The sequence below is a fragment of the Pseudomonas sp. NCCP-436 genome (assembly GCF_019656335.1).
Lineage (GTDB): Bacteria > Pseudomonadota > Gammaproteobacteria > Pseudomonadales > Pseudomonadaceae > Aquipseudomonas.
On sequence record NZ_BPLZ01000002.1, the window covers coordinates 1 to 55,470 of the forward strand.

General features: G+C 60.3%; 56 protein-coding genes and 1 pseudogene (1 of these 57 only partly in view). 26 read left to right on the forward strand and 31 right to left on the reverse strand.

Annotation, left to right across the window (positions count from 1 at the left end):
* The coding region (locus NCCP436_RS17585) for a hypothetical protein (RefSeq protein WP_259651436.1) at positions 1-139 on the reverse strand (139 nt) is incomplete at its 3' end.
* 449 nt (positions 140-588) lie between these two features.
* Here NCCP436_RS17585 and NCCP436_RS02030 point away from each other — a divergent pair.
* A complete protein-coding gene (locus NCCP436_RS02030; protein ID WP_220802135.1) occupies positions 589-1,659 on the forward strand; it encodes an AraC family transcriptional regulator in 1,071 nt (356 codons plus the stop codon).
* A gap of 54 nt (positions 1,660-1,713) precedes the next feature.
* On the opposite strand, the gene NCCP436_RS02035 is transcribed toward NCCP436_RS02030, so the two are convergent.
* The 3 genes from NCCP436_RS02035 to NCCP436_RS02045 form a co-directional block, all read right to left on the reverse strand.
* Positions 1,714-1,929: a glutaredoxin family protein gene (locus NCCP436_RS02035; protein WP_259651428.1), complete on the reverse strand. Its 216-nt coding sequence runs from the start codon at positions 1,927-1,929 to the stop codon at positions 1,714-1,716.
* A gap of 145 nt (positions 1,930-2,074) precedes the next feature.
* On the reverse strand, positions 2,075-3,082 hold the full coding sequence (gene yejK / locus NCCP436_RS02040; protein WP_220802136.1) for a nucleoid-associated protein YejK: 1,008 nt from the start codon (positions 3,080-3,082) through the stop codon (positions 2,075-2,077).
* Between the two features lie 112 nt (positions 3,083-3,194).
* Positions 3,195-4,523 (reverse strand): TAXI family TRAP transporter solute-binding subunit, encoded by a 1,329-nt coding sequence (locus NCCP436_RS02045; RefSeq protein WP_220802137.1) that lies wholly within the window; start codon positions 4,521-4,523, stop codon positions 3,195-3,197.
* A gap of 370 nt (positions 4,524-4,893) precedes the next feature.
* Between NCCP436_RS02045 and NCCP436_RS02050 the strand changes: the two genes are divergently transcribed.
* A complete protein-coding gene (locus NCCP436_RS02050; protein WP_220802138.1) occupies positions 4,894-5,502 on the forward strand; it encodes a lipopolysaccharide kinase InaA family protein in 609 nt (202 codons plus the stop codon).
* Here NCCP436_RS02050 and yjeH read toward each other — a convergent pair.
* Entirely contained in the window at positions 5,492-6,763 is a 1,272-nt protein-coding gene (gene yjeH / locus NCCP436_RS02055) for an L-methionine/branched-chain amino acid transporter (protein WP_220802139.1), read from the reverse strand. The genes NCCP436_RS02050 and yjeH overlap by 11 nt on opposite strands.
* 148 nt (positions 6,764-6,911) lie before the next feature.
* On the opposite strand from yjeH, the gene NCCP436_RS02060 reads away from it, so the two are divergent.
* Positions 6,912-7,331, forward strand: coding sequence for an Lrp/AsnC family transcriptional regulator (locus NCCP436_RS02060; protein ID WP_220802140.1), 420 nt, complete (start codon positions 6,912-6,914; stop codon positions 7,329-7,331).
* Entirely contained in the window at positions 7,328-8,551 is a 1,224-nt protein-coding gene (gene sbcD / locus NCCP436_RS02065) for an exonuclease subunit SbcD (RefSeq protein WP_220802141.1), read from the forward strand. The genes NCCP436_RS02060 and sbcD overlap by 4 nt, the downstream gene beginning before the upstream one ends.
* Before the next feature lie 49 nt (positions 8,552-8,600).
* On the opposite strand, the gene NCCP436_RS02070 is transcribed toward sbcD, so the two are convergent.
* Complete coding sequence (locus NCCP436_RS02070) at positions 8,601-9,563, reverse strand: integron integrase (RefSeq protein WP_220802142.1); 963 nt, start codon at positions 9,561-9,563, stop codon at positions 8,601-8,603.
* 708 nt (positions 9,564-10,271) lie between these two features.
* Between NCCP436_RS02070 and NCCP436_RS02075 the strand changes: the two genes are divergently transcribed.
* From NCCP436_RS02075 to NCCP436_RS02120, 10 genes are all read left to right on the forward strand, one after another.
* Positions 10,272-10,709 carry a hypothetical protein gene (locus NCCP436_RS02075; RefSeq protein ID WP_220802143.1) on the forward strand — a complete coding sequence of 146 codons (438 nt, stop codon included), beginning with the start codon at positions 10,272-10,274 and terminating at the stop codon, positions 10,707-10,709.
* A gap of 112 nt (positions 10,710-10,821) precedes the next feature.
* Positions 10,822-11,055, forward strand: coding sequence for a hypothetical protein (locus NCCP436_RS02080; RefSeq protein ID WP_220802144.1), 234 nt, complete (start codon positions 10,822-10,824; stop codon positions 11,053-11,055).
* A 118-nt stretch (positions 11,056-11,173) separates the two neighbouring features.
* Positions 11,174-12,049 carry a nucleotidyltransferase gene (locus NCCP436_RS02085; protein WP_220802145.1) on the forward strand — a complete coding sequence of 292 codons (876 nt, stop codon included), beginning with the start codon at positions 11,174-11,176 and terminating at the stop codon, positions 12,047-12,049.
* The gene (locus NCCP436_RS02090) at positions 12,049-12,711 is read left to right on the forward strand and encodes a hypothetical protein (protein ID WP_220802146.1); all 663 of its coding nucleotides are present in this window, start codon (positions 12,049-12,051) and stop codon (positions 12,709-12,711) included. Before NCCP436_RS02085 ends, NCCP436_RS02090 begins: the two co-directional genes overlap by 1 nt.
* Positions 12,712-12,801: 90 nt before the next feature.
* The gene (locus NCCP436_RS02095; protein WP_220802147.1) at positions 12,802-13,344 is read left to right on the forward strand and encodes a restriction endonuclease; all 543 of its coding nucleotides are present in this window, start codon (positions 12,802-12,804) and stop codon (positions 13,342-13,344) included.
* 95 nt (positions 13,345-13,439) lie between these two features.
* Positions 13,440-14,087, forward strand: coding sequence for a HEPN domain-containing protein (locus tag NCCP436_RS02100; RefSeq protein WP_220802148.1), 648 nt, complete (start codon positions 13,440-13,442; stop codon positions 14,085-14,087).
* 472 nt (positions 14,088-14,559) lie between these two features.
* Positions 14,560-15,045 (forward strand): hypothetical protein, encoded by a 486-nt coding sequence (locus NCCP436_RS02105; RefSeq protein ID WP_220802149.1) that lies wholly within the window; start codon positions 14,560-14,562, stop codon positions 15,043-15,045.
* Between the two features lie 120 nt (positions 15,046-15,165).
* The gene (locus tag NCCP436_RS02110; protein WP_220802144.1) at positions 15,166-15,399 is read left to right on the forward strand and encodes a hypothetical protein; all 234 of its coding nucleotides are present in this window, start codon (positions 15,166-15,168) and stop codon (positions 15,397-15,399) included.
* 100 nt (positions 15,400-15,499) lie between these two features.
* Positions 15,500-15,751 carry a 4-oxalocrotonate tautomerase family protein gene (locus tag NCCP436_RS02115; protein ID WP_259651429.1) on the forward strand — a complete coding sequence of 84 codons (252 nt, stop codon included), beginning with the start codon at positions 15,500-15,502 and terminating at the stop codon, positions 15,749-15,751.
* Between the two features lie 109 nt (positions 15,752-15,860).
* Positions 15,861-16,250: an MAPEG family protein gene (locus tag NCCP436_RS02120; RefSeq protein WP_028914760.1), complete on the forward strand. Its 390-nt coding sequence runs from the start codon at positions 15,861-15,863 to the stop codon at positions 16,248-16,250.
* Positions 16,251-16,518: 268 nt separating this feature from the next.
* Here the strand turns inward: NCCP436_RS02120 and NCCP436_RS02125 are convergent.
* Positions 16,519-17,320: pseudogene (locus tag NCCP436_RS02125) on the reverse strand (IS110 family transposase); the annotation flags it as partial.
* Positions 17,321-17,404: 84 nt separating this feature from the next.
* Here NCCP436_RS02125 and NCCP436_RS02130 point away from each other — a divergent pair.
* Together NCCP436_RS02130 and NCCP436_RS02135 are read left to right on the forward strand one after the other, a co-directional pair.
* Complete coding sequence (locus NCCP436_RS02130; protein WP_220802150.1) at positions 17,405-20,839, forward strand: AAA family ATPase; 3,435 nt, start codon at positions 17,405-17,407, stop codon at positions 20,837-20,839.
* Between the two features lie 2 nt (positions 20,840-20,841).
* Positions 20,842-21,384, forward strand: coding sequence for a hydrolase (locus NCCP436_RS02135; RefSeq protein WP_220802151.1), 543 nt, complete (start codon positions 20,842-20,844; stop codon positions 21,382-21,384).
* A gap of 9 nt (positions 21,385-21,393) precedes the next feature.
* Here NCCP436_RS02135 and NCCP436_RS02140 read toward each other — a convergent pair whose 3' ends face one another.
* Positions 21,394-22,176 (reverse strand): ABC transporter substrate-binding protein, encoded by a 783-nt coding sequence (locus NCCP436_RS02140; protein WP_220802152.1) that lies wholly within the window; start codon positions 22,174-22,176, stop codon positions 21,394-21,396.
* Between the two features lie 228 nt (positions 22,177-22,404).
* On the opposite strand from NCCP436_RS02140, the gene NCCP436_RS02145 reads away from it, so the two are divergent.
* Positions 22,405-23,649 carry an SLC13 family permease gene (locus NCCP436_RS02145; protein ID WP_220802153.1) on the forward strand — a complete coding sequence of 415 codons (1,245 nt, stop codon included), beginning with the start codon at positions 22,405-22,407 and terminating at the stop codon, positions 23,647-23,649.
* Between the two features lies 1 nt (position 23,650).
* Here NCCP436_RS02145 and rlmF read toward each other — a convergent pair whose 3' ends face one another.
* The 11 genes from rlmF to NCCP436_RS02200 form a co-directional block, all read right to left on the reverse strand.
* The gene (rlmF, locus tag NCCP436_RS02150; RefSeq protein WP_220802154.1) at positions 23,651-24,646 is read right to left on the reverse strand and encodes a 23S rRNA (adenine(1618)-N(6))-methyltransferase RlmF; all 996 of its coding nucleotides are present in this window, start codon (positions 24,644-24,646) and stop codon (positions 23,651-23,653) included.
* 100 nt (positions 24,647-24,746) lie between these two features.
* On the reverse strand, positions 24,747-26,576 hold the full coding sequence (locus tag NCCP436_RS02155) for an SLC13 family permease (RefSeq protein ID WP_220802155.1): 1,830 nt from the start codon (positions 26,574-26,576) through the stop codon (positions 24,747-24,749).
* A gap of 31 nt (positions 26,577-26,607) precedes the next feature.
* Complete coding sequence (locus tag NCCP436_RS02160) at positions 26,608-26,904, reverse strand: helix-turn-helix domain-containing protein (protein ID WP_220802156.1); 297 nt, start codon at positions 26,902-26,904, stop codon at positions 26,608-26,610.
* Positions 26,905-26,921: 17 nt separating this feature from the next.
* Entirely contained in the window at positions 26,922-27,434 is a 513-nt protein-coding gene (locus tag NCCP436_RS02165) for a hypothetical protein (RefSeq protein ID WP_220802157.1), read from the reverse strand.
* A 69-nt stretch (positions 27,435-27,503) separates the two neighbouring features.
* Positions 27,504-28,298 (reverse strand): ABC transporter ATP-binding protein, encoded by a 795-nt coding sequence (locus tag NCCP436_RS02170; protein ID WP_220802158.1) that lies wholly within the window; start codon positions 28,296-28,298, stop codon positions 27,504-27,506.
* Positions 28,298-29,188 carry an ABC transporter permease gene (locus tag NCCP436_RS02175; protein WP_220802159.1) on the reverse strand — a complete coding sequence of 297 codons (891 nt, stop codon included), beginning with the start codon at positions 29,186-29,188 and terminating at the stop codon, positions 28,298-28,300. Before NCCP436_RS02175 ends, NCCP436_RS02170 begins: the two co-directional genes overlap by 1 nt.
* Before the next feature lie 76 nt (positions 29,189-29,264).
* Positions 29,265-30,236, reverse strand: coding sequence for an ABC transporter substrate-binding protein (locus NCCP436_RS02180; RefSeq protein WP_220802160.1), 972 nt, complete (start codon positions 30,234-30,236; stop codon positions 29,265-29,267).
* A 128-nt stretch (positions 30,237-30,364) separates the two neighbouring features.
* The gene (locus tag NCCP436_RS02185) at positions 30,365-33,196 is read right to left on the reverse strand and encodes a valine--tRNA ligase (RefSeq protein WP_220802161.1); all 2,832 of its coding nucleotides are present in this window, start codon (positions 33,194-33,196) and stop codon (positions 30,365-30,367) included.
* Positions 33,197-33,341: 145 nt separating this feature from the next.
* Complete coding sequence (locus NCCP436_RS02190; protein WP_220802162.1) at positions 33,342-33,770, reverse strand: DNA polymerase III subunit chi; 429 nt, start codon at positions 33,768-33,770, stop codon at positions 33,342-33,344.
* Between the two features lie 59 nt (positions 33,771-33,829).
* Positions 33,830-34,249, reverse strand: a complete 420-nt coding sequence (locus tag NCCP436_RS02195) for a DNA polymerase III subunit chi (protein WP_220802163.1) — start codon at positions 34,247-34,249, stop codon at positions 33,830-33,832.
* 62 nt (positions 34,250-34,311) lie between these two features.
* The gene (locus tag NCCP436_RS02200) at positions 34,312-35,799 is read right to left on the reverse strand and encodes a leucyl aminopeptidase (RefSeq protein WP_220802164.1); all 1,488 of its coding nucleotides are present in this window, start codon (positions 35,797-35,799) and stop codon (positions 34,312-34,314) included.
* Positions 35,800-35,940: 141 nt separating this feature from the next.
* On the opposite strand from NCCP436_RS02200, the gene lptF reads away from it, so the two are divergent.
* The gene (gene lptF, locus NCCP436_RS02205; protein ID WP_220802165.1) at positions 35,941-37,059 is read left to right on the forward strand and encodes an LPS export ABC transporter permease LptF; all 1,119 of its coding nucleotides are present in this window, start codon (positions 35,941-35,943) and stop codon (positions 37,057-37,059) included.
* Positions 37,052-38,116, forward strand: coding sequence for an LPS export ABC transporter permease LptG (gene lptG / locus NCCP436_RS02210; protein ID WP_220802166.1), 1,065 nt, complete (start codon positions 37,052-37,054; stop codon positions 38,114-38,116). Before lptF ends, lptG begins: the two co-directional genes overlap by 8 nt.
* A 178-nt stretch (positions 38,117-38,294) precedes the next feature.
* Here lptG and NCCP436_RS02215 read toward each other — a convergent pair whose 3' ends face one another.
* Positions 38,295-39,818, reverse strand: coding sequence for a fumarate hydratase (locus tag NCCP436_RS02215; RefSeq protein WP_220802167.1), 1,524 nt, complete (start codon positions 39,816-39,818; stop codon positions 38,295-38,297).
* Between the two features lie 349 nt (positions 39,819-40,167).
* Between NCCP436_RS02215 and NCCP436_RS02220 the strand changes: the two genes are divergently transcribed.
* Genes NCCP436_RS02220 through NCCP436_RS02235 form a run of 4 tightly spaced genes read left to right on the forward strand, consistent with a single transcriptional unit; the run spans position 40,168 to position 43,189 of the window.
* Positions 40,168-41,292 carry a diguanylate cyclase gene (locus NCCP436_RS02220; protein WP_220802491.1) on the forward strand — a complete coding sequence of 375 codons (1,125 nt, stop codon included), beginning with the start codon at positions 40,168-40,170 and terminating at the stop codon, positions 41,290-41,292.
* Positions 41,285-42,223: an iron-sulfur-binding ferredoxin reductase gene (locus NCCP436_RS02225; protein ID WP_220802168.1), complete on the forward strand. Its 939-nt coding sequence runs from the start codon at positions 41,285-41,287 to the stop codon at positions 42,221-42,223. Before NCCP436_RS02220 ends, NCCP436_RS02225 begins: the two co-directional genes overlap by 8 nt.
* A gap of 24 nt (positions 42,224-42,247) precedes the next feature.
* Complete coding sequence (locus NCCP436_RS02230) at positions 42,248-42,391, forward strand: DUF1330 domain-containing protein (protein ID WP_220802169.1); 144 nt, start codon at positions 42,248-42,250, stop codon at positions 42,389-42,391.
* A gap of 24 nt (positions 42,392-42,415) precedes the next feature.
* Positions 42,416-43,189, forward strand: a complete 774-nt coding sequence (locus NCCP436_RS02235) for an enoyl-CoA hydratase-related protein (protein ID WP_220802170.1) — start codon at positions 42,416-42,418, stop codon at positions 43,187-43,189.
* 58 nt (positions 43,190-43,247) lie between these two features.
* Here the strand turns inward: NCCP436_RS02235 and NCCP436_RS02240 are convergent, their stop codons facing one another.
* From NCCP436_RS02240 to metG, 8 genes are all read right to left on the reverse strand, one after another.
* Positions 43,248-43,427 carry a PA3496 family putative envelope integrity protein gene (locus NCCP436_RS02240; protein WP_220802171.1) on the reverse strand — a complete coding sequence of 60 codons (180 nt, stop codon included), beginning with the start codon at positions 43,425-43,427 and terminating at the stop codon, positions 43,248-43,250.
* Between the two features lie 111 nt (positions 43,428-43,538).
* Entirely contained in the window at positions 43,539-44,177 is a 639-nt protein-coding gene (nth, locus tag NCCP436_RS02245) for an endonuclease III (RefSeq protein ID WP_220802172.1), read from the reverse strand.
* Positions 44,177-44,722 carry an Rnf-Nqr domain containing protein gene (locus NCCP436_RS02250; RefSeq protein ID WP_220802173.1) on the reverse strand — a complete coding sequence of 182 codons (546 nt, stop codon included), beginning with the start codon at positions 44,720-44,722 and terminating at the stop codon, positions 44,177-44,179. Before NCCP436_RS02250 ends, nth begins: the two co-directional genes overlap by 1 nt.
* Complete coding sequence (locus NCCP436_RS02255; protein WP_220802174.1) at positions 44,719-45,297, reverse strand: RnfABCDGE type electron transport complex subunit G; 579 nt, start codon at positions 45,295-45,297, stop codon at positions 44,719-44,721. The genes NCCP436_RS02250 and NCCP436_RS02255 overlap by 4 nt, the downstream gene beginning before the upstream one ends.
* Positions 45,294-46,292, reverse strand: coding sequence for an RnfABCDGE type electron transport complex subunit D (locus tag NCCP436_RS02260; protein ID WP_220802175.1), 999 nt, complete (start codon positions 46,290-46,292; stop codon positions 45,294-45,296). Before NCCP436_RS02260 ends, NCCP436_RS02255 begins: the two co-directional genes overlap by 4 nt.
* The gene (rsxB, locus tag NCCP436_RS02265) at positions 46,273-47,412 is read right to left on the reverse strand and encodes an electron transport complex subunit RsxB (protein ID WP_220802176.1); all 1,140 of its coding nucleotides are present in this window, start codon (positions 47,410-47,412) and stop codon (positions 46,273-46,275) included. The genes NCCP436_RS02260 and rsxB overlap by 20 nt, the downstream gene beginning before the upstream one ends.
* Positions 47,409-47,954 carry an Rnf-Nqr domain containing protein gene (locus NCCP436_RS02270; protein ID WP_220802177.1) on the reverse strand — a complete coding sequence of 182 codons (546 nt, stop codon included), beginning with the start codon at positions 47,952-47,954 and terminating at the stop codon, positions 47,409-47,411. Before NCCP436_RS02270 ends, rsxB begins: the two co-directional genes overlap by 4 nt.
* A 95-nt stretch (positions 47,955-48,049) precedes the next feature.
* Positions 48,050-50,086, reverse strand: coding sequence for a methionine--tRNA ligase (metG, locus tag NCCP436_RS02275; protein WP_220802178.1), 2,037 nt, complete (start codon positions 50,084-50,086; stop codon positions 48,050-48,052).
* Between the two features lie 138 nt (positions 50,087-50,224).
* Between metG and apbC the strand changes: the two genes are divergently transcribed.
* On the forward strand, positions 50,225-51,313 hold the full coding sequence (gene apbC / locus NCCP436_RS02280) for an iron-sulfur cluster carrier protein ApbC (RefSeq protein WP_220802179.1): 1,089 nt from the start codon (positions 50,225-50,227) through the stop codon (positions 51,311-51,313).
* Between the two features lie 113 nt (positions 51,314-51,426).
* On the opposite strand, the gene NCCP436_RS02285 is transcribed toward apbC, so the two are convergent.
* Positions 51,427-51,636, reverse strand: coding sequence for a cold-shock protein (locus tag NCCP436_RS02285; protein ID WP_013714598.1), 210 nt, complete (start codon positions 51,634-51,636; stop codon positions 51,427-51,429).
* Positions 51,637-51,951: 315 nt separating this feature from the next.
* Between NCCP436_RS02285 and dcd the strand changes: the two genes are divergently transcribed.
* Complete coding sequence (gene dcd, locus NCCP436_RS02290) at positions 51,952-52,518, forward strand: dCTP deaminase (protein ID WP_220802180.1); 567 nt, start codon at positions 51,952-51,954, stop codon at positions 52,516-52,518.
* Positions 52,519-52,572: 54 nt separating this feature from the next.
* On the opposite strand, the gene NCCP436_RS02295 is transcribed toward dcd, so the two are convergent.
* Complete coding sequence (locus tag NCCP436_RS02295; RefSeq protein ID WP_220802181.1) at positions 52,573-53,487, reverse strand: LysR family transcriptional regulator; 915 nt, start codon at positions 53,485-53,487, stop codon at positions 52,573-52,575.
* Between the two features lie 176 nt (positions 53,488-53,663).
* Here NCCP436_RS02295 and ycaC point away from each other — a divergent pair, with 176 nt between their 5' ends.
* Positions 53,664-54,278 carry an isochorismate family cysteine hydrolase YcaC gene (gene ycaC / locus NCCP436_RS02300; RefSeq protein WP_220802182.1) on the forward strand — a complete coding sequence of 205 codons (615 nt, stop codon included), beginning with the start codon at positions 53,664-53,666 and terminating at the stop codon, positions 54,276-54,278.
* A gap of 56 nt (positions 54,279-54,334) precedes the next feature.
* Here the strand turns inward: ycaC and pyk are convergent, their stop codons facing one another.
* A protein-coding gene (pyk, locus tag NCCP436_RS02305) for a pyruvate kinase (protein ID WP_220802183.1) crosses the window boundary here: on the reverse strand, positions 54,335-55,470 show its 3' portion. Its footprint extends 316 nt past the window's final position; only the last 1,136 of its 1,452 coding nucleotides appear in the window; the start codon falls outside the window, past its right edge — the gene reads right to left on this strand; it ends in the stop codon at positions 54,335-54,337.

The window sequence follows — 55,470 nt, forward strand, 5'->3', positions numbered from 1 at the left end:
TTACCGAGCCATCGACCGGGCTGGTGTTGGTGAAGTACTGGCCGCTGAGCGGGGCGACGAACTCACCGCCGATGTAGTTGCCATAGCGCGGCTTGAGGGTAACGAGGGAGCCTGGGGTACCCGGTTTGGCGTAAATCATGAGGTAACTCTCCGTAACGACGGTTGTTGTTTTTGTGTATGAGTCCGGCTAATCGAGTAGCACTCATGCTTATCTTGAGGTTTTTTCATGTTGCAAACTTGACGCCACGGGTGCTTGGCTGTCGCCTGCAGTCAAGTCCTTCGCCAAGATCACTGCTTGCTCCCGGCGCCTGAGCAAACGCCCATTACGCAGCTCAAGCATGCACAGATGCTGTTTCGCTTGAGCATTAGCCCGTTGCGCGCAACACCCTGGCGCGTTGCTGTTTCCTTCTGACCCATTACTGGGCATATCAGGCTTCGTCAGTGCACGGCATCAGGTTCTGCATGGAAGGCGCGTGGCGCGCCGGAGATTTTGGTACAGAGCCTGGATTTGCTAAGGCAGAAGGGCTGGCTGGAGGCTGCTCGGTGTGTTTCTTGCTTGTTTTCTCGCACGTTAGCGGAGAGCGTGTGATGAGTTTCTATAGTGCCCAGCCGGCAGGTCTATCGCCCATGTCAGGTGTCCAGAGCAATACAGGGGTGCTGGCAGCCGCTGCCAGCGGTCTGTGCGACTTCATCGGCAAGCATGGTGGCGACGCCGATCGTATTCTGGGTGTTTCCGGTATCGATCCGGAAGTTCTGGCGCATCCCACCCTGAGCTTGGCGCTGCCCAACTACTGTCGGGTGCTGGAGGAGGCGGCGCGGCAATCCGGCTGTGATAATTTCGGACTTTATTACGGCCAGCAGTTCAAGCCACAAGCTCTTGGGCTGCTGGGTTATATAGGGCTGTGCTCCTCAACCCTGGAGCAGGCTCTGATCAACTTTGCCCGTGCCTTCCCCTTGCATCAACGCAACAGCCTCATTCGTCTGGTCGACGAGGGCGAGTGCTACCGTTTCGATTACCAGGTGCGGCACGGCGCGATTCTCTGTCGCCGGCAGGATGCTGAACTGACCATGGGAATGGTCTACAACCTGGTGCGCCATGTGCTGGGCAGCCAGTGGGCTCCGCGTGCCGTGCATTTTGAGCATCCGCGTCCGGAACAGTGGCAGGATCACAGCAAGTTGTTCGGGGCTCCTGCGTATTTCGAGCAGCCTTTCAACTCTCTGGTGATTCCCAAGCGGGATCTGAACCGTGCCATGCCCGAGCATGATCCGGTGCTGCTGGTGGTGATGCAGGATTCACTGCGTCAGCTCAGTAGCCTCGGAGGGCTGAGCGAGCAGGATATCGTCAGTGAAACCCGTGCACAGATCCGCCAGCAACTGCACAGCGGTGAGCCGGTGCTGGAACTGGTGGCCGAGCAGATGGGCATGACCAGTTGGTCCCTGCAGCGACGTCTGCGCGAGCAGGGTTTGAGCTTCTCGCAGGTAGTGGACAGACTGCGCTGCGAGCTGGCCACTTATTACCTGAGTCAGCAACAATTGCCGATCAGTGCGTTGGCGCCACTGCTTGGCTACTCCGAAAGCAGCGCATTTTCCCGGGCGTTTCGCCGCTGGTTCGGGGTCAGCCCACGGCAGTGGCGGCGCGAAAGCGAGAGCGCCGACTAGGCTCTGCAGGAAAAATGCCGGCGTTCGACGACTTTTCGAAGCGAACCTAAGGGATCAGTAGGCGGCACGAATCGCCCGCAGATCGTAGCCGTGGATTATCTGACCGCGCATGTCGATCAACGGAACTCCGCCGTTTCCGCCGATCGCTTCGTACTGGGCACGACCGGCGCTGTCTTTCTCGATGTCCACCTCGCGATAGACGATACCGTCCTCGGCGAACAGTGCCCGGGTCTTGGCGCAGTAGCCACACCAGGAGGAGGCATAGAGCACGATCTCGTCGTTCTGACGGGGGCGGCGGACTCAGCCAGCGCTCGACCCGATCCCAGTTCTGGTACGCGCCAGAACGGTGAGCAGAAGCAGGATTCGCTTGGTCATCGTTCACATCCTTGTGTCGTACCGCGAGCCGTGGAGGGGATCAGCTCTGGCGGCGTTTGAGCTGATCCTTGAGCTGGGTCGGCAACTGACGAATGATCAGCATGTCACGGCTTTCGTCGTACTCAACCTTCGAGCCCAGCAGATGTGCCTCAAAGCTGATGGACAGCCCTTCGGCACGGCCGGTAAAGCGCTGGAACTGGCTCAGGGTGCGTTTGTCTGCCGGAAATTCCGGCGCCATGCCGTAGTCCTTGTTGCGGATGTGTTCAAAGAAGGCTCGTGGGCGTTCTTCGTCAATTAGCCCGGATAGCTCTTCAAGCGTGATCGGCTCGCCCAGCTTGGCCTGACTGGTCGCGTAGCCCACCAGTGTCTTGGTCTTCTCGCGGGCCTGCTCTTCGGGCAGATCCTCGCTTTCCACATAGTCACTGAAGGCCTTGAGCAGGGTGCGGGTTTCGCCGGGGCCATCGACTCCTTCCTGGCAGCCGATAAAGTCGCGGAAGTAGTCCGACACCTTCTTGCCGTTTTTACCCTTGATAAAGGAAATGTACTGTTTGGACTGCCTGTTGTTCTGCCATTCGCTGATATTGATGCGCGCAGCCAGGTGCAACTGGCTCAGATCCAGATGCTTGGCCGGCGCTACATCCAGCGCATCGGTCACTGTCACACCTTCGCTGTGGTGCAGCAGGGCGATGGCCAGGTAGTCGGTCATGCCCTGCTGGTAATGGGCCAGCAATACGTGGCCACCCGTGGACAGGTTGGATTCTTCCATCAGCTTTTGCAGGTGCTCGACGGCCTGGCGGCTGAAACTGGTGAAATCCTGTTCGCCGTCGAGATAAGTCTTCAGCCAGCCGCTGAAGGGATAGGCACCTGACTCCTCGTGGAACAGCCCCCAGGCCTTGCCCTGCTTGGCGTTATAGCTCTCGTTGAGATCGGCCAGCAGGTTCTCCATGGCCTGCGAAGGCGCCAGTTCGCTGTCGCGGGCATGCAGCACGGCGGGACTGCCGTCTGGCTTTTTGTCGATCAGATGGACGATGCAGTGGCGGATCGGCATGGCGGGCTCGCTAGCAAATGAAACCAGCACACAGTTTACCTGAAGCCGGGCGCTGCATTCGTGTGCAACTGCGGGTGAAAGGCTGGAGGTTGCCCTTCACCCGGTACGGCGCTTACGCCTGTTGGCCGCGCTGTTGCAGTGCCCGCAGTCGTTCGATCACATAGCGCAGGTGCATGTGCAGCTCGTACAACTCGTGGGTGTAGGACAGTGGCACTTCGACTGTGGCCAGTTCATCCTCCAGCTGTTCCAGACGCTGGATCTCGCTGTCCAGCTCTGTGGGCAGGGAGCCGGCGTGGAGCTTGCGATCGACTTCGCGCAGGTACTTGTACCAGCGGTAGATGCGTGCGCGGATTCGCCACTGGTAGATCGGGCCGACAGCCTTGAACAGAGGGATCAGCACCACGATCAGCGGGATCAGCAGGATGATGTAGCGGTCAGCCAGCGAGGCAATGCGAAACGGTAGGTAACGTTGCAGGATCGGCAGTCCCTTGCTGTAGTAGTGATCGGCATCCGGATGCAGTTCGAAGGTGGGCGGCTCGGCACGGGGGTAGCTGCCTGCCGGGTCGAGCAGCGAGCCATTCTTCAACACCTCACGGCTGGCGGCGAGAAACAGTGGTACCAGACCGGGGTTGAAGGCGTCGTTAACCACCAGGGTAGCTACCGGGGAGAGGGTGATGATGTCTCGATCAGGGACGTTGCTGGCCAGATCCAGCAGGCCTTCTTCTACCGTCACGCGGTTGAGGAAGGGCAGGCGAGCTTCATAAGCTGCCGCCCGGCGAAAGTGCGCCAGGGTGATTTGTGGATGGCTGGCCAGTTGTTGCACCTGGCTGTTTTCAGCCGGGCCGACAAAGAAGGCCGCATCCAGTTCTCCGGCCATCAGGGCGCGGGCTGCCTTGCCGCCACCGATACTCTGCCAGTTTTCCGGATAATGCTCGGGCAGGATGGCGTTGACGGCGAGCACGGCATCGCTGGCTGTGCGCGTACCGCTGCCGTCACCGCCTAGGCCCAGGCGCAGCGGCAGCAGATCGCTGAGGCGGTCGATCGTTACATCACGGCGATGGAACAGCCACAATGGCTCCTGATAGATGGCCCCGAGGCTTTCCAGACGCTGCCTGTCCTGCTCCGGCAGCTGTTCTTCCAGGCCGCTTTGCACCAGGGCAATTTCAACTTCCGGGCGCTCGGCCAGCAGGCGCTCAAGGTTGTCGCGTGAGCCGGAAGTGGGCACCAGATGCAGCTCGAAGCCTTCCTTGGCCAGTTCTTCTTTCAGGCGCTCGGCAAACTCCTGATAGGCCCCTCCCTGGCTACCTGTGGCCATGCTCGCGCTCATCGGCGGCGGCGGCGCGACGAACTGGAACAGGGCCCAGATCAGCCCGGCCACCACCGGGACTATCCAGAGGTTGGCCATGATCATGATTTTCAGGTCGTGGAGTACGCGGCGCATGGGCATTCCTTGTCAGGGTGTGCCCCAAGGATAGCCAAGTGCTAAGCCTCAACAAACATCTCTGAGCACGCAATAAATGTTCTGTAATGTCACAAATATGTCAAAATGAAGTTACTTTGATACTACTTGGAAATGTGATGCGGTATTTCAGGGAGTTCAGTGGACGTTATCCATATCGGGTTCGTTTTTCCGATCTAACCATGCATTTGGCCGAAGGGATTTCGACTGATCTACTCGGGCAGGTGCATCAACTGATATGGACTCGCGAGCATGTTCACCGCAAGAGCCGACTTTCCGGTGTTTTAGGGAGAGACGACCAGCGAGTGTTCGTTAAGACATCCAAGCTGGGTAGCCTGCTTCCCGTATACGGGTGACCCTTGGGCTGCCCCGGCGTCAGGGGATCTTCGATTGGGGGCTGGCGGAAGTCATCAATTCCATCGAGGCCTATCGGCGTGGGGTGCCTACGGCGCCGCTCAAGGGCTTTGGCTGTCGTCGCAGAGGCCGTGGCTTGGTCAGTGAGGTGTTCATCGTCAGTCAGTGGCTGGAAGGCCATGTGGACGGAGTGGAGTGGTTGCGTCAGCCCGGGGTTGATGTCGAGGAGTTTGTGCTAGGAGCGTTCGACCTTATTCGGGTGATGCATGAGAAAGAGGTTCATCATCTGGATCTGTGGGCGGCGAACATCATGGTGGATCCGCATGGTGGCACCTACAGGGCGATAGACCTGGAGAACTGCTATCTCGGCAAGACGGACTTCCTGGCCGAGACATTGGGCTTTCAGTTTGGCTTCCTCTATTTTCGCGGACTGCATTCACTGCTGGACGAGGCGCATTATGACGCGCTGGTGGAACAGGCCCTGAGTGCTTATGCAGACATCGACCGAAAGCGCTTTCAGGTGGTCTACCAGCCTTGCAAGCACCGACATGTCGGACGCAAGGAACGCGGTTGTATTCCTCAGTACGGCATACTGCCTAGCGATTGATTCCGGCTTGCCGGGTGGCCGAGCGAGCGTGGTGCAGCATGTCGAGGAGCGCCAGAGCGACCAGCAGACCGAGGCTGTAGAGAGCATCGCTGCCCAGTGTCAGCAGTACTGCCGCGCACAGGAATGTGGCAATGCCCGCCAGCAGGCGTCCGAGGCCGCGCAGCAATACCCAGCCCGCTGCCATGCTGAACAGGTAGATGAGGATGAAGTTGCCGTTGGCGTAGCGGATCAGATCATCTACTGACAGCTCCAGAAGCAGGCTCAGTGTGGTGAAGAGTGCACAGCTGGCCACTACCAGCAGCAGGGCCCGGCCCGGAACCCCGTGCCGGTTGCGTACTGCCAGCGGGGCCGGCAGCCGCCCTTCATCGGCCAGGCTCCAGATCAGCCGGGCAAAACCCTGGATGTAGACGTTCATCGAGGCAAAGCAGGCCAGATAGCCGATCAGCGCCGCCAGAACCCGCGCCTTCTGGCCGAGCAAATGCTCGAACAGCAGGGGCAGGGCGGTGGTGTCGCGCTGCGCATCGCCATAGGTGGCGAAGCTCAAAATCGCCACCGAGCAGGCCCAGTACACCAGACCGGCCAGCAATACGCCGAGCAGCAGGGCCAGCGGGAAGTCGCGCTCGGGACGCCTGAACTCTTCGCCCAGATGGGTGAAGGCTTCAATGCCGACGAAGCACCAGAACATCACAGCAAGTGCCGTTGGCAACAGATGCCATTGGCCGTCCAGGCTCGGTAGCAGCGACTGATTCGGCTGCGGCAGGTCGCCCAGCCACCAGATCATTCCGACACTGGCGACGATGGCCACGGCGATCAAACCCTGGATCAGCCCCGAGGCGCGCGGTGGACGCTGGCCAAGCAGGAGGATGGCTGCCAGAGTCAGCAACTGGATTGCCAGCAGGCCGGCCGTGTCCAGATCCAGCAGTGCCAGCCAGAAACCACTGGCGATGTGCAGGGCCGCAGGCAGTCCCACAGGCAAAACGGCGAGAAACAGCAGCGCACTGATACGTTCCAGACGCAGGCCAAAGGCCTGACCGATCAGGTGCGGTGCGCCGCCGGCATGGGGAAAGCGCTTGCCCAGTTGAGCGAAGGTAAAGGCTACCGGCAGTACCAGCGCGATCAGGATCAGCCAGGCCCACAGGGAGGCATCGCCTGCCACTGTGGCAGCCAGCGCCGGCACCACAAAGATGCCGGTGCCAAGCAGCGAAGTGCTGAGCAGGGCGACACCCTGCAGCAGGCCAAGTTCTTTGTTCAATCGACTCATAAGGTATGCTCAGCGGGTTGCCGGTAGGCCATGATAAGAGGGCCGCCGTGAGCAAGCTGTCGGCGTTCGCCGGCACAATAACGGTTGTTGCCGGCAAACTGTCGAACCCGCCGGCAGGCTTTCACCAACCCGCTTTTCGAGATGCCCAGTGGATAAGTTCGATCATCAGATCCTCGCCCTGCTGCGTGCCGACGCACGCACGCCCGTCAGTCAGATTGCCCGCGCGGTCAACCTGTCCCGCTCGGCGGTCAGTGAGCGCATTCGCCAACTGGAGGAAAGCGGCATCATCCGCGGCTATCACGCCGAAGTGTGCTTGCCGGGTTCCGGCGAAGTGAAGGCCTTCTTCGAGCTGTTCTACCAGGGACGCCGTTGCGAGGACTATGTCGAGCGCATGCGCGCCATCCCCGAGGTACGTCGCTGCAGCGGCATCAGTGGTGAGACCGACATGCTGGTCTACATCGAAGCCGCAAGCATGGCGCGGCTCAGTGAAGTACGAGCGCAGATCGAAACCTTCCCGCATATGCAGCGGGTCAAGACCCACATGGTCGTACAGGACTGGTCGCTATGAGCCTGCGTCTCCTGCATACATCCGACTGGCACTTGGGGCAGCACTTCATGGGCAAGACCCGCCAGGCCGAGCACCAAGCCTTCTGCGCCTGGTTGCTGGAACAGGTAAGGCAGCATGCGGTGGACGTGCTACTGATTGCCGGTGACCTGTTCGATACAGGCTCACCGCCCAGCTATGCGCGCGAGCAGTACTACCGGCTGGTGGTGCAGTTGCATGAGGCCGGTTGCAGCCTGGTGGTGCTGGGCGGCAACCACGACTCGCCGGCCATGCTTGGCGAAAGCCGCAGCCTGCTGGCGCAACTCGGTGCCCAGGTAGTACCGGGCGTCGCAAGGGAGCCGGACGACCAGGTACTGCTGCTCAACAACCGCGATGGCCAACCAGGTGCAGTGCTCTGTGCCGTGCCCTTTATCCGCCCGCGTGATGTCCTGACCAGTCAGGCCGGACAAAGTGCGCAGGACAAGCAGCAAAACCTGCAGCAGGCCATTGCCGGACATTACCGCGCGTTGTACGAGCGTGCTCTGGTCTACCGTACAGAACTGGGCCTGGAGCTGCCCATCATCGCCAGCGGACACCTGACCACTGTTGGCGCCAGTGCCAGCGAATCGGTACGGGAAATCTATGTCGGCAGCCTTGAAGCCTTCCCCACCAATGCCTTCCCCCCTGCTGACTACATCGCTCTCGGCCATATCCACCGTCCGCAGAAAGTGGCCGGGTTCGAGCACATCCGCTACAGCGGCTCGCCCATTGCCCTGTCTTTCGACGAGGCGCGTCAGCAGAAAGAAGTACTCCTGCTGCAGTTCGAGGCGGCCGCGCTACACACGGTTACCTCGCTGCCTGTGCCGGTATTCCAGCCATTGGCCAGCCTGCGCGGCTCGCTCAAGGAGCTGGCTGCGGGCATTGCCAAACTGGCCGCACAAGGCACGCCAGAACGGCCCGTATGGCTGGAGCTGCAGGTCAACAGCGACGACTACCTGAGCGACTTGCAGGGACGCATCAACGCCCTGTGCGAGGGTTTGCCGGTAGAAGTACTGCGCATTCGCCGCGAGCGTGGCAGCAACGTTGCCAGCCTGACCGGCGAAGCCCGCGAGACTCTGGACGAGCTCGGTGTCGAAGACGTATTCAACCGGAGACTGCAGCAGGAAGCACTGGATGAAGAGGACATCCGGCGCTTGCAGCAGCTCTACCGGCAGGTGCTGGAGGAGCTGCCCGAGGGCCGCTGATCGGGCACCCTGATCAATGCGTAACAAATCGCTCAGGCGTCTGGTGCGCTCACCCCAGTGGACTGATCACCCCGGCAAACCCCTGGCCCAGCACGTGGGTATATATCTGCGTTGTGCGTATATCTGCGTGCCCTAGCAGCGTCTGCACTGTGCGAATGTCGCTCCCCCGACGCAGTAGCTCGGTGGCGAAACTGTGGCGAAAGGTATGGCAACTTGCTGGCTTGTGCAGATTGGATTGCCGGACGGCATGTCTGACAGCTTTCTGAATGGCACTGACATGAAGGTGATGACGAACGATCTGCCCGTCCTCATCCGTGCAAAGCCCGGTCGACGGGAACAACCATTGCCACTCGAATGAACATCCGGCCTTGGGGTATTTGCGACGTAACGCAAATGGCAGGCTGACGGGAGCGTGATAAAAGCTGTCCCGCTGCTTCCAGGCGCGAAACATACGCTCTCTGCGCTCCAGCAGCGGTGTGATCAAGGGCGCCGGCAGGAGTGTTGTTCGGTCCTTGGCGCCTTTGCCGTCGTGAATGGTGATGACCTGTTTATCGAAATCCATATCCTTGATACGCAAACGTGCAGCTTCCACCACTCGCAAGCCGGCGCCGTACATTAGCGAAGCCAGTAGTTGATGCGGTTGCCCAAGCCTGGCAATGAGTGCTGTGGCTTCCTCATGCGTAAGGACGCAGGGAATACGCGCCGAGCGTTTTGCGCGCACCACCTCACCCACTTGCCCGAGCGGTTGTTGCAAGACCTTGGCGTAAAGGAAAACCAGTGCATTGAGTGCCAGATTCTGAGTAGCGGCAGCCACCTGGCGCTCAACTGCCAGCCAGGTGAGAAAAGCGTTGACCTCGATAGCGCCAAGCTCCATTGGATGACGCAGTTGATGGAGGCGGATGAAATAGCGAATCCAGTACCAGTAGGATTTTTCTGTGCGGATACTGTAGTGATGCAACCGCATCACCGCCCTGAACTGCTCTTGCAGGCGAGGTTTGCTGGAGGTTTCCATGGCCGACTCCCTGGCTGTGTTTTTGTACAGTAGTAATGGTAGAGCAAAAAGAGGAAGTCAAGCGAATACGTCCAGACACCAGGAGCTGGCTGGTAATTTCATGATTTGAAAAGAGTTTTTCTAGAGCTGCGATGACGATGATGCGGAGTTAGATGGAAGGCTCTACTATCGGATTAGTACCGCCTTCCATCTAATCACTGTTAGCCATACGGAAACTCAGTGTGAAATGAAAAGAAATAATCAATCCACCTGCTTCGTTGTAAGTCTGCTATTTCTTAGCGTGGCAATGGTTTTTTGGTCTGACCTGTATCTTTTTGCTAAAACAGTTCGACTACCAGAATGGGCGGAGTCATTGCCAAGTCCCATAAATGCACCTAAATATATTGCATTCTTATGCCTGATTCCTGCGGTATTATTCGCAAATACATTCACTAATGCATTTGCGCAAATATCAAAGATAATTCTTATAGCCTCTATATTTCCGGTACTAATTTACATCTTCAAAACAAATAGTCAGGGTATTGAGCTAATCTACAACGTGATATTCCAATACCTTTGGGTTATTGGCTGGAATTGTTTATTACCAGCACTTGTTCTGCTTGGGGTGCACACAATATGGCAGTTTTTAGCTATCAGGCTAACCCATCATTCAAGCGGGACGCCTAACGGCGCCCCTTAATTCAAACGTTATACGCCATAAGGAAATCTATGCGTACACTCAACATTTCTTTAATTTCCGCCACTGGTGCATTTGCACTTTTACTTACGTCTATTGCCTATCCAACGTTGGGGGAGCGGCCACTTTCACACTGGGCCTTAAATGTTGGAGCATTTTCTAGCGCCGCACTTATATCTTTAGTTTACATTTTCACGTCGCTCATCCCGCCGCTAGATCATAAAAAATCACACTCAGTAGTTCTCACAACTTATTTCATTTGTTTAGTAATTGCGACTTTCACTGGCGCATTTTGGGGCGTTGTCGGCCATGTTATGGAAACAGAAAAAGTAGATTTTGAAACTGCGCTCTGGCATGCAGAAATTATGATTTACAGTGGCTACATACTGACGACAGCAATTTTAAGCAGTACCTTGCTATATCTAATTAAGCAACGCAGGAACTCAGTACAAGCAGCTGTAAACGTATAACAATAGGTTCAAATCGTTCGCTGCGCTCACTGGGACGGGCTAAAGCCCGCCCCTTAACCAAACGTTATGTGAAAAGCAGTTCACCCTAGAAAACGATCAAGGATCAAGCGGAATGAAGTCAAGACTTAAACTAAAAGATGGCGAAGAGTTGAAACGTATTAGCTCCCGCACCAAGGGCTTTATGGAGGAAACCGATATAATTGAATACCATATTGTGAATAGCGCCGGTGAGGTCGTCGGAACCGTCACGCATACAGACCATACAGCCGTTCGTGGTTTCAAAAGGACTCAGACCGTTGAACAAAAAGACTTGGCTGGTAACACAATTGTTTCAGATTCATGGTAGCGAAGCGGTAACACATAACAAATCGCTCAAGTAAGTTCCGGGCCTGTTGGCCCTCCACCGGACGCGGCTAAAGCCGCGCCGCTTAGCTCAGGCGTTAGCGCTTCGCAAAGGAGAGGTGATGAGTCTAGAAGACAAGTTGACCGGTTGGACCGGTCCTTCGAGTGACACAGAGCAGGAAAAACAAGATCGGACAGAGCGAATGATTCGCGATGCTATTAGCTCACACATTCCTTTTAACAATTGCTCTCTAAAGATTTATGCGAAAGGTTCTTATGCAAACAACACCAATGTGCGCGCAGACAGCGACGTGGATATTGCAGTCGAGTGCACGGACGTCCTTTACTGGGAGGAGGAAGAGTCTGGGATTTACACCCCAGGAACACCATATGAAGGCATATGGACTCCTGCAAAACTTAGATCAGAACTCGTCGCTGCTTTGAAAGCAAAATTCCCAAATCAAGTCGACACCACAGGATCTACAGCCATTCAAGTAAACTCTAGCTCTTCACGCGTTGACGCTGATGTCGTTCCGTGTTTTAGCTACGAGTACCATACGAAATATGAAACGAGACAAGGAACAAAGATATTCAAGACTGACGGTGGCAGTATCGTCAACTACCCTGCTCAGCAATTGGAGAACGGAATAGCTAAAAATAAGCGAACGGGCTACGCATTTAAAAAGGGGGTGCGTTTGTTAAAGCGCGTTGAGAACGCGATGGCTGAAGATGGAGTATTTAGGGAGTTGCCATCCTATTTTATGGAATGCCTAGCGTACAATTGTCCAGATTCAGTCTTTAGTCATTCAACCTGGACGGATTGTCTTCGCGGAATGCTTTTTCATATTTGGGATCAACTTCAAGGTGACGAACCGTCTTCTGGTCGGTGGGTTGAAGTAAATGGTTGTTATTACTTATTCCATCCAGGACAAAAATGGTCCCGTATGGACGGGCGCGAGTTTGCCAAAGCGGCTTGGAATTACTTTGGATTCAAATAATGCGCAATGTAACACTAAAAAGTTCGCTGTATTTGCTGGTGGGAATCTCGGCAGTCGCTTGGTTTTCGCTCGCCTACTTTGGCGGGCTCGATCTGTCAAAGCTAAAAGACTTTTTTGGGCTTGTTCCAAAAGTGGTGAGCATTGATCTTTTAGTCATCGCTGTCTTCGTTAAATGGGGCTGGAAACTAAAAATATTCAGAGGGTGGCTTGTTCCATTTCCAAATTTGAACGGAAGTTGGGTGGGATTTATCTATTCAGATTGGAAAAATCCAGCGACGGGCGAAAAGCCACCTCCAATACCAGTTATGCTGACCGTGAACCAGTCCTTCTTCCACATTAGTTGCATGATGCGTACAAGTGAAATGGAAAGTTCTTCGTATTCTGAGGGCTTTCTTATAGATCCCGATCGGCAGATAAAAAACGTAGCATATTCCTATACTAGTAAGCCTAGATTGAGTTTGAGCGAAAGAAGTATCCCCCATGATGGAACAGCAGTGTTTCAGATCATTGAGAAGCCAAAACAAAAATTGGTGGGTCGGTATTGGACAGAAAGATTAACAAAAGGGGAGATGGTGCTTGAGTATCACTCAAAAGACCTGTTAGAGGAACTTCCAGAAGATTTGGGCGAGCACCCCGTAACAGAGAATGAAAATAGGCGCTAACAAGGCGCTGCACTGGACGGCAATTCCGCTACGCTCCATTGCCGCCAGTGAGCTTGGTCGTTAGACCCAGCAGAAATATTGAGGTGTCGCATGTTATTAAATGGTGGCCCTATAAATTCAGCTCCACTGAACGGTGCCCCCGTGCTGGCCCGGTTCGACTTACAATCGAAGCAAGGTAAAAAATCAATAATACAGGTCGCCTCCCTAGCTGACCGCGCGCTAATAGAGCGACTACACAAATACCCAAACGATCTTCGAGTAATTGATCGCCGCCTATTTGAAGAAATAGTTGCAGAAATATTTCTCGGATTTGGTTACCAAGTTGAGCTGACACAAAGAACACGCGACGGCGGAAAAGACATAATCGCTGTAAAAGAAACTGAAATAAATCTGCGCTTTCTTATTGAGTGCAAGCGTCCAGACCCAGGAAACGCCATTGGAGTTTCCGCTGTAAGAGAGTTGTACGGTGTAAAAGTCGATGACGGAGCTACCAAGGCTATTCTTGCTACCACAACTCACCTTTCTCAAGACGCGAAAATGTTCATAGAAAAGCATCGTTGGGAGCTGGAAGGCAAAGAGTACGACGGCATCCTAGAGTGGATCTCAAATTATATAAAACAACCAAGCCATTGACCTTCTCGGCTTGGTCTAACAAGTGGTTCAAACCGTTCGCTTCGCTCACTGGGACGGGCTGAAGCCCGCCCCTTAACCAAACGTTGGGCATATAAATGGCTTTCACTCCGATCCAAGCCTCAAAGGCATGCATTCGTCGAAGTCGACGACTACTTGATCTAGCTAATGCAAACTTGCCAGACAATAAAATTAAAAATGACCTCCGGCGATCGGCTCTTGTAATGGCCGTGACTGGCATAGATTCCTATATGCACTGGCTTGTATATCAAAGGCTTTCGGATGTAAGAAAACAAGGCGACCTGCCGAAGTCACTGGCGAAAATCGACCTCCCATTTTCAGAGCTTGCGTCACTGGCCGACGCTACGATTGCAGGCCGAAAAAAGAACCGCACAATACGCCCATGGGTTCAAGTAAAAAATGCAATGCAGCGACGCCTACTCAAAGAAACATTTCAATCGTATGAGCAAGTAGGGAATGCACTGTCACTAGCAGGCATAGATAAAGGATGGTCCCGAACCGCTGAAAAGCTTGGAATAAAATCCGAAGAAATAAAAACAAAATTAAACCATCTGGTACATCGCAGAAATCAAGTTGTCCATGAGGGAGATATAATGCGCGCCTCCCGCCCACAAAAGCTTAAGTACAACGAAATAGCACACGATGACGTAGTGGCTGACGTAAATTGGATCGAAACCCTGATGGCAGCCATAGAGCAAGTCGTTCAGGAGGAAGCTCCCAAGTGATACGCCCAACAAACGGTTCAAGGCAGTTCGCTTCGCTCACTTGGGACCGGCTAAAGCCGGCCCCTTAACCAAACGTTATACATATGGAGAGTGAGATAGCACAATGTCAATTTATCTAACAGCTGTGTCTATTGTGCTCGGCTTTCTTTCGGCAGGAGCGTGGCTTCGGGCAAGCGTTGTGAAAGTAAGTCGCGAAAAGGAAGTCGAGTGGCGTAAGGCCAAAGCGAGGAAGCTGGGCTTAGAACCTAATCTGGCTGGTGTGTCTCTCGATGGATGGGATATGTCCGGAACGTTTCGAGCGCAATCAAGGTGGAATTCGGCCGGCGCTGTCTTAGCCGCAACTTCAATCTCCTGCCAAGCGATTTCGCAGCTGCTGCACAATGTATAACAAGCGCAAGCAGCGGAACAACTTGCCGCTGGCGCTACAAGTTGTCCGCTGTTGCGGACGTTATACCGAGGAAGGAACAGCGCGGTGAGAACGATACTTCTTGGAAATGCCGGTGCTGGTAAAAGCACTCTCTCAAAGAGATTAATTGCCAAACAGCCAGCCGCTCGCCTTTCTCTTGATGAAGTGGCATTTCACAATGGGGCGCAGCGGCGCCCGATCCAAGATAGCATCGCGGATGTAAGACTTTTTATTGCCCATAATGAGAGCTGGATAATTGAAGGCTGTTACGCAGACATCATCGAGCCGATTATGTGCGAGTGTGACGAACTCATTTTTCTGAACCCCGGAGTTGAGATTTGTATCGCTCATTGTCGCGCGCGCCCCTGGGAGCCAGAGAAATTCAGCTCGAAAGAAGAGCAGGATGAAAACTTGGAAAATCTAATCGAATGGGTAGCTGCCTACGACACCCGTTCAGACGAATACGGTCTCCGTCGCCATCGGGCGCTTTACGAGGCGTTCAAGGGGAAAAAGTGTGAGCTCAATCATCCGAGTGAGTATGAATCGGTATAACCATCGCAGGCACGGCGACGTCTTTTCCATGGCGGCTTCGCCCCCATTCCAAAGCCGCGCATGCTGCGGGCGTTATGTGAAAAGCAGTTCACCCTAGAAAACGATCAAGGATCAAGCGGAATGAAGTCAAGACTTAAACTAAAAGATGGCGAAGAGTTGAAACGTATTAGCTCCCGCACCAAGGGCTTTATGGAGGAAACCGATATAATTGAATACCATATTGTGAATAGCGCCGGTGAGGTCGTCGGAACCGTCACGCATACAGACCATACAGCCGTTCGTGGTTTCAAAAGGACTCAGACCGTTGAACAAAAAGACTTGGCTGGTAACACAATTGTTTCAGATTCATGGTAGCGAAGCGGTAACACATAACAAATCGCTCAAGTAAGTTCCGGGCCTGTTGGCCCTCCACCGGACGCGGCTAAAGCCGCGCCGCTTAGCTCAGGCGTTATGTGTGAGCCTGGCGATGGCTCAGACAAGTAAATTAATATCAGGAGTTAACATGCCATATGTAAATATTCAAATAACTAAAGGCGCAACTAAGCAGCAAAAGGCTGCTCTCGTCAAAGATGTAACAGATTCTCTTGTTCGTGTTTTGGGAAAGAAGCCTGAGTATACTCATGTGGTAATACAGGAAATTGAGGAAGAGAATTGGGGATTCTCGGGGTTGCTAACTGATGAATGGAAAAAGCAGCAGACAGATTGACACATAACAAACAAATTTTATCGCCAGCAAAAAGCGCTGGCTGCGACGTCAACCCGCTGCGCGGCTTTCCGCGCTAAATTTGGGCGTTAGGCATTACGGAGAGATTTTCATGATCTGGACTATTTACGCTGCTCTACTTAGCTTGTTCTTCGCATTTCTCACTTTCCGCACCATTCGCCTTAGGCAGCGCTACCGCGTTTCGCTCGGTCACGGAAAGAATCTTCTCCTAATGCGGGCCATCCGCGTCCACGGTAACTTCGCCGAGTACGTGCCGCTCGGACTGCTCCTTATGGCAGCGTCTGAGCAACTGGGTGCGCCGAGTCTGCTGGTTCATTCCCTTGGCAGCCTGTTGGCGCTCGGTCGGCTCGTCCATGCCTACGGAGTGTCGCAGGAGAACGAAGTCTTGCGATTTCGGGTCACTGGCATGGCGCTTACGTGCATCTGTTACGTCCTCGCCGCCGGGTATATCCTGCTTTCAGCGTTTTCTGGTAATGCCTAACAATTCTATATGGACTCTCCCCACAAGTAGTGAGTAAAGCTTTGCTTTTGCACCTATCGTCAGCGCGGTTGCATTCGTATATCCGGCCTGTTCCGGGCTCTTGCGCCCTGGCCATTCTGTAGTTCGCGCAGCGGGGGCCAAGCGTTCAATCGATCACGACGATCATCATTGTTATCGGCCTTGTTCCGCTGCAGGACTCGCCTGTTCCGACAGTGCTGCTCACCACAACCACCAGAAAACCATCACACCTTCCTGATTACCCTCGCCGTCAGGCGGGCTTTACACTCTGCCAATTGCCATTGAAACGCCGCTCGTGACACCACACCGCCCAGCAGATCCGCACCAGTTTGTTGGCCAGGGCCACAGCCGCTTTGTTGTGGCCGATCCGCGCCGCCGTTTCCACCGCCCAGCGCTGCAATTGCGTCAGCTTCTCTGGTGTACGGGCGTGGCAACGTTGTGCCGCCAGCAAGGCTGCACGTGAGCCATGGATCAGTAACGTACGCACATAGATATTGCCCTGTCGGCTGATATGCCCGAGCTTGCGGCTATTGCCGCTGCTGAACTCGCGCGGCGTCATACCCAGCCAGGCGCTCAGGTGCCTGCCGCTGCCAAAGCGCTCGGGCTTGCCAACAGCGGTCGTCAGGGCACTGGCTGTTAGCAGCCCGATGCCGCTGACTTCATCCAGTTTGCGCACGATGTCGTCATCGGCATGCCAGCGCTTGAGCTGTTGTTCGCACTCGGCCATGCACTGTTCGTAGAGGTTGATCTCGGCCAGGACGATATGCAGCAGGCGGCTCAAAGGTGCGACTTCAGGTTGCTCAACCAACTCACTGGCCGCCCGGATGAAAGCGACGGTTGAGGTCGGGGCTTCGATCCACGCTTCACACAGCTTACCGCGCAGCAGGTTGATGCGCTGGGTGCAACTCTTCTTCCTGGTTTCCCGCAGCCCGTGCAGTTGCTGGAGCTGTTGCTGATCACGGCTCTTCACCGACACTGGATGAATGTCGGTACTCCGCTTCCAGCATGGCATTGCAATCATGGCGATCGGCTGTGTTGCAACGGCGATAGGGGCTATTCACTGCTCCAGACAAAGGGCCTGCAAGTGACCATCGTCAATGCCAGAATGGCCACTTTCAACGATTAGCCTTCCGTGCATGAAAATCCTCACGCTGCGTTTGAAGAACCTCAACTCGCTCAAGGGCGAATGGAAGATCGATTTCACTGCCGAGCCCTTTGCCGGTAGTGGTTTGTTCGCCATTACCGGGCCAACCGGTGCGGGCAAGACGACATTGCTCGATGCCATCTGTCTGGCGCTGTATCACCGCACGCCGCGTATGAGCAGCTTGTCGGTTAACGGCAACGAGCTGATGACGCGGCATACCGCCGATTGTCTGGCCGAGGTGGAGTTCGAGGTGAAGGGGCAGGGCTACCGGGCCTTCTGGAGCCAGCGTCGAGCGCGGGACAAAGTGGACGGTGCCTTGCAGGCGCCAAAGGTCGAGCTGGCGCGACTGGCCGATGGCGCAATCCTTACTGACAAGATCCGCGAGAAGGAAAGCCTCACTGCCGAGCTGACCGGTCTGGACTTTGAACGCTTTACCAAGTCAATGCTGCTGGCTCAGGGGGGCTTCGCGGCCTTTCTTGAGGCCAGCGCCAACCAGCGTGCGGAATTGTTGGAGGAACTCACGGGCACCGAGATCTATGGACAGATTTCCCGGCAGGTCTATGAACGCACCAAGTCCGCCGAGCAGGCCCTGAACCTGCTGAAAAGCCGCGCTCAGGGCATGGAGTTGCTGGACCAGGCGCAGCGCGCCGAATTGCAGGCCGAGTTTGAGCGTCTGAGCCGGGAGGAGACGTCGCTATTGCAGCGGCAGCAGGCGTTGCTATTGCAGCGGCGCTGGCGTGAAGCGCTGCAACAGGCCGAGCAGCAACGCGAGCAGGCCCGCCAGGCACTGGAGCAGGCGCAGCAGGCACGCAACGAGGCGTCCACTGATCTGCGGCGTCTGGCTGCCAGTGAGCCGGCTGTGCGGCTACAACCGCTGTATCAGAGCTGGCAGCAGGTGCTGACTGACCGCAGGCAGGCGCAGCAGGTGCTGGCCGATTTGCAGGCGCAACAACGCCAGTGCAGCGCACGTGAGCGTCAGCAACTCTGGTTGGCCAGTTGCTATGCCTGGCAGAGCTTGAGACAGCGTCAGTGCGAGCAAAAACGGCTGGCCGAGCAGCGTGAAGCCGTGCAGGCGCGCCTGAGTGCAGCTCCGCAACAGGCACGGCTGGGCGAGTTGCTGGTTGGCTGGCGTGCGCAGTTCGATCAGCGCGGTCAGCAGCTCAGGGACCGGCAGGCACTGCAGTCCCGTATCGCCCAGGCGCATGAGCAGCTTGCAGGTGTGCAACGGCAACGTGCTCAGTCCGACGCGGAACAGGCGCAGGCAACGGAGCGTCTGGAGCAGGCGCGAAGTCTCGAAGCCAGGCTGCACAGTGAGCTGCAGGTGCTACTCGGCGAGTACGACGAGGCCGGACTGCGTCAGCGCTGGCAACAATTGCAGGTGCAGGGAAGAGCGCTGGATCGTCTGGAGCAATTGGCGCAAAGCCGTGAGAAAGCAGCGGAGCAGCTCGCCGAGCTAGCATCGCGCCTGGCGCAGTTGCAAGCACGGCACACAGCCAGGAACGATGAAATCGCCGCCCTGCGTGAACGCTACAGGGGACTCAGGCTGCAGGTTGCCGACAAGGAAAGGCTGCTGGAGCAGGAGCAGCGCATTCAGGCTCTGGAAACCCATCGTGCCCGTTTGCAGCCGGGGGAGGCCTGCCCATTATGCGGCTCGCACGAGCATCCGGCGGTTCGTCAGTATCAGGCACTCGATGTCTCTGCCACCCGTCAGGCTCTGGAACAGCTTCGCCGTGAGCTGGAGCTGTTGGAGAGCCAGGGGGGCACCCAGCGTGACGAACTGACTCGTCTGGCTACGCAGATCGAGCAGCTCCAGCAGCAGTTGGCGCAGGTGCGGCAGCAGGAGGCTGAGCAGGAAGCGAGTTGGCAGCAGCAACTAGCCGAGCTGGCTTCGCAGGTTGCCGATGGCGCCGCTCTGCGGCAGATGCTGCGCGATCATGAGCAGAGCCTGATGCAGTTGCAGGAGCAAATCGCTGCCGTCGAGAGCAAGCAGGAGCAATTGGTGCAGGCTCGCAGGGCGCGTGAACAGGCCGAACGGGCCTTGGCCGATACGCAGCAGCGTCAGGCTTTGCTTGAGCGCGATGACGAAAACCTGCAGGCCCGTTTGCGCGAACAGGACGAGCAGCTGCAGTTACTGGAGCAGGAGTTGCTGCGTCATGAACAGGCATTGCTGGCCAGCCTCGACGGCTTTGCCACGGCGTTGCCGCCGGATGTCGACAGTTGGCTGGACGAGCAGGCAAGCGCCTGGCGCGACTGGCAGCAGGCCCAGTTGCAGGATCAGCAATTGCAGGATCTGCAGCGCGAGATACAGCGGCTGCTTGCCGAGGCCCAGACCCAGGCAGAGTACTGGCAGCAGCGCTGGCAGAACGATGACGCTCAGGAGCTGGCAGAGCCAGAACTGGCGGAGCAACCTGTGCAGGCCCTGCAGGAGACCATTGAAAGTCTGGCCAGTGCACAGCGCGATGGTGATGCTCTGCGAGGTCGTCTGCTGAGTCAGCAGAGTCTGCTGCAACAGCTTGAGCAGCGCCTGAGGGAAACCGAACTGCGTTGGCAAGAGGCGCTGGCTGCCAGCCCGTTCAGCGATCTGCCGGCATTTCTTGCCGCACTGCTCGACGAGAGCGAGCGGGCGCGCCTGATGGATCTGCAGACACGCCTGCAGCAGGCTCTCACCGAGGCGACAACATTGCTGACCGCTGCCGAAGCGCAATTGCACGATCTCAAGGCCGCGCCGCAGACCGAACTGACGCTGGCACAGCTGGACGAGCAGTTGCAGGCGCTACAGCTGACACTGCGCGAGCTGAGCCAGCGTCAGGGCGAACTGCGCGCACAGCTGCAGGCCGATGATGCGCGGCGCAGCAGCCAGCAGGCGCTGTTTGCCGAGATTGAAACCCAGCAGAGCGAGTGTGCGCTCTGGCAGCAGCTCAACGGTCTGGTCGGTTCGGCCGATGGCGCCAAGTTCCGCAAGTTCGCCCAGGGGCTGACCCTCGACCACCTGATCCATTTGGCCAACCGCCAGTTGGCGCGGTTGCACGGGCGCTACCAATTGGCACGCAAAGGCAGCGGCGAGCTGGAGCTGGAGGTACGGGATACCTGGCAGGCGGACGTGGCTCGCGATTGCCGCACGCTGTCCGGTGGTGAAAGTTTCCTGGTCAGTCTGGCCCTGGCCCTGGCATTGTCTGATCTGGTCAGCCACAAGACCAGCATCGACTCGCTGTTCCTTGACGAGGGTTTCGGTACGCTGGATGGCGAGACGCTGGAGATAGCACTGGATGCGCTGGATAACCTCAATGCCAGCGGCAAGACCATCGGCGTGATCAGCCATGTCGAGGCAATGAAAGAGCGGATTCCCGTGCAGTTGCGGGTTCACAAGGGCGTTGGCCTTGGTTACAGCCGGCTTGACGCACGTTTTGCAGTGAAGGAAGGAGCGTAGTGATGCTGATGCAAGCGAAGGATTCCACCCTGCTGGTGATTGATCTGCAGGAGCGTCTGCTGCCGGCTATCGACGGCGGTTCGGCAGTGCTGGAGCAGGCAACCTGGCTGGTGCGGGTAGCGCAGCAGTTGCAGGTTCCGATCATCGCCACCGAGCAATATCCCAAAGGGCTCGGCACTACTGCTGCAGGGCTGCGTGAGCTGCTGCCGGACGAAGGTTTGCGCGAGAAGATCCATTTCTCGGCTGCTGCTGGTGCCGGGCTGTTCGACCTGCCGGGCGGCGAGCGTCGGCAGTTCATTGTCTGTGGCGCGGAAACTCATGTCTGCGTGCTGCAGACGGTACTCGAGCTGCTGGCAGTCGGCCGCGAGGTGTTCGTGGTTGATGAGGCTGTCGGTTCCCGGCGGCCACGTGACAAGGCTTTGGGGGTGGCGCGGATGGAGCGGGCCGGAGCGGTAATCGTGTCGCGGGAGATGGTGGCCTTCGAGTGGCTGGAGCAGGCCGGCACCGACCGTTTCCGCGCCATCAGCCGCGAATTTATCCGTTAATGGGTTTGCTTAGGGGGTGAGTGGAAGCGGGCTGTAGTAACCGGCCTGCAGGTCGTCGAAGTACTGCTGGTAACGTCCGCTTTGGCGGAACTGCTGCAGGCGGGCATCGAAACGCTGACGCAGTGCGTTGCTTTGCTCCAGACGCCGGGGCAGCAGCAGGTAGCTGAGGTTGACCAGCAGCGGACGCGGATGATGGGTGATGCGTTCGGCTTCCTCGGCGGAGAACTCGTTGCGCAGAGCGGCATAGCCGACATTGAGTTCCTGCGGGTAGAGCACCACACGCTCCTTGAGCAGCTTCTCGAAGTTTTGCCGGTCGCTGGAAACGCGCTCCATGCGTACCCGGCCGCTTTCGAGGTAGACGTCAAAGTCGGTGCCATAGCTGTATTCCAGCCCGCCGCCCAGAAGCATGCCGTCCAGATCTTCGAAGCGCTGCCAGTCGAACGGCTGGCTTTTGAGGTGAAAGAACACGAACTGCTCATTCAGCAGCGGTTTGCTGAAGAGAAAGTCCTGTTCGCGATCCTGCTTGTGCATCCAGACTGCCGTGGCGTCGTATTTTCCGGCGGCCGCTTCGGCATAGGCACGTGGCCAGGGCAGAAAACTGAACTCTACCCGGTAGCCCTCCTCGGCCAGAAGGTCGCTGATCAGATGCGCGACCGGCCCTTGGTGAATGAGCCGGGCCGACAGATAGGGCGGCCATTCGCCCGCGCTGATGCGTATCAGCGGTTGCTCTGCCGCGTGAGGCGCGCCACTGCATAGCAATACCGTCAATAGTAACAACAGGCGCTGGAACATCCGATAACCCCAGGAGATGTAATGCCAAACAAGTGGAACTCTAGCTTTTCTTGCAGCCCATTCCCAGCCAATGAGTGAGTGCCGGGCTGAAGTCTGTCCAGCCGCTGGCAATCAGCTTATGCTGCGCAACCGGCATGTCGTCGGCTCCGGTCGTAGTCGTCAGCTTTCCCGACGCCCTGGCTGGGGCGATGCTGCCTTCCTGTCTGTGTCCGTTCGGATGAATCGTGCATGACCTTTGCTGCCTGGCTGACCCTCGGCCTGTTTATTTTCACCTACCTGGGCATGGCGGCCGGTGGTATACGCGGTCTGCGCGTCGATCGTAGCTGGATAGCCTGCTGTGCCGCTGTGCTGTTGCTGGTCAGCGGTGCGTTGAGCATGCAGGAGGCCGCCCGTCACCTGGATGCCGGTGCGCTGTTGCTGCTGCTGGCGCTAATGCTGATTTCGGCGCAGTTCGATTTTTCCGGAGTCTATGCCTGGCTCAACCGCTGCCTGAATCATCAGGCCGGGCAGCCAGCCATGCTGCTGTTTGGTGTGGTGCTGCTGGGTGGCTTTCTGTCGGCGATTCTGGTCAACGATATCGTCGCCTTCGCTCTGACCCCGCTGTTGTGCCGCAGCCTGCTGCTGCGCGGGCTGGATCCGCGGCCGTTTCTCATTGCTCTGGCGCTGGCCTGCAACGCCGGCTCCAGTGCCAGCCTGATCGGCAATCCGCAAAATATCCTGATTGGCCAAGCCGGAGGGTTGGATTTCTGGGGTTATGTCGCGGTGGCTGGGCCGCCGGCGCTGGCCGCCATGGCGATCGTCTATGCGGTGGTCTGGCTGCAGTGGCGCAATCGCTGGGGCATACCACAACCGGCAGTGGAACAGGAGGCCGAGGTGGAGCGTATCTACGGGCCGCGCAGCTACCTCAAGCCGCTGCTGGCCAGCCTCGCGCTGCTTGGGTTGTTTGCCACGGCGCTGCCGCGCGAGCTGTCGGCGCTGCTGGTGGCAGTACTGGTGATGGTGTCGCGACGTGTCGACAGCCGCGATTATGTCTACAAGGTGGACTGGAACCTGTTGTTGTTGTTCACCGGCCTGTTCCTTGTCAGTGGTGCCGCACTGCAGTTGCCGGAGATGGCTCGTGGTGCGGCCTGGCTGGCTGAACACGGGCTGCTGCCGGAAGGCGTCTGGTCGCTGGCTGGGCTGTCCTTGCTGGCCGGCAACCTGATTGGCAACGTGCCTTTCGTGGTGCTGTTGCTGGGGCTGCTGCCAGAGCTGTCGCACGAGCTGCTGATCGGCCTGGCGGTGATGTCCACCCTGGCCGGCAACCTACTGCTGATCGGCAGTGTGGTCAACCTGATCGTCGCCGAGGGAGCAAAGCGTCAGGGCGTGCACCTGGGCTTTGTCGACTACGCACGCAGTGGTGTGCCGGTGACATTGCTGAGCATGGCGTTGGCCGGACTTTGGCTGGTTGCTGGCGGCTGGCTGCTCTGGTAGTTCAGCGTTCGACCAGCCAGGTTCGGCGTTGCTCGCTGTTCTGGAACGTCCAAGCCACCAGGCGGCTGCGTTTCTGTCCCTGGGACATGCCCAGTACCCGTACCTCGCAGGCTTTGGCCTGCTCCAGCCAGCGCTGCAGCAACTCCACATTGCCACCCTTGGATACCAGGCTGGTGAACCACAGCACCTGTCCGGCGACCGCCACGCTCTCGCTGGCCATGCGTTTGAGGAAGGCAGCCTCGCCACCCGGGCACCACAACTCGGCTGCCTGGCCGCCAAAGTTCAGTTGCGGCAGTTTGCGCCTGGGGTCGAGCTTGCCGAGGTTGCGCCACTTGCGCGTGCTGCCGCTGGTTGCTTCGGCAGCAGAGGTGTGGAAGGGCGGATTGCACAAAGTCAGGTCGAAGCGTTCGTCGGGTTGCAGCAGGCCAAGCAATATATGCGCGGCATCTTCCTGTCGGCGCAGTTCGATGGCCCCGTGCAGTTGCGTGTTTCCCTGAACAATGGCGCGTGCCGAGGTCAGGGCTGCCTCGGCGATGTCTGCACCGACGAAGTGCCAGCCATATTCGCAGTGACCAATCAGCGGGTAGATGCAGTTGGCACCGACGCCGATATCCAGGGCGCGAAACGAACCTCCACGGGGAATGCTTCCATCCAGGTCGCTGGCCAGCAGATCGGCCAGATTGTGCAGGTAATCGGCCCGACCGGGAATCGGCGGGCACAGGTAGCCTTCGGGAATGTCCCAGTATTCGATGCCGTAGTACTGGCGCAGCAGGGCGCGGTTAAACACCCGGACGGCGGCCGGATCCGCGAAATCGATGCTCGGCTTGCCGTAGGGATTGGTGATGACGAAGCGGCCCAGCTCCGGGCTGAGGCGGATCAGCGCGGGGAAATCATAGAGCCCCTGATGGCGGTTGCGCGGATGCAGCTGCCCTTTGGCCGGCGCGGTCTTGATGGCAGGTGGTGCGGGTTTGCGTGGGCGTTTTGGTGGTTTCTGCATGGCGGGCATCCGGTGGCTCAAGGGCGGAATTTTCCCATGCTTTGCGGTGCTTTGCAGGGGCTTGTGCCGCGCCCCGGCCAGCGGGGCGGGCGCAGCTGGCTTAGAGCGGATAGAGCAGGGGCACCAGTAGCACGGTGATGAGCATCACAAGCAGGGTGAAGGGCACGCCGACCCGCACAAAGTCGCCAAAGCGATACTGGCCCGGCCCGAGCACCAGGGTGTTTACCGGCGAGGAGATCGGTGTCATGAAGGCGGCTGAGGCCGCCAGCGCCACGGTCATGGCAAAGGGGTAGGGCGAGACGCCAAGGGTCTGTGCCGTGGCAATGGCTACCGGGCCCATGAGTACTGCAGTGGCGGTGTTGGAGATAAACAGCCCGATCAGCGCGGTGGCGGCGAACAGGCTGGCAAGCAGGGCGTAGGGGCCGGCGTCGCCTAACAGGGCGACCAGCCCGTGTACTGCCAGGTCGATGCCGCCGGTCTGTTGCAGCGCCTGGGCGAAGGGCAGCATGCCGACAATCAGGATCAGCGTCGGCCAGTGTATCGAGCGATAGGCGCTGTCCAGGTCGATGCAGCGGAAAGCCCCCATCAACAGGCAGGTGATCAGCGCGGCAAGCACGTTGGAAACCACGCCGCTGACCATCAGCACGATCATCAGCAGCAGGCTGAGCAGGGCATAGGGAGCCTTGCGCGCTGCCGGTGCCACTTCGTCTACTTCGGCCGGCAGGCTCAGTACCAGAAAGTCGCGGCTTAAGCCTTGCAGATGATGGATCGCTTTCCAGTCCCCTGCTACCAGCAGGGTGTCGGAGGACTTCAGCCGTTCATCCACCAACACGCCCTCAAGAGCCACGCCCTGTCGGCGCAGGCCTACCACGTTGAGTTTGTGCCGGGTGCGGAAGCCGACTTCCTGGATGGTCTTGCCCAGCAGCTTCGATTCCGGTGGCAGCGCCACTTCCGCCAGGCCCAGCTGGTGGGCGTGTACGCTGTAGTAGGAACTCGGCAGCGGCATCGGCTCCAGTCCCAGGTTCTGGTAAATGCCAAGCAGGGCGATGGATGGGCTGATCAGGTCGATCAGCAGCACGTCGCCCGGCTGCAGCTGGGTGTTGCCAGTGGCCATCAGCAACAGGTTGCGAAACTTGCCCTGGCGCTCCACGGCGATCACGTTGATGCCGTATTGGCGGCGTAGCTCCAGCTCGTTGAGAGGTTGTCCGGCCAACGGCGAGTGGGGCATTACCCGCAGGCGACGTTCGCGCTCTTCCAGCCGGTAGTCGCGCGCCAGATCAGCCAGGGTCAGGCGCGCCGTGGCGGCTTCGCCGGTAGTGTCCGGGCGCTGCAGCCAGTGACGGGTCAGCAGCATGTAGACCACGCCCAGGGTGAGGATGGCCAGCCCTATGGGGGTCATGCTGAAGAAGCCGAAACCATCGAGGCCGGCACGGCGTAGCTCGGCATGTACCACCAGGTTGGGGGCAGTGGCGACCAGAGTCAGCATGCCGCTGATCAATCCGGCGAAGGCCAGCGGCATCATCAGGCGTGCTGGCGAGATGTTCAGCCGCGCAGCCACACCCAGCGCCACCGGGATAAAGATGGCCACCACTCCGGTGGAACTCATAACCGAACCGAGACCGGCTGCCGCCAGCATCAGCAGGATCAGCAGGCGGGTCTCGCTGTTGCCGGCGGTTTTCACCAGCCAGTCGCCAAGGCGGTAGGCGATGCCGGTACGTACCAGTCCGGCGCCGATGACAAATAGCGCGGCAATCAGGATCACGTTGGGATCGCTGAAGCCGGCCAGTGTCTGCTGCACGCTGAGTACGCCGGTCAATGGCAGAGCGACCAGCACCAGCAGCGCCACCACATCCATGCGTGGTCGGCCGATGATGAAAAGAGCAACGGCTCCGACGAGCAGGGCCAGGGTGCAGAGCAGATCGGGAGACATGGAATTTCCTCGGGAGTGCGCCCGTATGGTTTCAGGGGTAACCCAGAGTGGCCTTGATCTGCTGCAGTTGTCCGCTGATCCACTGCGGATTGATCGGCCCCCAGTCGTGGATGCGGTAGTGGCCGGAGTTGTTGCGTTCTCCGCCTGCCTGCTCGAAGCGGCAGTCTATATCCAGCTCGGCCAGGGCGGCGAGCGTGTCCTGTGCGGTGCGCCGGGGCATGCCGGTCGCGGCCATCAACGCCGGTACGCTGGTGGCACTACCGCTGTCGATCAGCCAGGCCACGTACAGGCGGCGATAGAAGCTGGTTCGGGTCTTGCTGACTTCCATATCGGTGTCCTTGCGGCTTAAAGGCTCAGGCGGGCGGCGCGGCGGCGCAGGGTGCGGTGACGGCTGTTGAAGAAGAATTGCAGCAGTGGGCGTACGAGCATCGTAGGCAACAGAGGATCTATGGTCAGCTCGTCGGTCAGGCGGGTGCCGTCCGCGAGCACCTCGATACGTCGCGCATGGCGCCAGCGGCGCATAAAGGTGGTGGGTGACTGCTCTACCAGACTGACGCCCGGATTGAGCGATTGCAGGGTTAGCTGGCAGGTGCCAATGGGGATGATCCCGAACAGCCACAGCCAGCTGGTAAACAGCGGCTGACCCGGTTCGAACGGCAGATCCTCAAGATTGCACAGGCCCTTGGGCAGGCTCATCCACAGCCAGGGGTGCATCTCGGCGCGCAGACTGCGAACATCGGTGATCCAGCGCCAGACGCATTGCGGGTCGGCGGGCAGGGTGGAGGTAAAGCTCAGTTTCAGGGTCATGGCGCAATGAGCGCGATAGGCTCCAGTTACACCGCCGGCGGCGGCTGACAAGGGGTCATCCTGCCAGTCTCTGCCGCCGAGGTGAAGGGGGTGAGGGGCTTTAGCAGGCCGCCGGGCGTTTCAGCTCAGCAGCAGAGCGTCGTCAGCCAGTTTTTCGCCTCGCACCTTCTCGAACATCTGCAGCAGATCCGGTACATCCAGGCCCTTGCGCTGCTCGCCGGAAACGTCCAGCACCACCTGGCCCTGGTGCAGCATCACCGTGCGGTCACCGACATCCAGCGCCTGGCGCATGCTATGGGTCACCATCATGGTGGTGAGCTTTTTCTCGGCCACGATGCGTGCAGTCAGTTGCAGGACGAAGTCCGCGGTGCGCGGGTCGAGCGCTGCGGTGTGCTCGTCGAGCAGCAGGATGCGCGAGGGTTGCAGCGCTGCCATCAGCAGGCTTACGGCCTGGCGCTGACCGCCTGAGAGAAGGCCGATGCGGTCGGAAAGGCGATTTTCAAGGCCCAGACCAAGGGTCGCCAGGCTTTCACGAAAGCCCTCGCGCATCGAGGCGCGCACGGCTCGGGACAGCCCTCGGCGCTGGCCGCGCAACTGAGCAAGAGCCATGTTTTCCTCGATGGTCAGGTCTTCGCAGGTACCGGCCATGGGATCCTGGAATACCCGGGCCACGCGCTGTGCACGACTCCACACCGGTAGCCGGGTGACGTCCACGTCGTCGATCAGGATGCGCCCGCTGTCTACTGCCAGGTTGCCGGAGACGGCGTTGAGGAAGGTGGACTTGCCGGCGCCGTTGGTACCGATCACGGTGACGAACTGTCCGCTCGGAATATCCAGTGACAGGCCCTGAAGGGCGCGGGTCTCGATCGGGGTGCCGGCGTTGAAGGTGATTCTGAGGTTCTGGGCACTGAGCATCAGACATTCCTCCTGCGGGCCAGGCGTTTTTTCAGCAGCGGGATGACCAGCGCCACTACCACCAGCACAGCGGTAATCAGGTTCAGATCCTGAGCCTGCAGGCCAATAAAGTCGCTATTGAGCGCCAGGGCGATAAAGAAGCGGTAGACGATGGCGCCGATGATGACAGCCAGCGTCAGGTAGAAGAGCCGACGGGCCGGCAGGATGCTTTCGCCGACGATCACAGCGGCCAGGCCAATGACGATGGTGCCGATGCCCATGGAAATATCGGCACCACCCTGGGTCTGGGCGAACAGCGAGCCGGCCAGAGCCACCAGACCGTTGGAAATGGCCATGCCGAGGATGACCATGGCGCCGGTATTGACGCCCTGGGCGCGGGCCATGCGCGGGTTGGAGCCGGTAGCGCGGATGGCCAGTCCTTGCTGGGTGGAGAAGTAGGCGTCCAGTGCCAGCTTGGCGCCGATCACGACCACCAAGAGGATCAATGGGCGCAGTACGTAATCGCTCAGCCACTCTGGCTGCAGCACGCTGAATATGGTGGGTTCCATAATCAGTGGGATATTCGGCCGGCCCATGATGCGCAGGTTGATCGAATACAGGGCGATCATCATCAGGATGCTGGCCAGCAGATCCATGATCTTCAGGTGAACGTTGAGTACAGCGGTGAGCACGCCAGCCATTGCACCGGCGGCCGTGGCAATCAGCGTGGCGAGAAAGGGATCGGTGCCGTTGGCAATGAGTACGGCGCATACCGCGCCGCCGAGAGGGAAGCTGCCGTCGACGGTAAGATCAGGAAAGCGCAGCAGGCGGAAGGAAATGAACACGCCGAGCGCCACCAGGCTGAAGATCAGGCCAATCTCGAAGGCACCGAACAGGGAGAAAAGGGACATAGGAGTGACCTAACGGGTGAATGAAACAACGCGTCGTGCCGTCGCTAGTGCCCCGGCACGACGCATCGCCGATCCGTCATTCGATGACTTCGGCAGCCGAGTCCAGAAGTTCCTGACTCAGGGTGACACCTTGACGCTTGGCAGCGCTGAGGTTGAGGTACAGGCTGAGATTTTCGCTGGCTTCCGGCTTGATGTCGCCGGGCTTTTCACCAGCCAGCACGCGCAGGGCCATGCGCCCGGCTTGCTTGCCATGCTCGTAATAGTCCAGGCCGAGAGCCGCGATGGCACCGCGCTTGACGCTGTCGGTGTCGGAGGCAATCAGCGGGGTGCGGGTGTCATTGCCGACCTTGACCAGAGACTCATATGCCGACACCACATTGTTGTCGGTGCTGGTATAGATCACGTCCACCTTGCCTACCAGGCTGCGTGCTGCACTGCCCACGTCAACCGAGCGCGGTGCGGCTGCTTCGATCAGGCTCATGCCCATGCCCGGCAGCATTTCCTTGAGCTGGCGAACCACCACTGCCGAGTTGGCTTCGCCCGGGTTGTAGACCATGCCGACGCGGGTGGCATTGGGCAGCACACGCTTGATCAGCGCCATCTGCTGTTCCAGTTCCAGGCGATCGGACACGCCACTGACGTTGGTGCCGGACGCTTCCCAGCTGCTGACCAGTTGAGCTTCGATCGGATCGGTGACGGCACTGAACAGTACCGGAGTGGTGCGGGTAGCGGCCACCAGCGCCTGGGAGGACGGCGTGGCAATGCCAATGATCACGTCCGGGCGGTCGCCGACGAACTTGCGGGCGATCTGCGCAGCTGTGCCGGTGTTGCCTTGAGCACTCTGGTACTGCCATTTGAGGTTTTCACCTTCACGGTAGCCGCCTTCTTCCAGAGCGGCCTTGATACCGTCGCGCACCGAGTCCAGGGCCGGATGCTCGACAATGGCGGTAACCGCCACGGACTTCTGTTCGGCCGAGAACGTGGTGTTGGGCAGACCCAGGGCTAAGGTAATGGCGGCCAGGGGTAGCAGTTTGTGCAGTTGCAGCATTGAGCGTCTCCTTCGGGCTGGTAGGCCTGATCCTCTGCTCGGCCCGGGGGATGACAGAGCCGTGCGTCGCTTGCTTTGCTCCCGGCCGTTTGCGACCGGGAACCTGATTTACCGTTACAAAGTGGCTGTCAGAGGCTGGCGATCTTCTCGCGTTGCCCGGTCAGCTTGGCCAGTGCCTGTTCGGCCTCGGCCAGCTTGGTACGCTCCTTTTCCAGTACCTCGGCCGGGGCCTTGGCGACGAAGCCTTCGTTGGCCAGCTTGCCGCCGACCCGCTTGACCTCGCCCTCCAGGCGAGCGATTTCCTTGTCCAGACGAGCCAGCTCGGCATCCTTGTCGATCAGCCCGGCCATCGGTACCAGTACCTGCATTTCGCCGACCAGCGCAGTGGCGGACAGCGGCGCTTCTTCGCCTGCGGCCAACACGCGCACCGACTCGAACTTGGCCAGCTTGTTCAGCAACGGCTCGAAGTCTGCCAGACGACGCAGATCATCGTCATTGGCGTTGGCGACAACGATGTCGATGCGCTTGGCCAGGGAAATCTTCATTTCGCCACGGATCTGACGCACGCCGAGCATCAACTGCTTGACCCACTCGATGTCGTCTTCGGCGGCCGGATCAATGCGGCTTTCATTGGCCACCGGCCAGGGTTGCAACATGATGGTGTCGCCACTGACGCCGGCCTGCCCCTTGATGCGTTGCCAGATTTCCTCGGTGATGAAGGGCATGAACGGGTGCGCCAGGCGCAGTATCACCTCGAGTACGCGTACCAGGGTACGGCGGGTGCCGCGCTGGCGCTCGATGGGGGCGTTCTCGTCCCACAGTACCGGCTTGACCAGCTCCAGGTACCAGGCGCAGTACTCATCCCAGATGAATTCGTAGAGGGCCTGGGCCGCCATGTCGAAGCGGAAACCGTCGAGATGACGAGTTACGTCCTGCTCGCAGCGCTGCAGGGCGGAGATGATCCAGCGGTCGACCGGCGACAGTTCCACCGGCTCGCCATTGATGCCGGTGTCCTTGCCGTCAGTGTTCTCGGTGACGAAGTTGGCGGCGTTCCACAGCTTGTTGCAGAAGTTGCGGTAGCCTTCGACACGGCCCATGTCGAACTTGATATCACGACCGGTGGAGGCCAGTGCCAGGTTGGTGAAGCGCAGGGCGTCGGTGCCGTAGGCGGCAATGCCATCCGGGAATTCGGCGCGGGTCTGCTTGGCGATCTTCTCTGCCAGCTTCGGCTGCATCATGCCGGTGGTGCGCTTGGCCACCAGGGTTTCCAGGTCGATACCGTCGACGATATCCAGCGGGTCGAGGACGTTGCCCTTGGACTTGGACATCTTCTGGCCCTGGGCATCGCGCACCAGACCGTGGACGTAGACGGTCTTGAACGGGATCTCGCCCATCAGGTGGGTCGACAGCATGATCATCCGGGCAACCCAGAAGAAGATGATGTCGAAGCCGGTAACCAGCACGTCGGTGGGGTGGAAGGTCTTGAGGAACTCTGTCTGCTGCGGCCAGCCGAGGGTGGAGAAGGTCCACAGCCCGGAGCTGAACCAGGTGTCGAGCACGTCCTCGTCCTGACGTAGCGGAGTGTCACCCAGGTTGTGCTTGGCGCGCACCTCGGCCTCGTCGCGGCCGACGTATACGTTGCCGGCTTCGTCGTACCAGGCCGGGATGCGGTGGCCCCACCACAGCTGACGGCTGATGCACCAGTCCTGGATGTCGCGCATCCAGCTGAAGTACATGTTCTCGTACTGCTTGGGTACGAACTGGATCTCGCCGCTTTCGACCACGGCGATGGCTTTTTCCGCCAGCGGCTTGGTGGAAACGTACCACTGGTCGGTCAGCCAGGGTTCGATCACTGTGCCGGAACGGTCGCCCTTCGGCACTTTCAGGGCGTGCTCCTCGATTTTTTCCAGCAGGCCGGCAGCCTCGAAGTCGGCGACGATCTGCTTGCGCGCTTCGAAGCGATCAAGGCCGGCGTACTTGGACGGCAGGCCGCCATCGATGTCCGGATTGACGCTGCCGTCGAGGTTGAACACCTGGGCTGTAGCCAGTACGGCAGCGTTTTTGTCGAAGATGTTGATCAGCGGCAAGTTGTGGCGCTTGCCGACTTCATAGTCGTTGAAGTCGTGCGCAGGGGTGATTTTCACGCAGCCGGTGCCGAATTCCGGATCGCAATAATCGTCGCCGATGATCGGGATGCGCCGGCCCACCAGCGGCAGGTCGATATAGCTGCCAATCAGGGCCTTGTAACGTTCATCCTCCGGGTGCACGGCCACGGCGGCATCGCCGAGCATGGTTTCCGGACGGGTGGTGGCGACAATCAGGTAGTCCTTGCCGTCGGCAGTCTTCTTGCCGTCAGCCAGCGGGTAGCGCAGGTTCCAGAGGCTGCCTTTCTCGTCGTGGTTTTCTACTTCCAGATCCGAGATGGCAGTGTGGAACTTGGTGTCCCAGTTGACCAGACGCTTGCCGCGATAGATCAGACCATTCTCGTGCAGGCGCACGAAGGCTTCCTTGACCGCCTCGGAAAGACCTTCGTCCATGGTGAAGCGCTCGCGCGACCAGTCCACTGAGCTGCCCAGGCGGCGGATTTGCCGGGTGATGGTGCCGCCGGACTGCTCCTTCCATTCCCAGACCTTTTCCAGGAACTTTTCGCGGCCAAGGTCATGGCGACCGATGCCTTCGGCAGCCAGTTGACGCTCCACCACCATCTGGGTGGCGATGCCGGCATGGTCGGTGCCCGGCTGCCACAGAGTCTTGCGGCCCTGCATGCGACGGAAACGGATCAGGCAGTCCATGATCGAGTTGTTAAAACCATGGCCCATGTGCAGGGTGCCGGTGACATTCGGCGGCGGGATCATGATGGTGTAGGGCTCGCCCGAGCCCTGCGGGGCGAAGTAGCCCTTCTCCTCCCAGTTCTTGTACAGGGCGGTTTCAATGGCGTGCGGCTGGTAGGTCTTGTCCATGCGCGGCGGGACCCTTATGGCGGCTAATCGGAAAAGCCGGCAAGTATAACGGGGTTCAAGGGCATGGCGTAAGGGCAGTGCGCCGGTGTCGGAGCAATGGCTGCAGGCGTGGACAAGATGTGTGCGTTCGGCTCGGAGGCTTTCTTTAGCCTTTGCGCGGTGGCTGTAGGCGCTGCAGCCGGGCCTCAAGGCGGCGCTTGAGTTCGGCCTCGATCTGCGGCACGAAGTCATCGATCACGTCCTGCAGGATTAGCTGGGCAGCCGAACGCAGCTCGCTGTCGAGCTGTTGCAGTGCCGGCCTCTCGACGAGACGTGCGTTCAGACCGGCTGCCAGAGGTGGGGAGTATGGCGTGGCAGCAGAAACCGGCGTCGGGGCCGGTTGCGCCGGTGGTACGGGCTTCGCCTCAAGCTCGGGGGGCAGGCTGACGATATCCGACAGCACCGGAATGCTGTCCGGATCCAGTGAGTCGATCAGCAGTGGCGGTTGCTGGTTGTCCTGATCCAGCAGTTCGCGAATCGATTCAAGATCGTTCAGCAGTTGGGTCGGTTTATGCGGCGGCTTGGGGATGTCCATGGCAGTCGGCAGTGCAGGGGTGGGGCGGGGCTGGCCAGTATTCTGAACGGCGCCCGGTGCTAAAGTTCGACTCGCTTGGGATCATACCCGCGCTGACGGTAGCTGAGGAAATTCTCGCGGCAGGCCTGCAACAGCTCGGGCTCCTGGTTGACGATTTCGATGATCCGGGCGAAGCGCTCGACATGTGGCGACAGATTGCTGGCCAGGTTGATCAGTACGCCCTGTGGCTGCGCTGGTGGCTCGTCGGTGCCAATCACCACCGGCGACAGGGGCGTTTCGCGGTGCAGGTCATGAGGGACGAAGCGTTCGGCACGGAACTGCCAGAGCAATTCGTTCAGCTCCTCGCAATGTGCCTCGTCGCAGCCGCGCAGGAATACCGGCAGGCCGGCAATCCAGGCCTTCAGCGCCAGGGCGGCAGCGGCACGCTGGCGGCTGGCCTGGTCACTGCTGGAGAGCACATAGAACTCGATTCTGGGCATGGTGGTTCCGGGGCGGAAGATGAAAACCGGCGGCTGCCTGTGGCGCGCCGCCGGTAGTCAGGTCAGGCTTTGGCGCGATCCAGCAGGTACTGAGTCAGCAGCGGTACCGGGCGGCCAGAGGCACCCTTGTCCTTGCCACCGCTGATCCAGGCGGTGCCGGCCACGTCGAGGTGGGCCCAGTGGTAGTTCTTGGCGAAGCGCGAGAGGAAGCAGCCGGCGGTGATGGTGCCTGCCTTCGGCCCGCCGATGTTGGCGATGTCAGCGAAGGGGCTGTCCAGTTGCTCCTGGTACTCATCGTGCAGCGGCAGTTGCCAGGCACGGTCGTCGGCGCTCTCGCCGGCCTTGAGGATCTGCTTGACCAGTGCGTCGTTGTTGCCCATCAGGCCGGAGACGTTGCTGCCCAGGGCGACGATGCAGGCGCCTGTAAGAGTGGCGATATCGATCACCGCCTGCGGCTTGAAGCGCTCGGCATAGGTCAGGGTATCGCACAGTACCAGACGGCCTTCGGCGTCGGTGTTGAGGATCTCGACGGTCTGCCCGCTCATGGTGGTGACGATGTCGCCAGGACGGGTGGCGCGGCCGCTGGGCATGTTTTCGGCGCAGGCCAGCAGGCAGACCAGATTGATCGGCAGCTGCAGCTCCAGCACGGCCTTGAGGGTGCCGAACACGCTGGCGGCGCCGCACATGTCGTACTTCATCTCGTCCATGCCGGCAGCCGGCTTGATGCTGATGCCGCCGGTATCGAAGGTGATGCCTTTGCCCACCAGGGCGAAGGGCTTGTCGTCTTTCTTGCCGCCCTGGTAGTGCATGACGATCAGGCGTGGCGGCTGCTCGCTGCCCTGGGCCACGGCGAGGAAGGCACCGGCGCCAAGCTCCTTGAGTTTCTTCTCGTCGAGAATCTCGACCTTGAGGTTTTTGTGCGCCTTGCCCAGAGCCCGGGCCTCTTCAGCCAGGTAGCTCGGGTGGCAAAGGTTTGGCGGCAGGTTGCCCAGATCCTTGGTGAATGCCATCCCGCTGGCGATTGCCCGGGCATGCTGCAGGGCACGCTCGGCTTCGGCCTGCTCGGCCTTGGCGACGGCCAGGCTGACTTTTTTCAGGGCGCGCGGATCCGATTTCTGGCTCTTGAAGCGCTCAAACTGGTAGCTGCAGTCAGCCAGGGTTTCGGCGATCAGGCGGATCTTGCCGTAGGTATCGCGGCCTTTGACTCGCAGTTCGTTCAGCGTCAGCAGCGCGTCGCTCCCGCCCAGGTTCCGGAGTACCCCGTAAACGCTGGTCACCAGCTTGCGCAACTGACGGTCAGACAGATCACCCTTGCCGGCGCCAACCAGCAGTACGCGTTCGGCCTTCAATCCTGGCAGATCGTGCAGTAGCAGGGTCTGGCCCGGCTTACCGGCAATGTCGCCGCGCTTGAGAATGGCCGACAGGGCCCCGCCGCTTGCAGTATCCACGGCCTTGGCTGCGTCCCCCTGCTTGCGCCCTTCGCCGATGGCGACGACCAGGGTAGCGGTTTTCAGGGTTTCAGGACGGGTGGTTTTGACGAGGAATTCCATATGAGCTGTCCCCAAGACAAAGAGTCGGCTTTGACGGATAATGACCGCCATTTTTCGAGGGCCCACCCTGAGTGGGCCGGCACGTAGGTGCGGCTAGTTTGAGCGCTCGCGCCTGAGCCTGACAACCCTGGAGCCTCCGGTTTGATTGTCTTTCGCTACCTTTCCCGCGAAGTGCTGGTGACCCTGAGTGCGGTAAGTGCCGTACTGCTGGTAATCATCATGAGTGGTCGTTTCATCAAATACCTGGCTCAGGCGGCACAGGGAGTTCTTGATCCGGGAGTGCTGTTCCTGATCATGGGTTACCGGATTCCCGGTTTTCTACAACTGATTCTGCCGCTGGGACTGTTCCTCGGCATCTTGCTGGCCTACGGGCGCATGTATCTGGACAGTGAGATGACGGTGCTCTCGGCCACGGGGGTAAGCCAGCAGCGCCTGACCCTCTACAGTATGGCGCCGGCGCTGCTGGTGGCGGTGCTGGTGGCCTGGCTCAGCCTGGGCCTGGCGCCGCAGGGAGTGGCCAGTGTGACCCGCATCCTCAATGAGCAGGATGCGTTGACCGAGCTCGATACCCTGGTGCCTGGGCGTTTCCAGTCGATGAAGGACGGCTCGCGGGTGACCTATTCGCAAGACCTGTCGGCGGATCGCAGCGAGTTGCGCGGCGTGTTCATGTCGGAAAAACGCATGAGTGCCAACAAGCGTGACGCCCGTGGCATTACGGTGCTGGTGGCCGAAAGTGGCCGTCAGGAAATCCAGGCGGATGGCAGCAGATATCTGATTCTGGAAAATGGCTATCGTTACGACGGTGAACCGGGCGAAGCCGACTACCGCATCATTCGCTACGATACCTACGGCGTGCTGTTGCCCAAGCCGGAAGTGGCGCTGGAGGCCAACGAGCGCGAAGCCATGCCGACGCGTGACCTGATTGGCAGCAATGACCGGCGCATGCAGGCTGAGTTGCAATGGCGTCTGTCGATTCCCCTGCTGGTTTTCGTGGTGACGCTGTTGGCCGTACCGCTGTCGCGGGTCAATCCGCGGCAGGGGCGCTTCCTCAAGCTGTTGCCGGCCATTTTCCTTTATATGGCCTACCTTGGCCTGCTGATCGCGGCGCGCGGTGCCATCGACAAGGGCCAACTGTCGCCGGTACTGGGTATGTGGTGGGTGCACGGCATCTTCCTGGCAATTGGCCTGTTACTGCTGTACTGGGAGCGCCTGAGTCTCTGGCGAGCCAGCCGTCGCGCACTGGAGGTGGCTCATGGCTAAGCTCGACCGCTATATCGCCACTCAGGTATTCCTGGCCATCCTGGCGGTGCTGGGGATCATCCTGAGCCTGTCACTGCTGTTCGCCTTCATTGATGAGTTGGGCGACCTGAACAAGGGTGATTACGGCCTCGGACAGGTGTTCTGGTACATCCTGCTCACCGCCCCTAGGCGCGCCTATGAGATGTTGCCGATGGCGGCGCTGATCGGCTGTCTGATCGGCCTGGGTTCTCTGGCCAGCAGCAGTGAGCTGACCATCATGCGCGCGGCCGGTGTTTCCACCGGGCGCATCGTCTGGGCGGTAATGAAGCCGATGCTGGTAGTGATGCTGGCGGGCATTCTGATCGGCGAATATGTTGCTCCTCTAACCGAGCGGCAGGCTCAGGCGGACCGAGCCCTGGCACAGGGCGGTGGCAAGGCGCAGACCGCCAAGCGCGGGCTCTGGCATCGACAAGGGCAGGAGTATGTGCATATCAACGCCGTGCAGCCCAACGGCGTGCTGCTGGGGGTGACGCGCTACCGCTTCGACGACGAGCGTCGTCTGGAGCTGGCCAGCTTTGCCCGCCGCGCGGAATTTGCAGGTGACCACTGGGTGCTTTACAGGGTGGAGAACACCTACCTGCATGAAGATCGTAGCGAAGTGGTCAAGCGTACCAAGGAGCGTTGGGACATCGAGCTCAATCCGGATCTGCTTGGTACCGTGGTGATGGAACCAGAGTCGCTTTCGGTGACTGGTCTGTGGCAGTACATCCACTATCTGGCCGAGCAGGGCCTGAACAACGCCCGCTACTGGCTGGCCTTCTGGACCAAGGTGCTGCAGCCACTGGTCACTGCGGCACTGGTACTGATGGCGATTTCCTTCATCTTCGGCCCGTTACGTTCGGTGACCCTCGGTCAGCGTGTGTTTACCGGCGTACTGGTGGGTTTTGTGTTCCGCATCGCCCAGGATCTGCTTGGTCCTTCGAGCCTGGTATTCGGCTTTTCGCCGTTGCTGGCGGTGCTGGTGCCGGCCGGAACTTGTGCCCTGGCCGGGGCCTGGTTGCTACGCCGCGCCGGCTGATGCCGGCCCGGTTGCTGGGCAAGCAGCCAAGACACGACCACGAGAGGCCAGAGAAATCCGATGCCGTTTGGTGTCGGATTTTTTTGCGCCCAGGTGGGCGGAGATGGTGAGGAATGCGTGCTGGCGCTTGTGGCGCAGAGAGAAGCCGCCCGGATGTTGAGTCCGGGCGGCGAGGGAGTTACTTCACTTCTACGGCCAGACTTTCGGCGATCTTCTTGCTCCAGATCGCAGGGCCTGTGGTGTGTACCGATTCGCCCTGAGTGTCGACCGCTACGGTCACCGGCATGTCCTTGACCTCGAACTCGTAGATTGCCTCCATGCCCAGCTCGGGGAAGGCGATGGTCTTCGAAGCCTTGATCGCCTGGGCCACCAGATAGGCGGCGCCACCAACGGCCATCAGATACACCGCCTTGTTGTCCTTGATTGCCTCGATGGCGATCGGGCCGCGCTCGGATTTGCCGATCATGCCCAGCAAACCAGTGCTCTCGAGGATCTGGCGGGTGAACTTGTCCATGCGGGTGGCGGTGGTCGGACCTGCCGGGCCAACCACTTCGTCGCCTACCGGATCAACCGGGCCGACGTAGTAGATGAAGCGGCCTTTCAGATCCACCGGCAGTTGCTCGCCCTTGTTCAGCATGTCAACCATGCGCTTGTGCGCAGCGTCGCGGCCGGTGAGCATCTTGCCGTTGAGCAGCAGGGTTTCGCCCGGTTTCCAGCTCTGTACTTCTTCCGGGGTGACGGTGTCGAGGTTGACGCGGCGAGCACTTGGGCCGGCTTCCCAGACGATTTCCGGGTAGGCGTCCAGAGACGGTGCCTGCAGGGCGGCCGGGCCGGAGCCGTCCAGCACGAAGTGGGCATGACGGGTGGCAGCGCAGTTGGGGATCATGCACACCGGCAACGAGGCGGCGTGGGTCGGGTAATCCTTGATCTTGACGTCGAGCACGGTGGTCAGGCCGCCCAGGCCCTGGGCGCCGATACCCAGCTGGTTGACCTTGTCGAACAGCTCCAGGCGCAGCTCTTCGATGCGGTTCTGCGGGCCGCGGGCTTTCAGCTCATGGATGTCGATGTGCTCCATCAGCACTTCCTTGGCCATCACCGCGGCCTTCTCGGCGGTACCACCGATGCCGATGCCGAGCATGCCCGGCGGGCACCAGCCAGCGCCCATGGTCGGTACGGTCTTCAGCACCCAGTCGACGATGGAGTCGGACGGGTTGAGCATGGCCATCTTCGACTTGTTCTCGGAGCCGCCGCCCTTGGCCGCGACGTCCACTTCCACCTTGTCACCGGGGACGATGGAGTAGTGGATCACAGCCGGAGTGTTGTCCTTAGTGTTCTTGCGAGCACCGGCCGGGTCGGCCAGGATCGAGGCGCGCAGGACGTTTTCCGGCAGGTTGTAGGCGCGACGCACGCCCTCGTTGATCATGTCGTCGAGGCTCATGGTGGCGCCGTCCCAGCGTACATCCATACCGACCTTGACGAACACTGTGACAATGCCGGTGTCCTGGCAGATCGGGCGGTGGCCGGTGGCACACATGCGCGAGTTGATCAGGATCTGCGCCATGGCGTCCCTGGCGGCAGGCGACTCCTCGCGCAGATAGGCCTCGTGCATGGCCTGGATGAAGTCGACGGGGTGGTAATAGGAGATGAACTGCAGCGCGTCGGCGACGCTCTGGATCAGATCGTCCTGCTTGATCACGGTCATTGGGGCGCTCCTCTATCAGGGAACATCTACAAGGAAGCGCCGAATCATCGCCCGGCGCAACGGCAAACCAGGGGGGAAGGTGCGTCTTCCGGCTGCAGCGGGCAGCAGCGCGATTTTGGCTGTTGCCGGTTGGCGCGGGGCGTGCTGGAGGCCCGAGCGTCTGTGCCGTATATCCCGTCAGGTGCGCTACCCCCCCCTGAAGGCGCGGCAGTATACCGCGCCGGCCTCGATGGGCACAGCCGGCTAAGGTCGCGAGGTGTAGCGATGAAGTGGTTATTGCAACCTAGGCATTTCTCTGATCGGCGAGTAGAGTACGGCGAGGTGCCACTATGGGATGGAGCCCATGAGCATGATCATCACCCCGCGGAGAACGCAGCGCAGCCTACGACGTCTTCTGCTCAAACGCTTTGCAATGGCACTCGCGACTTACGTGATGATGGCGCTCGTCTGCTGGTTTGCGGTGTTCAGCGGGCTTTACCAGGGCGCCCGGGTTACGGTGGTCTGGCTCACTGTGGGGGTGTTCGCCAGTCAACTGGTGTTTCTCTGGCTGTTTCTCTCAGGACGCAACCTGCTCTTTCGCGACCCCAGCATGACCGAAGGACAGTTACTGGTGGCCCTGACCTGGCTCGCGCTGGTGCTGGCGCTGTTCGACAGCGTGCGCGGCAGCATCCTGGCATTCTACGTGCCGATACTGCTGTTCGGCGTGTTGAAGCTGACGCCGCGGGCTTTCGTGCGCTGCTGCGTGTTTGCCTTCTTCGGTTTTGCCGCGATGATGCTGATCGAGGTTTACCGTCAGCAACTGGTCAGCCTGGGCATGGCCTGGCTGCAGGTTTGGGTGCTGCTTGTACTGCTGGTATGGTTGAGTCTGTTTTCTTGCTACGTGCAGAGTATGCGTCAGCGTATGCGCCAGCGTCGCTTCGCTCTGCAGGCGAACCAGAATACTCTGCGTGGCATGATGCGTCAGTTGGAGGATCTGGCTGCGACTGACGAACTGACCGGACTCTACAACCGTAGACATTTCCTGCGTCTTGCCAGCCGGGAGGTGCAACGCATGCAGCCGGGGCTGCACCATGGTCTGGCGCTGATAGATCTGGATCATTTCAAACGGATCAATGACGCCCACGGGCATGCCGCCGGAGACCGCGTGCTGCAGACTTTCGCGGCCATTGTCCGGGCTTGCCTGCGAGACGGTGATATAGTGGCTCGCTATGGCGGTGAGGAATTCGTCCTGCTGCTGCCCAATACCGATACCGATCAATTCCTCGCTTGCTGCGAGCGCTTGCGTGAGGCCTTCGCCCGGGCCGAGCCGGTGGGTATAGAAGTGGGGCCACTGAGCCTCTCCATCGGCATGACCCTGTTGTCTGCCGATGACGATCTCGACGAGGCTCTGCAGCGTGCCGATCAGGCCCTGTACAAGGCCAAACGCAGTGGCCGCAACCGCTGCGACGCCAGTTGGAAATACGCCGATGCCTGAATTGCGGTTTCGCCAGCGCAGCGTCGAGGTGGCGAGCCAGAGCAATCTGCTTGATGCCTTGCTGGCGGCTGATGTGGCCGTACCCTATAGCTGCCGTGCTGGTAGCTGCCATGCCTGTCTGGTGCGCTGTGTCGCCGGGGAGCCGCAGGATGACCGCCCCGAGGCGCTGGATGCGCAATTGCGTGCAGAGGGCTGGCGTCTGGCCTGCCAGTGCCGGGTGATTGACGACCTGCAGGTCGAGCCCTTTGATCCGCAGCATGATGCCGTCGGCGCCCGTGTCGTAGGGGTGGACTGGCCGGCACCGCAGGTGCTGCGCCTGCGTCTGGAGCCGGATCGGCCGTTGCGCTACCGTGCCGGTCAGCATCTACTGCTGTGGCATGGCGCGACCTTGGCACGACCATACTCGCTGGCCAGTCTGCCGGATGCAGAACCCTGGCTGGAGTTTCATATCGACTGTCGCGGAACCGGAGCCTTCCGTAATGCGGCGCGCCAGCTGCAGGTAGGAGACAGTCTGCGCCTGGGTGAGCTGCGCGGCGGTGCACTGCACTACGACCCGGACTGGCAGGTGCGGCCGCTCTGGCTGTTGGCCTGCGGCACCGGCCTGGCACCGCTGTATGGGGTGCTACGTGAGGCCTTGCGCCAGGATCACCGTGGGCCAATACGGCTCATTCATCAGGCTCATGATGTGACTGAGCATTATCTGCGTGAGCCTCTGCAGGCGCTGGCATCGGTTTATCCGAACCTGCAACTTGAGTGGCTGACGACGTCCGAGCAGGCGGCGTTTTTGGCGGATCTGCGGCTTGTTTCGCGACAGACCCTCGTCTTAGCCTGCGGTTCAGCTTCCAGCGTGGAAGCCTTTGCCCGTCGCCTGTTTTTGATCGGCGTACCGCGTAGTCAGGTGCTGGCCGACATCTTTTTATCTCGCGCATAGGCCGGTTGCAGTGTCGGCCCCGGCATGACCGCTGCATTCTTGCTCGGCAGCGCGATAAGCGAGGCGGCTGCCCGTGGCTTTGCCGAGTCTCCCGAGTACCAGGCGATTTCGCTGGATCGCAAGGCCGGTGCCAATACCCTATCCCTGCTGATGCAGGGGCTCGGTTGACCCTGTAACGAGAATGGAGAGCGCATGAGCGAACACCTGTGTATCGAGCGTGACGGCGGTCTGCTGACCCTGCGCATGCACCGCCCGGACAAGAAGAATGCGCTCACCCGCGCCATGTATGCCGGTATGGCGGCCGCGCTGGAAGAAGCCGCTGCCGACCGTTCGATACGTGTGGTTCTGCTGACCGGTGGCCAGAGCTGCTTCACCAGCGGCAATGATGTTGCCGATTTCCTCCAGGCGCCGCCAGCCGGAGCGGACAGCGAGGTGTTTCGCTTTATGCGCGCGCTGTTCGATTTCGCCAAGCCGGTTGTGGCTGCAGTAGCAGGCCCGGCTGTGGGCATCGGTACCACATTGTTGTTGCATTGCGATCTGGTTTACATCAGCCGTGATGCACAGTTGAGAATGCCTTTCGTCAATCTCGGATTGTGTCCGGAGTACGGTTCCAGTCTGATCCTGCCGCAGTTGGTCGGGCATGCGCGGGCGGCCGAGCTGCTGCTGCTCGGCGAGACATTCAGCGGTGCCCAGGCCGCGCAGTGGGGCATCGCCAACGAGGCACTGGAGGACGGCGCGGCGACCCTGGCGAAGGCGCGACAGATGGCGCAGCGTTTCCTGACGCTGGCGCCTTCGGCGGTGCTGGACAGCAAGCGCCTGATGCGGGCGCCGGGGCGCGAGGAACTGCGCCGGGTGATCGAGGAGGAGGGCGCCCTGTTCGGCCAGCGCTTGCGCTCGCCGGAGGCCATCGAGGCGCTATCGGCTTTTATGCAGCGGCGCACGCCCGACTTCTCGAAGTTCGGCTGAGGCATTAAGCCCGGTCAATGCCTCATGAAAAAACCCGCAGATTCGCGGGTTTCTTCATTTAGATGTCGAAGTCGTATTCAGCCAGTTGCTTGTGCAGGCGGCGCTCTTCGAGGAAATTGTCGATGATGCGGCGCTTGGTCAGATTGGTCTTGGCGACTTCAACTACAGGCTCGACATCGTCTGCATCGTCTGCGACAAAGTCTTCGTCCAGTTCGAGGTCATCTTTGTCTGTGCTCATCTACTTCACTCCAGGCCGGGTACCAGGGCCGTTTGCGCACCTTATAGCGGCAAAAATAGGGCGGGTAAAAAAGATTTTTTCAATCAGATGATTGATAGGATCTAGATCGCGTCAATCATCCGAAGTCTTGGCCTTGTACTCGCACAGATCCTCGATGCGACAGGCTCCGCAGCGCGGTTTACGGGCCGTGCAGACATAGCGGCCATGCAGGATCAGCCAGTGATGGGCGTCGAGCAGATAATCCTTGGGGACGAACCTGAGCAACTTCTTCTCCACCTCCAGCACATTCTTGCCAGGGGCGATGCCGGTGCGGTTACTGACCCGGAAGATGTGTGTGTCAACTGCCATGGTTGGCTGACGGAAGGCGGTATTCAGCACTACGTTGGCGGTCTTGCGGCCGACCCCGGGCAGAGCCTCAAGGTCTTCGCGGTTGTCCGGCACCTGGCCGCCGTGCTTTTCGACGAGGATGCGACAGGTCTCGATGACGTTCTTCGCCTTGCTGTTGTACAGCCCGATGGTCTTGATGTATTCGCTCAGCCCTTCGATCCCCAGGGCATGGATGGCTTCGGGAGTGTTGGCCACCGGAAACAGCCGGGCGGTAGCCTTGTTGACTCCGACGTCGGTGGCCTGGGCGGAGAGGATGACCGCGATCAGCAGCTCAAATGGGGTGCTGTAGGCCAGTTCAGTCCTGGGGTTGGGATTGTCTTCGTGCAGGCGGCGAAAGATTTCGAGTCGTTTGGCGGCGTTCATCAGACGTTTTCCGGTTTACGGTAACGCTGCAGGGCAAGCAGCAGGCCAGCGAGGATAAAGGCACCGGCCGCATGCGTCAGCAGGGGCAGGCCGTGCAGGAACTGCCAGCCGTTCAGGGCCAGGCCCGGCAGCCAGTCAGCATGAGTCAACAGGCTGCCATGGCCGAACAGTTCACGCAGGCTGCCGAACAGCAGAGCCAGAGCGGCCAGGCGCAGGCCGGCGCCGAGTCCGGCAAGGAGCGTGCTAGTCCGGGGCAGTGCCAGAGCCGGCAGTAGCAGAAGCGCGAGCGCCGGTTCCAGAGTGGCGGCCAGATCGTGACTGAGTATCTGCAACAGTAGTTGCGCGCTGCCGAGGCACAGGCAGGCAAGCATTAGTGCCGCCAGTGTCATTTGCGGGGCGTCGAGCCTGTGGCGCAGAGGCGCCAGCAATAAGCCGCAGAGAGTCAATGTGAGCAGGCCGGCAAGGCCTAGTGCGACGGCGTTGATCAGCAGATCGCCGGCCCAGAACAGGGATGGCAGGGCCAGTAGCAGCGGCAGGTGCTTCATGGCTGTTCTTCCGTCAGGTGTTCAGCATAGTGAAACTTCACCGCACTCTGCAGGGCATCGCGTACCGCGCGGGATGTGATGGTGGCGCCGGCCATCTGGTCGAGGTTGCCGCCTTCGGCGCGCAGGCGCCAGTCGTCATTGTCGCGAAGGCCGTTGAAGTGCTGCAGCCAACTACGCCGGGCTGGCGCGTCAAGGTCGGCCAGTCCAGGGGTTTCGCGCTGCTCAAGTACCTTGCTGGCGATTAGTCTGCCGTCGGCGTCCACGGCAACCAGCAGGCGGATCGGCCCTTCGTAGCCGGCTGCACCGACTGGTAGCAGCAGTGCGCTTGGGTGCCCCTGCAGGCGTGCCTGGTAGCCGGTCTCTGCCGCGGGGTTGCCCAGCACGCCGGCTGGCAGCTCGACCGGCTCATGCAGCGGGCGATTGTCGTAGTGTTGAACCGGTAGCAGATCAAGCAGGCGCCGTTCGCTGGCTGCCTGGCGCTGCTGGTCGATGGCAGGGGCGGCCAGCCATTGCAGCACAGCAAGCAGCCCAGTGACCGCCATGGCCAGCAGCGTCAGCAGCAGGCTGGGTTTCATCGGCGGCCTCCGACACGGTCGAGGCGATGCGCGCACAGGTTCATCAGCAGCACGGCGAAAGACACACCGTCCGGGTAGCCGCCCCAGGTGCGGATTGCATAGGTGAGCAGACCGACGCCGATGCCGAAGTACAGTTGACCGCGCGGAGTCGCTGCACCACTGACTGGTTCGCTGGCGATAAAGAAGGCGCAGAGCATGCTGGCACCGCTGAACAAGTGCAGTAGCGGCGAACCGTTGGAGTCCGAGCCGGAGCCATTCCAGCACAGCAGACTGGCGGCAAGCAGGGCGCCGAGCATACCTGCCGGTATCTGCCAGCGGATCACTCTTTGCTGCAGCAGGAACAGGCCGCCAGCCAGAAAGGCCAGGTTGACCCATTCCGCGCCGTATCCGCCGAGCGTGCCGAAGGCAGGGTGGCCGGCGAAAAGTTCGTCCTGGGTCAGACGGTCGTTATGTCGCAGGGTTTCGAGCGCGGTGGCCTGGCTCCAGCCGTCGGTCAAGCCGGAGCCGATGCCGAATATCTGTCCCAGCGCCGTCGTCAGATCATGACCGACTGTGGGGCCCGGCCATTGATTCAACTGAGCCGGGAAGGCGCATAGGACAAAGGCGTAACCCAGCATGGCCGGATTGAACGGGTTGCGGCCGAAGCCACCGAACAGGGCCTTGCCGAACAGGCTGGCGAAAGCGCTGGCGGTCACGGTCACCCACCAGGGCAGGTAGCCGGGCAGCGCCAGGGCCAGCAGTACGGCGCTGACCAGGCCGCTGCCTTCGGCCAGCCAGGGGCGGTTCCATAGTGCCAGTGGGCTGGCCGGCTGCCGCCGTAGGCGGGTGACCAGTGCATCGCAGAACAGGCTGGTGGCAACTGCCAGCAGCAGCTGGATCAGTACGCCCCAACCGTTGAAGCAGAACAGCGTCAATACACCAGGCAGGCAGGCAAGCAGGACGCGTTGCAGTTGCGGGCGAGGGTCGAAGCCCGGCTCAGTCGGGGGTGTAATCATGCAGACGCTGCTCGGCAGCCTGAAGCCGCTCGCGTGCCGCCTCCAGTTCGGCGGCAGGGGCGCTGGCCGGGTTGGCCGCCTGACGCCGCTCCAGACGCTGCAGGTCGGCACGGGCAAAGGCTAGGGCAGTCTTCAATTCGCGCAGTTGCAGATCCACCGGTTGCTTGTAGCTGCGTACCAGCTCCGGGACCGGTTTGCCGCTGTTGTCCTCGGCTGCATGCAGGGCCTGCTCGGCCACGACCAGTTTTGCGCGCAGGCCCTGCAGGCTGGCCTCGTCCGCGCCTTCGCGTTTGGACTTGGCCAGAGCTGCGCGGCTCATGGCCAGCTGGATCTTGGCCTGCTTCAGTGCGGCAATCCCGGGTGCCTGTTCGGCAGGTGCTGGTGCGGGCAGGGCATCGAGAGCGCTCTGGGCCTTGTCGGCAGCGGCGCGCAGTTCCTCGACCTGACGCTGCAGCTCGGCACCACCGTGTTGGGCAAGCTGCTTTTCGGCCTTGGCCAGCACCACGCGGGCCATGGCCGCCTCCATCTTCAGACGCTTGTAGGTGTCGTCGCCGGAGGCGGCAGGGCGGGCCAGCGTCGTCACTGTGGCTGGCGCCTGGGCGGCGCGCTCGACCTGACGACGCTGCTCGCGTTGCAGGCGCAGTTGACGGGCATCGTGGCGCTGACGGAACTGGTTGGCACGTTCGCGTTGCAGGCGTGCTTCGCTCGGCTCCAGCGGCAGGATATCGATGCAGTCCACCGGGCAGGGCGCCACGCACAGTTCGCAGCCGGTGCATTCGTCGCGGATCACGGTGTGCATCAGCTTCGCCGCGCCGACGATGGCATCAACCGGACAGGCCTGGATGCACTTGGTGCAGCCGATGCACTCCGTCTCGCGGATGAAGGCGATCTGCGGCGGCACCTCGGGCAGTTCCAGCGGTTGGAAAGGACGCTGCAGCAGCTCGGCCAGCGCCTGAATGGTGGTACTGCCACCGGGCGGACATTTGTTGATTGCCTCGCCGGCGGCGATGCCCTGAGCGTAGGGCAAGCAGCCGGGATGACCGCACTTGCCGCACTGGGTCTGTGGCAGCAGAGCGTCGATGGCGCGAATGTGCGGATCGTTGCGCAGTTCCAGGTTCATCGTGCCCCCAGGCTGTTGAGACCGAGCAGGGCCAGGCCGGTCAGACCACCGCTGATCAGCATCAGTGGCGCGCCGCGAAAGGCAGTGGGTACGGCAGACATGTCGATGCGTGTGCGCAAGTCTTCGAGTAGCTGCATCAGCAGCCAGAAACCCGCGCCCCCGGCCAGCCCCAACAGCAGTATCTGGGGCATGGGCTGGGTACGGGCCAGGAGCAGCGCTGCCAGCCCATTGGCAAACAGGATCAGCCACAGGCCCGGCTGCTTCAGTTTGGCGTGTCGGCTTGCCAGCCATGCAGGCAGCAGTTGTGTCAGTGCTGTCAGTAGCAGACTGCCGAGCAGGAGGAAAAGAATCGGAAAACCCAGCATCTGCAGCAGCTGTTCGAGCAGCCAGCCGAGCACGGCAGCCAGCGGGATCAGCAGTGCTGCGCAGGGACCAAGAGCCTGTAGCCGGGCTGGACGGTCGGCCGCGCTGGCAGGCGGCAGATCGAGCAGCAGATGGCTGATCAGGGCGGCGCCGAGCAGGACGAAGAGCAGATCGGTCATCGGATCACGGACAGCGGGCAGGAGATGGCCGGGTATTATCCGGGGCGTGAAGCGCCGCGACAACCATGCTGGTTGTCGCAACTACAGCCTGTGCCTTAGCGGACGCGCTGACCCGGCTTGGCGCCGCTGTCCGGGCTGAGCAGGTAGATTTCCTCGCCGCCGGGGCCGGCGGCCAGGACCATGCCTTCGGACACGCCGAACTTCATCTTGCGCGGGGCCAGGTTGGCCACGTACAGGGTCAGGCGGCCTTCCAGCTTGCTCGGGTCCGGGTAGGCGGACTTGATGCCGGAGAACACGTTGCGCTTCTCGTCGCCGATATCCAGCGACAGGCGCAGCAGCTTGTCGGCGCCCTCGACGAACTCGCACTTCTCGATCAGGGCGATACGCAGGTCCACGGCAGCGAAGGCGTCGAAGTTGATCTCGGGGGCCAGCGGGTCTTTCACCAGTTCGCCGTTGCCGGTGGGCTTGGTGGCCTCGGCGGCCAGGTCTTCCTTGGAGGCCTCGATCATGGCGTCGATCTTCGCCGGCTCGATACGGGTCAGCAGCGGGCTGAAGGGGTTGAGCTGGTGGTTGGCCAACGGGGTGCTGAGGTCATTCCAGGTCAGCGCCGGGACGTTGAGGAAGGCCTCGGCATCGGCGGCCAGCTTCGGCAGAACCGGCTTGAGCAGAATCACCAGTTGACGGAACAGGTTGATGCCCAGGGCGCAGATTTCCTGTACTTCGGCCTGCTTGCCCTCGACCTTGTTCAACGCCCAGGGCGCCTTGTCGGCGATCCAGGCATTGGCGCGATCGGCCAGGGCCATGATCTCGCGCATGGCGCGAGAGAAGTCTCGCGCCTCGTAGGCCTCTGCGATGCTCGGTGCAGCGGCCTGGAAGGCATCCCACAGGGCCGGTTCCGGATTGGCGGTTACCAGTACGCCGCCGTTGCCCTTATGAATGAAGCCGGCACAGCGACTGGCGATGTTGACTACCTTGCCGACCAGATCCGAGTTGACCTTCTGTACGAAGTCCTCAAGGTTCAGGTCAAGGTCATCGACGCCGCGGCCGAGCTTAGAGGCGTAGTAGTAACGCAGATATTCTGGGTTGAGGTGATCCAGATAGGTGCGCGCCTTGATAAAGGTGCCGCGCGACTTGGACATCTTCTGGCCGTTGACGGTCAGGTAGCCATGCACGTTGAGCGCGGTCGGCTTGCGGAAGCCTGCCCCTTCGAGCATGGCCGGCCAGAACAGTGCATGGAAATTGATGATGTCCTTGCCGATGAAGTGGTACAGCTCGGCTGTGGAGTCCTTGCCCCAGAACGCATCGAAGTCCAGATCCGGACGGCTGCTGCAGAGGTTCTTGAAGCTGGCCATATAGCCGATCGGCGCATCGAGCCAGACGTAGAAGTATTTGCCTGGCTCGTCCGGAATTTCAAAGCCGAAGTAGGGGGCATCGCGGGAGATGTCCCATTCCTGCAGGCCGGCGTCGAGCCACTCGGCGATCTTGTTGGCTACCGCCTCCTGCAGGGCGCCACTGCGCGTCCACTGCTTGAGCATGGCCTCGAAGTCCGGCAGCCTGAAGAAGAAATGCTTGGATTCGCGCAGCTCCGGTACGGCGCCGGAAATCGCCGAGCGCGGGTTTTTCAACTCAGTGGGCTCATAGGTGGCGCCGCATTTCTCGCAATTGTCGCCGTACTGATCCTCTGCTGCGCACTTCGGGCAGGTGCCCTTGATGAAGCGGTCGGCAAGGAACATGCCCTTTTCCGGGTCGAAGTACTGGGTCACTGCGCGGGTGGCAATATGGCCACGCTCGCGCAGGGCCAGATAGATAGACTCGGACAGCTCGCGGTTTTCCGGCGAGTGGGTCGAGTAGTAATTGTCGAAGTCCACGCCGAAGTCGGCGAAGTCGGCCATGTGCTCGGCACGTACGGCCTCGATCAACTGTTCGGCGCTGATGCCTTCCTTTTCGGCGCGCAGCATGATGGCCGAGCCGTGAGCGTCGTCGGCGCAAACGTAGACGGCCTGATTGCCGCGCAGCTTCTGGTAGCGCACCCACATGTCGGTCTGGATGTACTCGAGCATGTGGCCGAGGTGGATCGAACCGTTGGCATAGGGAAGGGCGCTGGTAACGAGAATCTTGCGGGCTTCGGTCATGGTGATCGGCTGCACTGGTATTACGAGGGAAGTCGGCAACTATAAAGCAGCGGGCGGCCGCAGGCCACCGGCAGCATGCGCGGGGCTCAAGCTGGGGTATGATGCCCGCCTGTTTCGCTCAACCTTTCGGAGCCATGCATGAGTGCCGTAACCCGAGAAACCGTGGAAGCCTGCCTGCGCCAGCTTGTCGATCCCCATCTTGAACAGGATCCGGTCAGCGCCGGTTGTCTGCGCGAGGTCGATATCCGTGGTGGTCAGGTCGCCGTACGCCTGGAACTGGGCTACGCCGCCGGGCTGTTCAAGGGGGGCTGGGCGCAGATGCTGCAGATGGCGCTGGAGAACCTCGAGGGGATCGAGTCGGCGCAGGTGCGCATCGATTGCGTGATTGAACCGCATCAGGGCCAGGTACAGGTGCCGGCGCTGGCCGGGGTGAAGAACGTCATCGCCGTGGCCTCCGGCAAGGGCGGGGTGGGCAAGTCCACCACTGCTGCCAACCTGGCGCTGGCACTGGCCCGTGAGGGTGCACGGGTGGGTATCCTCGATGCCGACATCTATGGGCCCAGTCAGGGCATCATGTTCGGCATCGCTCCGGGTAGCAGGCCACAGGTTCGTGAACAGAAGTGGTTCGTGCCGATCGAGGCTCATGGTGTACAGGTGATGTCCATGGCCTTCCTGGCCGATGACAACACACCGATGGTCTGGCGCGGGCCGATGGTCTCCGGTGCCCTGCTGCAATTGATTACCCAGACTGCCTGGGACAATCTCGACTACCTGGTGGTGGACATGCCGCCGGGGACTGGCGACATTCAGCTGACCCTGGCTCAGAAGGTGCCGGTGGCCGGTAGCGTCATCGTCACGACCCCACAGGATCTGGCATTGCTGGACGCCCGCAAGGGCGTGGAGATGTTCCGCAAGGTACACATCCCGGTGCTGGGGGTGGTGGAGAACATGGCTGTGCACATCTGCTCGAACTGTGGTCATGCCGAGCATCTGTTTGGCGAGGGCGGTGGCGAGAAGCTCGCCGCGCAATACGGTGTGGAGCTGCTGGCCTCACTGCCGCTGTCGATGGCGATCCGTATGCAGGCCGATGATGGCCGGCCGACCGCTGTGGCGGATCCGGAAAGCCAGATCGCCATGATCTACCAGCAGATGGCACGCAAGGTGGGCGCGCGTATCGCCATGTCTGCTCATGCTGCGATGCCGAGTATCGAGATCAGCGACGACTGACGGAGCAAGCGGCGAGTCTTTGCCCTTGCAGGGCGGCTCGCCTGCGCTATTTATACCGGCCAAGAAAAAGCCCCGCGCTTTGGCGGGGCTCTTTTCAGGCGGTGTAGCGCAGGTTAGATAACCTGAACTTCCTCAGCCTGCATGCCTTTCTGGCCACGGGTGGCCACGAAGGAAACCTGCTGGCCTTCCTTCAGAGTTTTGAAACCATCGCTCTGGATGGCTTTGAAGTGTACGAACAGGTCGTCGCCGGATTGCGGGGTGATGAAGCCGTAGCCTTTCTCATCGTTGAACCACTTGACGGTGCCAGTCTGACGATTGGACATGTGATGTCTCCTAACAAAAGTAATAACAGCCCTGGAAAAGCCCAGGCCGGGACTGAGTGCAACGAGTACTAGGAGTCGGACGACGATGTTTGGATCGAAATCTGGGCATCAAGTAGCGATTCACGGTGACACATGCAGCACAGTGGGGACACCATACGTGTTTTTTTTGCAGAGTGCGAACACTGTGTGCGTCTTTCCTGCAAATAATTGCTGTTGTGTTCCGATCCTCGGATGTCGGGGTCTTTGAAGCACGGCCCCGGCGCCGGTAAGATGCGCTTTCTTTGTTACATCGCTCATATTTCAGGATAAGCCGGCATGACCATCAAATCGGACAAGTGGATTCGCCGCATGGCGCAGGAACACGGGATGATCGAGCCGTTCGTCGAGCGCCAGGTGCGTGGCGCCGACGCCAACCGGGTGATTTCCTACGGCGTTTCCAGCTACGGCTACGATGTCCGCTGCGCCGACGAATTCAAGGTGTTTACCAATATCCACTCGGCGGTGGTCGATCCGAAGAACTTCGATGAAAGAAGCTTCGTCGATATCAAGAGCGACGTCTGCATCATTCCGCCGAACTCCTTCGCTCTGGCGCGTACTGTCGAGTACTTCCGCATACCGCGTGACGTGCTGACCATCTGCTTGGGCAAGAGCACTTACGCACGCTGCGGCATCATCGTCAATGTCACTCCACTGGAACCGGAGTGGGAAGGGCACGTGACACTGGAGTTTTCCAACACCACCAACCTGCCAGCGAAAATCTACGCCAACGAAGGTGTGGCGCAGATGCTGTTCCTGCAGTCGGACGAGGCTTGCGAGGTGTCCTACAAAGACCGCGGCGGCAAGTACCAGGGCCAGACCGGCGTTACTCTGCCCAAGGCCTGATTGCCCGCCGTAAAAGATCCGCTGCCGCTTTGCCGTCAGCGGATTGCCGCCTGATCAGGCCTGATCCCAGGGAGCCTTGGCCAGGTGCTGGTGGAGGTAGTCGCACAGCGCCAGTACCTTGCGCGAGGCGCGACGCGAGCGCGGGTACAGTGCGTAGATGCTGTAGGGTCTGGGACGCGCCTCGGGCAGTATCTCGCGCAGAGCGCCGCTGACGAGATCCTGGTGGATGAGAAAGCTTGGTAGCAGCGCCAGCCCCTGTCCGGCCAGCACCAGTTCACGCATTACCTCGCCGTTGTTGCTGGTGAAGCGGCTGCGGGGCGCGATGCGACTCAGCAGCTCTTCGCCGTTGCTGTCCCCGAATGACCAGAACTGCCGCCAGGTGACGTTACTGTAGCCGATGCAATGGTGCTGCTGCAGGGCCTCAAGCGACTGCGGTGCGCCATGGCGTTGCAGGTAATCGGGGCTGGCGCAGAGAATTCGCGCGCAGCCGGCCAGTTTGCGTGCGATCAGGGCGCTGTCGCCAATATGCGAGATGCGGAGGCAGAGGTCATAGCCCTCGCGCTCGAAGTCGTTGAGGCGATCCTCCAGATGCAGGCCGATTTCCAGCCCCGGATAGCGCTCCATGAACCCGCCCATCAGCGGGGCCAGCCATTGGGTGCCGAAGCTCATCGGGGCCAGTATCTGCAACCGGCCGCAGATACCCTCTTCGTGAGCGCTTGCCGTAGCGGCGGCGTCCTCCAGTTCCTGCAGTGACTGTTTGGCGCTCTGGTAGAACAACTGGCCGTTGTCGGTAGGGGCTACCTTGCGCGTGGAGCGATACAGCAGTTGTGCGCCCAGGCGCCGCTCAAGGTCGCTAAGACGCTTGCTCACCACCGATTTCGACAGGCCCAGATCCTCTGCCGCGCGGCTGACACCACCAAGCTCCACTACCCGCAGAAAGGTTTCTATTTCCGCTAGATCCAGATTCATGTACGGCTCCTTGCTTGGCTGCCATGAGGGTAACGCAGTCGCTGCTCCTTGGTTGTTCGTCTCCAGCGAAAAACTATTTTCCCGCCTGAGGGTCGATTGCCGGTGAGTGTCTCAATAAGCTGAAACTACATCGCCACCCGGCGACGTGAGCCCCCTCTCAGGATAGGAGTTTACCCATGGCCCATACCTACAAGCGTCTGGACAAGGATGATGCAGTCGTGTTGCTGGTCGATCACCAGTCCGGCCTGCTTTCGTTGGTGCGCGACTACAGCCCGGACGAGTTCAAGAACAACGTGCTGGCACTGGCCGACATCGCCCGCTTCTTCAAGCTGCCGACCATTCTCACCACCAGTTTTGAAACCGGGCCGAATGGGCCGCTGGTGCCCGAGCTCAAGGCCATGTTTCCGGATGCTCCCTATATTGCCCGTCCGGGGCAGATCAATGCCTGGGACAACGAAGACTTCGTCAACGCGATCAAGGCGACCGGTCGTCGGCAACTGATCATCGCTGGTGTCGTGACCGATGTCTGTGTGACCTTTCCGACCCTTTCGGCCCTGGAGGCTGGTTATGAGGTGTTTGTGGTGACCGATGCTTCGGGCACTTTCAATACCTCGGTGCGTGATGCTGCGCTTAACCGCATGTCGCAGGCAGGCGCCCAGTTGATGAACTGGTTCAGTGTTGGCTGTGAACTGCATCGCGACTGGCGTAACGACATCGAGGGCTTCGGCGGAATTCTTGGCAGTCACCTGCCGGCTTACGCCAATCTGATCCAGAGCTACAACCAGAAATAGTCATCCTGAAAACGCAAGAGGCCGCTCAATGAGCGGCCTCTTGCGTTGGTGCCGTATCAGACCAGTGGATCGCCGACGTGCAGGATTTTCATGGTGTTGGTGCCGCCGGTGCCGTGGTAGCTGTCGCCCTTGGTCAGGATCACCCAGTCGCCCGGCTTGACCACGCCGCGCTTGAGCAACTCGTCCACCGCTGCCTGGCTGACCTTGTTGGCCGGTAGTGCGGCAGGGTCGAAAGGCACGGTATAGACGCCGCGGAACAGGGCCACCCGGGCCTGAGCCTCGCGGTGCGGTGTGAAGGCGAAGATCGGGATAGCCGAGCGGATGCGCGACATGATCAGCGGGCTGTAGCCGCTTTCGGTAAGGCTGATGATGGCCTTGACGCCCGGGAAGTGGTTGGCGGTGTACATGGTCGCCAGTGCTACGCTCTCGTCACAGCGCTCGAAGGTACGGCCGATGCGGTGGCTGGACTTCTGGCTGGTCGGATGCTTCTCGGCACCCAGGCAGACGCGGGCCATGGCCTGTATCGCCTCGACCGGGTATTCGCCGGCGGCGCTCTCGGCCGAAAGCATTACCGCGTCGGTGTAGTCCAGTGCAGCGTTGGCTACGTCGGAGACTTCGGCGCGGGTCGGCATCGGGCTATGGATCATCGACTCCATCATCTGGGTGGCGGTGATCACCGCTTTGTTCAGGCGACGGGCGTGGGCGATGATTTTCTTCTGGATGCCAACCAGTTCGGCGTCACCGATTTCCACTGCAAGGTCGCCACGTGCCACCATCACTGCGTCGCTGGCGCGGATCAGGCCGTCGAGGGTTTCGTCATTGGCCACCGCCTCGGCCCGCTCGATTTTGGCCACCAGCCAGGCACTGCCGCCAGCCTCGGTAAGCAGACGGCGGGCGTATTCCATGTCGGCGGCATCGCGGGGAAAGGATACCGCGACGTAATCCAGCTCCATTTCTGCAGCGAGCTTGATATCGGCCTTGTCCTTGTCGGTCAGTGCTGGTGCGGTGAGCCCGCCGCCGCGACGGTTGATGCCCTTGTTGTCGGACAGCGGGCCGCCGATCAGTACACGGCAGTGCAGCTCATCAGCGCCCTTGAGTTCGACTCGCATGACCACGCGGCCGTCGTCCAGCAGCAACTCGTCGCCGACGTCGCAATCCTGAATCAGCGCCGGGTAGTCGATGCCCACCACTT

What these genes read in the sequence shown, in the direction of transcription:
- NCCP436_RS02030 (WP_220802135.1), top strand. Translation starts at nt 589, where the DNA reads ATGAGTTTCTATAGTGCCCAGCCGGCAGGTCTATCGCCCATGTCAGGT.
- yejK (WP_220802136.1), bottom strand. Translation starts at nt 3,082, where the DNA reads ATGCCGATCCGCCACTGCATCGTCCATCTGATCGACAAAAAGCCAGAC.
- NCCP436_RS02045 (WP_220802137.1), bottom strand. Translation starts at nt 4,523, where the DNA reads ATGCGCCGCGTACTCCACGACCTGAAAATCATGATCATGGCCAACCTC.
- yjeH (WP_220802139.1), bottom strand. Translation starts at nt 6,763, where the DNA reads ATGAGTCGATTGAACAAAGAACTTGGCCTGCTGCAGGGTGTCGCCCTG.
- sbcD (WP_220802141.1), top strand. Translation starts at nt 7,328, where the DNA reads ATGAGCCTGCGTCTCCTGCATACATCCGACTGGCACTTGGGGCAGCAC.
- NCCP436_RS02070 (WP_220802142.1), bottom strand. Translation starts at nt 9,563, where the DNA reads ATGGAAACCTCCAGCAAACCTCGCCTGCAAGAGCAGTTCAGGGCGGTG.
- NCCP436_RS02075 (WP_220802143.1), top strand. Translation starts at nt 10,272, where the DNA reads ATGCGTACACTCAACATTTCTTTAATTTCCGCCACTGGTGCATTTGCA.
- NCCP436_RS02080 (WP_220802144.1), top strand. Translation starts at nt 10,822, where the DNA reads ATGAAGTCAAGACTTAAACTAAAAGATGGCGAAGAGTTGAAACGTATT.
- NCCP436_RS02085 (WP_220802145.1), top strand. Translation starts at nt 11,174, where the DNA reads ATGAGTCTAGAAGACAAGTTGACCGGTTGGACCGGTCCTTCGAGTGAC.
- NCCP436_RS02090 (WP_220802146.1), top strand. Translation starts at nt 12,049, where the DNA reads ATGCGCAATGTAACACTAAAAAGTTCGCTGTATTTGCTGGTGGGAATC.
- NCCP436_RS02095 (WP_220802147.1), top strand. Translation starts at nt 12,802, where the DNA reads ATGTTATTAAATGGTGGCCCTATAAATTCAGCTCCACTGAACGGTGCC.
- NCCP436_RS02100 (WP_220802148.1), top strand. Translation starts at nt 13,440, where the DNA reads ATGGCTTTCACTCCGATCCAAGCCTCAAAGGCATGCATTCGTCGAAGT.
- NCCP436_RS02110 (WP_220802144.1), top strand. Translation starts at nt 15,166, where the DNA reads ATGAAGTCAAGACTTAAACTAAAAGATGGCGAAGAGTTGAAACGTATT.
- NCCP436_RS02120 (WP_028914760.1), top strand. Translation starts at nt 15,861, where the DNA reads ATGATCTGGACTATTTACGCTGCTCTACTTAGCTTGTTCTTCGCATTT.
- NCCP436_RS02130 (WP_220802150.1), top strand. Translation starts at nt 17,405, where the DNA reads ATGAAAATCCTCACGCTGCGTTTGAAGAACCTCAACTCGCTCAAGGGC.
- NCCP436_RS02135 (WP_220802151.1), top strand. Translation starts at nt 20,842, where the DNA reads ATGCTGATGCAAGCGAAGGATTCCACCCTGCTGGTGATTGATCTGCAG.
- NCCP436_RS02140 (WP_220802152.1), bottom strand. Translation starts at nt 22,176, where the DNA reads ATGTTCCAGCGCCTGTTGTTACTATTGACGGTATTGCTATGCAGTGGC.
- NCCP436_RS02145 (WP_220802153.1), top strand. Translation starts at nt 22,405, where the DNA reads ATGACCTTTGCTGCCTGGCTGACCCTCGGCCTGTTTATTTTCACCTAC.
- rlmF (WP_220802154.1), bottom strand. Translation starts at nt 24,646, where the DNA reads ATGCAGAAACCACCAAAACGCCCACGCAAACCCGCACCACCTGCCATC.
- NCCP436_RS02155 (WP_220802155.1), bottom strand. Translation starts at nt 26,576, where the DNA reads ATGTCTCCCGATCTGCTCTGCACCCTGGCCCTGCTCGTCGGAGCCGTT.
- NCCP436_RS02160 (WP_220802156.1), bottom strand. Translation starts at nt 26,904, where the DNA reads ATGGAAGTCAGCAAGACCCGAACCAGCTTCTATCGCCGCCTGTACGTG.
- NCCP436_RS02170 (WP_220802158.1), bottom strand. Translation starts at nt 28,298, where the DNA reads ATGCTCAGTGCCCAGAACCTCAGAATCACCTTCAACGCCGGCACCCCG.
- NCCP436_RS02175 (WP_220802159.1), bottom strand. Translation starts at nt 29,188, where the DNA reads ATGTCCCTTTTCTCCCTGTTCGGTGCCTTCGAGATTGGCCTGATCTTC.
- NCCP436_RS02180 (WP_220802160.1), bottom strand. Translation starts at nt 30,236, where the DNA reads ATGCTGCAACTGCACAAACTGCTACCCCTGGCCGCCATTACCTTAGCC.
- NCCP436_RS02185 (WP_220802161.1), bottom strand. Translation starts at nt 33,196, where the DNA reads ATGGACAAGACCTACCAGCCGCACGCCATTGAAACCGCCCTGTACAAG.
- NCCP436_RS02190 (WP_220802162.1), bottom strand. Translation starts at nt 33,770, where the DNA reads ATGGACATCCCCAAGCCGCCGCATAAACCGACCCAACTGCTGAACGAT.
- NCCP436_RS02195 (WP_220802163.1), bottom strand. Translation starts at nt 34,249, where the DNA reads ATGCCCAGAATCGAGTTCTATGTGCTCTCCAGCAGTGACCAGGCCAGC.
- NCCP436_RS02200 (WP_220802164.1), bottom strand. Translation starts at nt 35,799, where the DNA reads ATGGAATTCCTCGTCAAAACCACCCGTCCTGAAACCCTGAAAACCGCT.
- lptG (WP_220802166.1), top strand. Translation starts at nt 37,052, where the DNA reads ATGGCTAAGCTCGACCGCTATATCGCCACTCAGGTATTCCTGGCCATC.
- NCCP436_RS02215 (WP_220802167.1), bottom strand. Translation starts at nt 39,818, where the DNA reads ATGACCGTGATCAAGCAGGACGATCTGATCCAGAGCGTCGCCGACGCG.
- NCCP436_RS02220 (WP_220802491.1), top strand. Translation starts at nt 40,168, where the DNA reads ATGATCATCACCCCGCGGAGAACGCAGCGCAGCCTACGACGTCTTCTG.
- NCCP436_RS02225 (WP_220802168.1), top strand. Translation starts at nt 41,285, where the DNA reads ATGCCTGAATTGCGGTTTCGCCAGCGCAGCGTCGAGGTGGCGAGCCAG.
- NCCP436_RS02230 (WP_220802169.1), top strand. Translation starts at nt 42,248, where the DNA reads ATGACCGCTGCATTCTTGCTCGGCAGCGCGATAAGCGAGGCGGCTGCC.
- NCCP436_RS02235 (WP_220802170.1), top strand. Translation starts at nt 42,416, where the DNA reads ATGAGCGAACACCTGTGTATCGAGCGTGACGGCGGTCTGCTGACCCTG.
- NCCP436_RS02240 (WP_220802171.1), bottom strand. Translation starts at nt 43,427, where the DNA reads ATGAGCACAGACAAAGATGACCTCGAACTGGACGAAGACTTTGTCGCA.
- nth (WP_220802172.1), bottom strand. Translation starts at nt 44,177, where the DNA reads ATGAACGCCGCCAAACGACTCGAAATCTTTCGCCGCCTGCACGAAGAC.
- NCCP436_RS02250 (WP_220802173.1), bottom strand. Translation starts at nt 44,722, where the DNA reads ATGAAGCACCTGCCGCTGCTACTGGCCCTGCCATCCCTGTTCTGGGCC.
- NCCP436_RS02255 (WP_220802174.1), bottom strand. Translation starts at nt 45,297, where the DNA reads ATGAAACCCAGCCTGCTGCTGACGCTGCTGGCCATGGCGGTCACTGGG.
- NCCP436_RS02260 (WP_220802175.1), bottom strand. Translation starts at nt 46,292, where the DNA reads ATGATTACACCCCCGACTGAGCCGGGCTTCGACCCTCGCCCGCAACTG.
- rsxB (WP_220802176.1), bottom strand. Translation starts at nt 47,412, where the DNA reads ATGAACCTGGAACTGCGCAACGATCCGCACATTCGCGCCATCGACGCT.
- NCCP436_RS02270 (WP_220802177.1), bottom strand. Translation starts at nt 47,954, where the DNA reads ATGACCGATCTGCTCTTCGTCCTGCTCGGCGCCGCCCTGATCAGCCAT.
- metG (WP_220802178.1), bottom strand. Translation starts at nt 50,086, where the DNA reads ATGACCGAAGCCCGCAAGATTCTCGTTACCAGCGCCCTTCCCTATGCC.
- apbC (WP_220802179.1), top strand. Translation starts at nt 50,225, where the DNA reads ATGAGTGCCGTAACCCGAGAAACCGTGGAAGCCTGCCTGCGCCAGCTT.
- NCCP436_RS02285 (WP_013714598.1), bottom strand. Translation starts at nt 51,636, where the DNA reads ATGTCCAATCGTCAGACTGGCACCGTCAAGTGGTTCAACGATGAGAAA.
- dcd (WP_220802180.1), top strand. Translation starts at nt 51,952, where the DNA reads ATGACCATCAAATCGGACAAGTGGATTCGCCGCATGGCGCAGGAACAC.
- NCCP436_RS02295 (WP_220802181.1), bottom strand. Translation starts at nt 53,487, where the DNA reads ATGAATCTGGATCTAGCGGAAATAGAAACCTTTCTGCGGGTAGTGGAG.
- ycaC (WP_220802182.1), top strand. Translation starts at nt 53,664, where the DNA reads ATGGCCCATACCTACAAGCGTCTGGACAAGGATGATGCAGTCGTGTTG.